The following is a 57,111-nucleotide window of genomic DNA, read 5'->3' on the forward strand; positions in this document are numbered from 1 at the left end:
ATTTTTACTGGCGAAATTGGATGCGATGGCAATTGGGTTAAGGTGATGTACATCTGACTCCGGGAAGCCCATCACTCCCATCTTCACATCGTCCCACCACGCAAGCTTATCGATCCGCTTCTGCTCTTCCTCGTGTTGCGGCTTGGGCCCCGTCTGCTTCTCCAGCTCCGCAATCAACTGCTTCGACTTCGACGGGTTCGCCCACTCGCTGTCGTGCTTCACGATCAGCCGCGACGCCGCCGGCATCCCCCACGGATACCGGCCACTCTCTGTCACCGACAGCGTGCATAGTTCGTCAGCCGCCTGCCGGCCATCGCCTTGTGTGAACAGGGCGTCGTACACCTTGAGCATCAGCGGGCTGAGATTTGAACGCGAGGCGACGTCGGCAATATTGGCGCCGCTCGCATAATCAACCCACTTCTCGTTTGCCGCAAAGATCGTATGTGCCGGATCATGGGTATCCGCCACGCACTCGAAGTCGATCCACTTCTGCGCGAATTCCCGCGTCACCCGGCCACTCGCGTGGTTGAAGTCGCACACCCAGCCGTCGATCGGCTGGCCTTGTGCATTCACGCCGTCCACGTGCCACCAGGTCACGGGGTAACCTGGATCCGGATTCGGATGCGGCTCGGCCAATCGCCGTTTCGGATCGCGCGCCAGCTCAGCGAGGGAGTACACCCGAACGGCGTGCATCTTTCTCGACTGAGGGTCTGCGCCCGGGACAAACTTGTTGTCCTGGCGTTGATACAGCACCGTGCCCGGTGCGATCCGAAGAATCGTCGGTTCGGTGGGCAGGCCCAACGCCGACCAGTCTTCCTTGTGCGGGCCGTGTCGATTGACCCATGCGCGCCCCTGCTCGAGGAACGGCTGGATGCTGTCGTCGCAGAACACTTCGATGTGCGCCATCCGGGTTCCGGACGTGCCTTGGCTCAGCGAGTCGTAGCGGCCGAGGTGGCCGATCAGGTCGGCCGCCTTGATCGGAATGCCGCCGCCAGTTCCCTGCTGATCCCCCTGCGTACACGTCTGGTCTGTCGTGACGATCACCCGGTCGAACATCGCGTCCGGGATGACCTCCTCGACGACCCGTCCGCCGTTTTCCTGGCCTAGATAAATCCAGCTGCCCACAGCACGCGACGGCTCGACATAACCGCCGGCATCAGGGGGATACATTGACGTGCCGTGCAGATCCGTCACCAGGCCCCAATCCTTTTCCTTCCTGCCGATGCTGACGCTCGCTCCCTGCGGCAGAATGCCAATGATTTCGCCGTGCGGATGATTTCTACGAACCCTTAGCCCCTGCTGTGCCGGATCAGCGACCTGCCCGTTACGACCCGGCGAGGGCTTGTCCTGCGCATGCGGCGTCACCTGCCATTGCCGCGGCCAGTACGATGGCTTTTCGCGATTCGGGAAGTTTGCATAGTCCTCCGAGGACATGAGGTGCATGTAAAGACTGTAGAACGTCAGCTTCGTGCCAGGCGGGAACTCCATGGTGTGCCGCACCAGCGCGAAGCCCGTGCTGTACGGAGCCTGAGCCGGCGAACCTTCACCGGGCGCAGCGATCTCGCTAAACGGATAGGTTTTGTTGGCGCGAAACGCGATCAGCACGCCGTCCGCGATGCAGCGCAGCCCCGCGTCGAGATCCAGCGATTGCCCTGCGCCTGCCTCCGTGACGTGGATGCCACCGTGCCACATCCCCTTGCGGCTGACGAGGTATGCGCCCGACGGCTCGCGGTCCGCGAGCAGCCTGTAAATCTCGCGCTCATCGGTGAACCGGGCGGAGGCTTCCGACTGGCTCCGTCCCTTGCGAAGGAACGGAAAGGCGAACGGTAACGGCTTCAGCCTGGCGGGCGCGGGAGTTTGCGCCTTCTGAGTGGCGGGTTGGCTTGTCATGATCGAGCTCATTCAGAAAAGGCAAAGTTCGTTGCGTCCTTCACGTCGTTGAGCGGCGCTTTGGACCATGTCGGAAATTTGAAACTGCCGCCGTCCGGGTCGTCGACTTTCAGGTTGCCCCTAAGCGCGATTTCTCCAGCAGGGCTGCCAAGAATGATCTTGCCGCCTGAGAGCCGGATGTAGGCACCAGCCCCATCGCCAATCGTGACGCCTTTGCGGCCGGTGACAGTGACTTCACCATCCGATGAACAGGCCGTCAGGTCCTGCATTGACATGAGTTCCATCGAGTCGGACTGCGCGTGGATCTGGACTTGCCCCTTTGCGGCGAAAATCCGGATCCCGAGTCTCGCCGCAAAAAACGAGATGGCCTCGCCGGCTGCGACTGCGATACGCTTCATGACGCCAATGTCGAGGCCGTCGCCGGCAGTGACAAACATTTGCTTGCGAGCGGCAAGCTGCATCTGCTGACCGCTGAGGAGCCCGACGCCATCGGGGGCTGTCGCAACCATGACGGCTTTCTGAAGCTGCTTGAGCTTGTGCTGGATCAGTGCGCGCTGTTGATCGATGTCAGCCTGCAAGGCCTTCGCAGCATTCGCCGATTCATTGAGCCCATGCAGGATCTGTTCGGCCTGCTCGAGCGTCGTGTCGGCATCCTGCATGGCGAGCTGTTCGCCTGCGGCGCCTGGCTGTCCTTCGGCGGTGACCAGCACGCCCTTTGCTCCGCGAACAACAGCCGGCCCGTCGGTGCGCAATTCCGCACCATGCCCCCGCTCCTCGCGATCTCCATCGACCATGTGCCCCAGGTTCAACTCGCTCGCCTGAAACGGCGTCGTCAGACGGATGTGCTCAACACCTTCCTTATCCTCCATCCGCATCTCGTTCTGCCCGGCAGTACGGATGAGATTGCGGGTGTGGTTCAGGTTGTTGACGAGGTCCGGATGCAGACTGTCGTGCATCGCGCCCATGATGATGGGCCTGTTCGGATCACCGGCCGTAAAAAGGAGCGCGACTTCCACGGAATCGACCAGCGGAAAATGATGGCCGTAGTTGTTCCCGCTATACGGCTTGGCGAGGCGCACCGGCCGGCTGGTGCCGCCCGGACTCCACTCGTCCAGATCGAAGGGCAGCTTGATGACATACCAGCCTTCTTCTGTCAGGTACGAATATTTGTACTTCCCAGGCGACGTAACGCGAGCCGGCAGGATGCCCGCGATGACGGGTTTGGCAATTGACTCCATCGGTGTCCGCCAGACGCGGTCCGCCGGAATGCCTTCGAACGTGACCCGATACGATTCGCTGCGCGCGCCATGCGAGCGCACGGACGTGATGAAGATCCCATACTTCGCGTCGACCTGGACCGGGTCAACCTGCATCACTTCACCGGCTTCCAGCCAGAGCGGACTGCCGGTCCCCATGAAGGTAACCTGACTCGCCAGATGCGCCTCATGGCGCAGACCAGCGATACGCTGGCCTTCTTCGGGCGTCTCGTAATGCTCGCCCCAACGGTAGTCGACCGCGTGGGTCGTCTGGTCGCCCGGCGCCGTGTTGTTCTCGACTAGCAGAGACACATCGGCCTGCCGATGGTTGTAATCGTGCAGCTTCACCGATTCAGGCACCCGCCGCGTGCGCCGCCTGAGTCTCGTGATGGAGTCGGCACCCACGCTCTCGAGTCCCGAGTCAAGACGGTACGGCACCGTTCGCGGTTTGCGCGCATACGCATCCAGATCGTCGCCGAATACCACGACCGCGTAGTCTTTCTTCTGCTCCCAGCGGAACCAGATGCCTTCTGCCGCACAGATGCGCTGAAAGAAAGCAAACGTTGTTTCGTGGTACTGGGTGATGTATTCATGCCGCTTGTATTTACCTCGCAGCTTGAATACAAAGTCGACGCCGGAACGGTAGCCTGCATGACGCAGCGTATCGGTCACGATTTCCTCGACCGACTGCTTCTGGAACAGGCGACTCGTCACGCCCCGGTCGAGATCGGCCATTTTCGGTTCGAGGGTCACCCTGTAACGCGTCTCGTCGGCCGAGGTCTCGAACTCATCGAACTTCGTGACGATCCCGTGGATCGTTTGTGCAGGCGGCATTGTGCTGAATTGATCCGCACTGTCGTCATACAAACTGCGCAGATTGCCCATGTTCGGATCGATCGGGGTGGTGATGAATCGGGCCGGACGGCCGAGGACCTGAACCATCGGAATGCCTGCCATCGGGCTCGTGAATTCGATCTCATACCGGTAGAGCTGGCTGATACGGTCAACGCCAGCGAATTTCACGACAGAGAACGACGCCGGCTGCGGCGCGAGCTTCAATTCATAAGCCTGATGGGTCATTACCATCGACATCGAATTCCTTAAAAGCGATCACAACAGGACCGCCAGGGCAACGATAGGCGCCCTTGGCGGCTTACACGGCAAATATCAGATCAGTCCAGACTAACTTCTTGCCTTCGGCATCTGCGACACCAGCGACAGGCCAATGTCCATACCTTCGACCTGAAAGTGCGGGATGATGAAAAGTTTGATGCGGAAGAAGCCCGGGTTATCCTCGATGTCTTCCACCGTCACCTTCGCCTCGCGCAGCGGGTGCGATGCCTGCAGTTCATCGCCCGGATCCTTCATCTCGGTGACGAGGCCCTTGATCCAGCTGTTCAGTTCGAGTTCGAGCAGGCGGCGGTCCTTCGTCGTCCCGATGTTTTCACGCTGGATTAGCTTCAGGTAATGCGCGATGCGCGAGAGCAGGAAGATGTACGGCAGCCGCGCGTTGATGCGGCTGTTCGCCGTGGCTTCCCTGGTTTCGTACAGCGCCGGCTTTTGTGCCGAGTTGGCCGAGAAGAAACACGCGAAGTCATGGTTCTTGTAGAACGAGAGCGGAATAAAACCGAGATTCGCGAACTCGAATTCGCGCGTCTCCGGGATCAGGACCTCGCTCGGAACCTTCGGCTGCAAGCCGGTGCCGAGGTCGTACAGATGGACAGGCAAATCTTTGACCTTGCCACCAGCCTGCGGGCCGCGGATCTGAACACACCAGCCGTTATTCACGAAACTGCGGGTCATGTTGGCCGCGAAGGCGAATGACGCGCTCACCCACAGGTACTTGTCATGGTCCGGACCCTTGACCGCTTCTTCGTAGTTAAACGCGCGCACCGGCGTGGTGTCCTTGCCGTACGGCAGACGGCCCAGCACGCGCGGCATCGTCAGACCGACATAGCGGGCGTCGTCCGTATCGCGGAAGCTTTTCCACTTGATGTACTCGGCGCGATCGAAGTAGTTGCCGATATCCTGGATGGCCGCCACTTCCTCCATCGACTTCTTGCCGAAAAATGCCGCGCCGACCGAACCGATGAACGGCATGTGTGCCGCAGCCGCCACCTTCGAAATGTTGCGCAACAGCGCTATATCCTGCGGTGAGTTCTCGAACCCGAAATCGCTGATGAGCGCGCTGATCGGCTGGCCGCCCGGCGTGTCGTATTCCTCGATGTACGTGAGGCGGTACAGACCGCTCTGGACAATCTCCGGTGTGTCCTCGAAGTCACGCTGCAGCGCTTCCTTCGAGACGTCCAGCACCTCGATGCGCGCATTGCGGCGGAAGTCAGTGCGCGACACGAGCATCTTCAGGCCCCGCCATCGGCCCTCGATCGCCTGAAACTCGGGCGTATGCATCACTGCATCGAGCTGACGGCTGATCTGGCGATCAAGCTGGCCAATATGGAAATCCAGCAGCGACTTGTCCAGCCGCTCGACAGGCCGGCGCGACTTCGCGACGAGTTCGAGGAAGGCGCCCATACCACGCGCGATGCGTTCGTCGGCCGATGCCTCGGAGAGCGCGTCGCTGTCGCGAAAGGCCACGAGCGGCCGCGCCTCGGCGACCGGCTTCAGGTTGATCTTCTCGCATAGCGACGCATAAACGCTATCGTGCTCGAGCACGACCGTCTGCATTGCGCGCTGACTGGATTCACGCTGTTGTTCCATTTTTTTTGGTCCTTGCTACGTTCTCATCGCTGCATGCTTGCGGATGCGGTGAAGGCCGTTTCGGTCCGACCACGCTCAGGCATGGCCTTCCTGCTGCGTGGCCGCGGTCGCAATCTGACCGAGCTCGCCGCGCAGCGTGTCAGACAGGCGCTTATCCTTCAGAATCTTCTCTAACGCGCGCCGGAAGGCGCCGTTGTCGAGCAGGTTCGATTTGAGGTCGCACAACAGATTGCGCATGGCCAGCAGCGCCTGCAATTCCGGAATCTGTCTGGCAACGTGCTCCGGCTCGAAGTCCTTCATCGAGCGGAACGACAGATTGACCGGCAACTCGGAACCGTCGGCAGCCAGCGTGTTGTCAACGGTGACCGTCAGGTCTGGCGCGTAGTCGGCGAGAACGGCATCGAAATTATGTTTGTCGATATTGACCTTCTTGCGCTCAGCCAGCGGCGCCTGTTCGCGGCCCGCGCTGAAGTCGCCCGCGACGAGCAGCTTGAGCGGCAGCTCGACCTTCTTCTGGGCGCCGCCCGTGTGCAGATCGAGTGTGATCGAAACCCTTGACTTCGGAATTTCGCGCTGAAAACTGTCCATTAGCTATCCTTATAAATCAAGGTCATGGTCTTCGCAGAACTTCCTGGTGCGACGCGATGACATCTTTCGCCCACGTTACGATCCGCAAAGGGATACCGACGGCACATTATCGTGCGCCCCCGTTCGTGCGACTTTAATGTCGACCTGTATTAAACAGGCTTGCGTAAATTCCGTCAAATTTTAATTAGCGTCGTAAATATAGGACGGAATGTCAATCACGAGTTAAGCCATTGATTCGAGCGACGATCGAATGGCCATAAGTCCCGCCCATCGGGGCTTTCATGATTTCGCATCCCAAATCTTATTTGTGAGATAGTCATGTGACATATGGAAAAACAGATTTTCTCAGTGCTGGCGGGATCAACTCATCTCACTAAAGACGCAATCTTTAAAATAATCCAAAAGTCCGCAATGTTAATTAATCATTCGAAGTATACGATTTTATAAAATATCCAATTAGAATCCGTTCTTCCAATATCGACAAAAACACGTACACCACACGTATGCGGATCAACAAACCGCTCTGGCATGAAGGGCTTATCCTTACGCAGCAGCACTTCCAGCAGCAGGACCGGTGGACGGCGTTCGCGGTGCAGCAGTTCGCCAGCGCAGCGCTTGCGGAGCCTTGGGGCACGCTTGACGTCGAGGTTGACGAAGAGGCGCTTGCCACGAGCCGCCTTAAACTCACACGGCTAAAGCTGCGCTTTCCGGACGGTACGGCGCTCGACACGGCGGTGGCCGATGCGTTGCCGCCTGCACGCGATCTGACGCAGGGCATACCCGCCGACCGGCAAAGTGTCACCGTGTTGGCCGCGCTCGCATTGCCGGATGCAAACGGGAACAACTGCCGCTTCGATGAAATATCGCTTGCGCGTCCGCGCCGCGCGTATCGTGAGTTCATCAAGGTCACGGACCTGAACGGCAGCGGGGAAACCGAAATCGCGGTGGAGCGTCATGCGGTGCGTTTGCTATTCGATTTCGAATCGCACGCGGATGACACGATCTGCGCGGTCGCGCGGCTCACCCGCGCCACGAACGGCCAGTTCCAGCTGGATCAACGGTTCGTGCCGCCGTGCCTGACCCTCGGAAGCCATCCGCGTCATCTCGAACGTGTGAACCGCCTTGCTGACATCCTGCAGGCCAAAAGCCTTGCACTGGGTGCGCGTCGCAGCGAACGCATCGAGCAGATTGCCGAATATGGCGTCGCCGACGTGCAGCTCTTCTGGCTGCTTCACGGCATTCATGCAACGTGGCCACAGCTTCGACTGTTCGCTACACACCCTGGCCGCTCGCCCGAACAGCTGTACGTGGCACTCGCCCAGCTGGCGAGCGTGTTGATGACGTTCTCGACCGGCGCACAACTCACGGATATCCCCGCGTACGACCATATCCATGCGGACGATGTCTTTGCGAAGCTCGAGTCGAAAATTCGCGATCTGCTCGATGCAATCATTCCCTCGCGTGTCGTATCGATTGGGCTGACGCGAAAGGGGCCGACGAACTGGACCGGTCAGTTCCTCGACGAGCGCATCGCCGCTGAAACAGCAGACTGGTACCTGTCGGTCAATGCGCCCGTGCCCGCCTTGGAGCTCGTCGAGCAGTTCCCGCGGCTTTGCAAGATCGGCTCGCCGGACGACGTCGAGCACATCGTCAATTCGGCGCTGCTGGGCATTCCGTTGAAGGCCGTGCCACGGGTGCCGGCGGCCATTCCCGTACGTCTTGATAATCAGTACTTTGCGCTCGACCCGACCAGCACCGCACACGCAAAGATGCTTGCGGCGCGAGCCTGCCAGATCTACCTGCCGGCGTCGTTGCCGGACGCGTCGCTTGAACTTTACGCGGTGCTACGTTCATGAAATTTCAGACTCCTAATCGACGCGAGGCTGGTCTGCTGGACGCCGGCACCGCGCGCGGCGCGGGCGGCGGCATTCGCGATCGGCTTCGCGACACCGCATTGCTGGTGACGTCGCTTGCGTCCGGTGGCGAGGCCGTGGACGCCGATGGACTGCGCGAGCGTTGCAGCCGGCTGATTGAGCGTTTTTCCGAAGCGCTATCGCGTCGGAGCTATCCCGACGATGTGCGCCGGGAGGCGCTGATTGCCCAATGCGGACTGCTCGATGAAACGGCGCTACGCTATCTGCCCGACGATCTGCGTGCCGGCTGGACGCTCAAGCCGTTGCAGGTCGAGAAATTCAACCTGCACGACGCGGGCGAGACCGTTTTCGAGCGGCTTGACGCACGCATGAGGGAACCGTCGCCAAACATCGACCTGCTCGAATGCTATTCGGCGATCCTGGGCCTGGGCTTCGTCGGCCGCTATGCGCGCGAAGGTGAAGCGAAACGCGTAGCCCTGATTGCGGCGCTGAATACGCAACTGGCAACGCTTCGCCCATCGTCAGCGCGGGCGTTTGTAGCGGACCGCGCCGGACCGCGTCTGTCGGACTGGTTCTATCGTGTCTCTCCTTGGGCTGTCGCGGGTCTCGTCTGCGTCGTCGCGGTAATCGTCTGGGTCGTATGGGCAACGGTACTCGACGCGCAACTTGCGCACCTCATGACCCTCATGCAGGCGAAGGGCGTAAAGCCGTGAAATCCGATCTGGCCGCCCTGTCCGCGACGCAGGCGCGTGTGCCCGATCGCGACTACGAGTGGCTGGGCTATCCCTTCCGCACGATGACCGTGTACACGGCCGCGCTGACGCTTTCGGTGATCTGGCTGGTGCTGACGCCCGGTCGCGGTGTGGCGTGGACGCTTACGGTCATCATCGGAATCCTTGCGCTCGCGGTTGCAGTATGGAGCACGCACCAGCTTTCCCGTGCGCGTAATCACGGTGCGCATGCGCTTGCTGCGCTGGGTACCGCGACTGCGGATATTCCGGTCGCGCTACGCACCCGGATGCCTGTCGTTCTGGTGACTGGCGACGGCCTGCCGGCGATCTTCGACCGGGCCGGCAAGGCGCGACAGGTGCACGTCGGCGACGGCGGCATCTGGCTGCGGCTCGACCGGGTGCAGGATCTGCCGCGACTTGCCGTGGCGGTCAGGCAGTGGCGTGACGGCCGTGCGCCGGACGGTGTCGTGCTGGCCGTGGCACCCGCCGTGCACACTGGCGCGGACGTACTCATGCAACAACTGCGCATCACACGACAGGCCGTCGCCGACGCGGCCCGCGCGCTGGGCGCAGGACTGCCCGGGTATGTCGCGGTCTATCAGCGGCTCTCGGCTGACGGACATCCCGCCGTCACGCCTCTTGGGGATGGCTTCCGGTTGAACGAATCGGCGTTGAGCGCAGGGACCCAAAGCGCCATCAATCTTTTCCCCTCACCTTGGTATGGCGTGTCGTCGGCCGTGCGCCTCACTAGCGCCGAGCGTTTTGAAGCAGTCATCTGCGCGGCCGAAAACGAGGTCCAGCAGGCGGCAGGCGATCGCAACATTGCCGCCCGTGCCGCTGCGCTCACCTCCCTTATCGGATGGACGCAGCGCGTCGTATTCGGGGCGCTGACGGACCGGCAGCAGCCGGCAGCGCCGTGCGCCCTGTTCGGTGCCGCGTGGATTGACTGCGGTCCGGCGAGCGGTCCGGGCAATCCGTGGGGACGCGACGTCGAGTTGCAGGTTGGAGTGAAGCGGAAAGCAGCGGTGGCCTCGCCGCTCCCTTGGCCTCTTCCGCAGCCACTGATCGAGGCCATGCCCCGCCGGCACTGGATGTCGCCGCACGTGACGGCCTTCGCTCAAGCACTTGCACTGCTTGGCTGCGCGGCGGCCGTCGCCTTCTGGGGCGCGGCGAGAAACAACGAGGCGCTGATGGCGCGCGTCGGCACCGACCTTGGTCGCTACTCGATGATCCCGGCCGCACATGACCTCGCAAGGCGAAACGCGCTGCAGGCGCTGGCCGGCGACCGCGATCAACTCGACCGGTACGCGCGCACGGGCGTGCCGCTGCCCCTCGCTTTCGGCATGTACCGGGGCAACCAACTGGTCCCCGCCCTCGACCAGGCGATTGCCTCCTACGTGCCACCTTCGCCACCGCCAACCGTCGTGACGCTTAACAGCATGTCGCTCTTTGACAGTGGCCGCGGGCAGCTCAAAGCCGGGTCGACGCGGGTCATGGTGGACGCACTCGAAATGATCAAGGCGCATCCTGGCAAGCGGATTCTCGTAGCCGGCCATACCGACAACGTCGGTAACGCCGACAGCAATCTCACACTATCCATCGCGCGCGCCGAAGCGGTACGCGACTGGCTGATCGAAGCGTCTGCGATCCCGGCGACGCAGTTTGCCATTCAGGGTTATGGCGATACGCGTCCTATCGCCAGCAACGATACCGATGCAGGCCGCGCGAAGAATCGCCGCGTGGAAATCACGCTGGTGCCGGACGCGACGAACTGACGGACAGGTTTTGGCCCCGGAGCGCTCCGCTTCGGGATTCTGAAGCCCGGTCACTGACGCCGGGCGATTGTCGCAGCAAGAAGAAGGGAGTAAAGCAATGGCAATTCCGTCATACATGTGGCTCACGGATGATGGTGGCGCTGCTATCAAGGGATCCGTGACTGTCCAAGGCCGCGAAGGCAGCGTGGAAATCACCGCGTTCGATCATGGCCTGCATATTCCGACCGACGGCAATACGGGCAAGCTGACGGGCACACGTGTTCACGCGCCGATCACGCTAGTCAAGGAGACCGACGCGTCGACGCCGTACCTCTACAAGGCGGTCACGAGCGGCCAGACGCTGAAATCGGCCGAGATCAAGTGGTACAAGATCGACGACGCGGGCAAGGAAAAAGAGTACTTCAACACGAAGCTCGATAACGTCAAGGTCGTCGCCGTGCGTCCGAAGATGCTCGACATCAAGAACCCCGCCTTCGAGAAGCACAACCACCTCGAGGAAGTCGAGCTGCGCTACGAAACGATCACCTGGTCGTACAAGGACGGCAACATCATTCACAAGGATAGCTGGAACGAGCGATCCTGATTCCTTTGAAATTAGAGAAGGTTGCCGAACGACTACGCCGGCAGCATGCGGGCAAGCTGGTTTGCGACGATTCACTGGTCGCTGCAATGGCCGAACGCTGCCTCGCTCGGAATTCCGGCGCACGTCATGTCGATGCGTGCCTCGATCAACGCGTGCGCCCGGCCCTCTGCCGCGGACTGTTGACGCGCATGGTCGGAGACATGACGTCCGCGAAGATCATACTTTCCAGTTCAGCCGAAGGCAGCCTGACGATCGATCTTATCGATCGCGTTGCGCCAGACAGCGACCCTACGACGCCAGAAGCGTCGATTGCCTGAAGGAAGCCATGCCATGCCCGCAGGACCGTCTCTCTATGACATGCTGCTCGGCCACATCGACGGTGAGGCGCTCGATGACCATTCCGACCATACGCTGGAAATCCTGAGCGTTCAGGCGAACGTCCGGCGCATCCTCAACACGCGCGCCGGCGCGTTGAAGCATATCCCGGACTATGGACTGCCCGACCTCACTCATGTCTACAGAAACCTGCCGGCGTCGGTCCACGATCTTCGCAATCAGATGGAAAGCACGCTGCTGAAGTTCGAGCCGCGCCTTCGTTCGGTCGGCATCGAGATCAACGACAATCCTGACCCCGGACTGCTCGCGAGCTTCACGATGGTCTGCCATCTGAAAAAAGCCGGGCTGGTTCGCTTTGGAACGTATTTCGAGCCGCCCGGACGCATGCACGTCAGGCGACTGGTGTACCCTGACCAGACGAGATAGCAATGTAGGCGGTTAAACGCGGCAAGCGTGCCTCTCGCCGCGCCCCCTCACTCCACCGTCACTGACTTCGCCAGATTCCGCGGCTTGTCCACATCCGTTCCACGCGCACACGCCGTGTGATACGCGAGCAACTGCAACGGTACGACGTGCAGAATCGGTGACAGCAAACCGTAGTGCTCCGGCATACGGATCACGTGCAGACCTTCGTCGTTGACGATCTTCGTGTCCGCGTCAGCGAACACGTAGAGCTGACCGCCGCGGGCGCGCACTTCCTGAATGTTCGACTTGAGCTTTTCCAGAAGTGCGTCATTCGGTGCGACTGTGACGACCGGCATGGCTTCTGTCACGAGCGCGAGCGGACCGTGCTTCAACTCGCCTGCCGGATAGGCTTCCGCATGAATGTATGAAATTTCCTTCAGCTTCAGCGCGCCTTCCAGTGCGATCGGGTAATGCAGACCGCGCCCGAGGAACAGCGCGTTTTCCTTGCGCGAAAACTCTTCCGACCACGCGATAATCTGCGGTTCGAGTGCAAGCACGCTGTTCAGTGCAGCCGGCAGGTGACGCAGCTGCTTCAGATAGTCAGCCTCCTGCGCTTCCGTGAGTTGCCCGCGCAAGCTAGCTAGCGTGACCGCCAGCACGAACAGGCCGACCAGTTGCGTCGTAAATGCCTTGGTCGACGCCACACCGATTTCCCGGCCCGCATGCGTCAAGAACGACAGTTCGGTGAGCCGCACCATCGCGCTCGTGCCGACGTTGCACACGGCCAGTGTGTGCTTGTGTCCAAGCGACTGCGCATGCTTGAGCGCGGCGAGCGTGTCCGCTGTCTCGCCCGATTGCGAGATCACCACGACCAGCGCCTTGGGATTCGGCACTGACTCGCGATAGCGATACTCGCTGGCAATTTCCACCTGCGTTGGAATCTTCGCAATGGATTCCAGCCAGTACTTTGCCGTGAGACCCGAGTAATAGCTCGTGCCGCACGCAAGAATCAGCAGGCTGTCGATCTCGGCGAACACCTTGTCCGCGCCTTCGCCGAACAGCGACGCGTCGAACGAATCGGCTTGCGGAATCGTGTCGGTGATCGCGCGCGGCTGCTCGAAGATTTCCTTCTGCATGAAATGACGATACGGCCCGAGTTCGACCGCGCCGCCGTAAGCCGCGACGTGCCGGACGTCGCGCTCGGCTGCCGCACCGTCGCGGTCGACGATCTTCACGCCGCCAAGTGTCAGTTCACAGACATCGCCTTCTTCGAGGAAGATGAAGCGCTCGGTGCTGCCGGCGAGCGCCAGCGCGTCCGATGCGAGGAAGTTCTCACCGTCGCCGAGGCCCACGACGAGCGGCGAACCCTGGCGCGCGCCGACGACCGTATGCGGCTGATCTTTGTGCAGCACGGCGATCGCGTAAGCACCGTGCAACTGCGAGACGGCTTCGCGCACGGCGGCAAACAGATCGCCCTGATAAAGGCTGTGCACGAGATGCGCAATCACCTCCGTGTCGGTCTGCGAGACGAACACGTAGCCCTTGTTGCGCAACATGTCGCGCAGCGACTCGTAGTTCTCGATGATGCCGTTGTGTACCAACGCGAGCGCGTCTTTCGAAAAGATCGGGTGTGCGTTGTCCGTGACCGGCGCGCCGTGTGTCGCCCAGCGTGTATGCGCAATGCCCGTCACGCCTTCGAGATGGCTTTCGCGCACCTGATCGTCGAGATCGGCCACGCGTGCGACGCTGCGTGCGCGCCGCGGACCGTCTTCGCCGAGCACGGCGACGCCGCACGAGTCATAGCCGCGATACTCGAGGCGACGAAGTCCTTCAATCAGGACGGGAACGATATTACGTTGCGCAACAGCGCCGACAATGCCACACATGGCTGAATCCTATTCTGTGCTGGGTTTCAAGGAGCGCGCCTCGTCGCGCGCGTCGTGTCCATCAGCTCTTTTTCCTGGTTGGGCGAACAAAGCCCGGCTTGCTTGTTTGTGTTTTGTCGTTCAGAACCAGCATGTCCTGCTCGACGTCTTTCCAGACCGTCGTGCCCGCCGCGATCGTCACGCCACGCTTGACGCGCACCGGCGCGACGAGTTGCGTGTCCGAACCCACGAATACGTCGTCTTCGATGACGGTGCGGAATTTGTTCGCGCCGTCGTAATTACAGGTGATCGTACCCGCGCCGATATTCACGCGCGCGCCAATGTCGGCGTCGCCGATATACGTGAGGTGATTCGCTTTCGAGCCGCGCCCGAGCACCGCATTCTTGACCTCGACGAAGTTGCCGACGTGCGACTCGTCCTGCAACGACGCGCCGGGGCGCAGCCGCGCGTACGGTCCGAGTACGACGTGCGCGCCGACTTCGGCGCCTTCGATATGCGTGAACGCGTCGATACGCGTGCCCTCGCCGATCGACGCATTGCGGATCACACAGTTCGGCCCGACGGTGACGTTGTCGGCCAGGCTGACGCGGCCTTCGAAGACACAGTTGACGTCGATCGAGACATCGCGACCGCATTCGAGCGTGCCGCGCACGTCCAGACGCGCGGGGTCGGCGAGCGTCACGCCGGCCACCAGCAACGCATCCGCCACGTTGCGCTGATGGATGCGTTCGAGTTCGGCCAGTTGCTGCTTGCTGTTCACGCCGAGGGTTTCCCACTCTTCGTCAGGCTGCGTGGTGACGACTTCGAGCCCGGCTTCGATCGCCATCTCGACCGCGTCGGTCAGATAGAACTCGCCCTGCGCGTTGTCGTTCTTCAACGACGCGAGCCAGCCGCCGAGTCGCGCGGTAGGCGCCACGATAATGCCCGTGTTGATTTCGGCAATCTTCAGTTGCTCGGCGGTCGCGTCTTTCTGTTCGACGATGCGCGACACCTTGCCTTGCTGATCGCGCACGATACGCCCATAGCCGCTCGGGTCCGCGAGAGTGACGGTGAGCACGCCGTAGCCACCCTGCCCTGCACACTCGGTGAGCGCCTGCAACGTGCTGGCGCGCGTGAGCGGCACGTCGCCGTACAGCACGAGTGTGGGTTGCGAAGGATCGAGCAGCGGCAGCGCCTGCTGCACCGCGTGCCCGGTGCCGAGTTGCTGCTCCTGCACAGCGAACTTGACGTCTGGCGCCGCGACCGCTTCGCGCACGGCTTCGGCGCCATGACCGATCACCACGACGAGATGCGTGGGCTTGAGCGCGCGAGCGGTGTCGATGACATGAGCGAGGAGCGGCCGGCCGGCCAGGGGGTGGAGCACCTTGGGAAGCGCGGAACGCATGCGCTTACCGGTGCCTGCCGCCAAAATCACGATGTTCATGGCGTCGGCATATAAGACGAGTTTGGAGCGGTCGATTCTATCATGCGACCTCCAGTGAAAAAGGCCGCGAATGCGGCCCTGAACTCATTGCGGACAGGTAAAACGCCCCATGCGGTGGGGCGCTTTCCATCAAACGTCGTCGAACTGAACAATCGATATTGGTTTTGATGCACCGAGCATTGTGGTGTTGCCCGACTCGCTCGAACACGGGTCTTCATCGAATGCGATATCGCCTTGTGAATCGGCTTCGCCCGTGGCGCGCAGACTGGCGAACTGGAACAGCTTGGGGTCCATCAAGTGTGACGGCACGACATTCGACAATGCATTGAACATGTTTTCGATGCGCCCCGGAAAACGTTTTTCCCAATCGCGCACGAGCGCCTTCATTTCAGCGCGTTTTAGATTCGGCTGACTGCCGCACAGATTGCACGGGATAATCGGAAATTCGCGCAATTCCGCATACTTTTCCAGATCCGTTTCCTTCACATAGGCAAGTGGGCGAATCACGATATTCTTGCCGTCGTCCGATTGCAGCTTGGGCGGCATGCCCTTCAGCTTGCCGCCGTAGAACATGTTGAGCAGCAGCGTCTGCAGAATGTCGTCACGGTGATGACCAAGCGCGATTTTGGTCGCGCCGAGTTCGCCCGCCACGCGGTACAGAATGCCGCGCCGCAGCCGCGAGCACAGCGAGCAGGTGGTCTTGCCCTCCGGCACCAGCCGCTTGACGATGCTGTATGTGTCCTGATTCTCGATGTGAAACGGAATGTCGAGTTGCTTCAGATATTCCGGCAGCACGTGCTCCGGAAAGCCCGGCTGTTTCTGATCGAGATTCACCGCGACAATGTCGAAGTTGATCGGCGCGCGCTCGCGCAGCCGCATCAGGATCTCGAGCATTGCATAGCTGTCCTTGCCGCCGGACAGACAGACCATCACCTTGTCGCCGTCCTCGATCATATTGAAGTCGCCGATCGCCTGCCCCACCTGGCGCGCGAGGCGTTTGAACAGTTTGTTATTCTCGTAGGCTTCCTTCTGCTCGCGGCGCGTGAGCGGAGTTTTGACCTTCACGCCGGAGTCGGCATCGTTATTCAGGATTTCTGGCGCGTTCATGGCTCAATCCTCTTTGATGCGGAAAACTTCAACGCCCACGGCGTCGCAGTCTGGATAAACGTCGGGTTTCTCGGTCGACACGCGCGCGGCGCGCACCTGCGGATGCTCGAGCATGGTCTTGACGAGGTCGTCGCACAGCGTTTCCTGCAGATGGATATGCCCCTGCTCGACGCGCCGCGAAATGGTGGAGCGCATGAAATCATAGTCGACCACTTCGGCGAGCCTGTCCTGAACCGGCGTGGAGAGCGCGAGCGGCACATACAGTTCGACGTTGATCACGACGCGCTGTTCGCCGCGCTTCTCGAAATCGTGCACGCCAATGTTGATGTGCACTTCGTAATTGCGCAGAAAGAGCCGGCGGCAATCGGCGAGCCGGGGATGCGAAAGAGCGGCAAACATGTTCGTTCCAGTCGAAAAAGGCGTGCGTTGCACGCAAGGGGGCGTTTTACAGCGTCACGGCTGGCCGGTCGGCGAGCCGCGCGCGCGTCAGGCGCCCGTCAAAAACATTACGTCGCGCGGCAGCGGCACGAGGTGCTGCCCGCCGTCGACCACCAGCGTCGTTCCGGTGACGCCCGCTGCATCGGCCAGATACAGCGCGGCGGCGACAATATCCTCGGGCCGCGACGCGCGACCCAGAGGCGTAACACGGTGGGCGGCCTCGAATCCGTCCGGCGTCTGGTCGCCCGACTGCATGGTCAGACCGGGCGCAAGGCCGACCACACGGACCTTCGGCGCGAGCGCCTGAGCGAGCGCGACGGTCGCTGTCTGCATTGCGGCCTTGGTCAGCGTGTACGACAGGTAGTCCGGATTCATGTTGTACAACTTCTGATCCAGCACGTTGATCACCACGCCGCGCTGGCTTTCGTCGGTGTACGCGGCCTCGGGCGTCGCCTCGAACAGCATGCGCGCGAGCACCAGCGGCGCGCCGACGTTCATCGCGGTCAGCTTCAACAGCAGGTCGTAGCCGACGTCGCGCGCCGTATCTTCCTCGAAACGCGACGCATTGTTGACGATGCACGCCGGACGGCCGAGCGCGGCGATACACGCCGGCAAAAGCCGCTTAACCGCGGCTTCGTCACCCAATTCGGCCTGCAGAGCGACTGCACGGCGCCCCAAAGCGGTGATTTCGGCAACCAGCTGGCCCGCTTCCTCGCCCGAACTGCCGTAATGGACGGCCACGTCCCAGCCCCGAGCCGCGAAGCCCAGCGCAAGCGCCCGCCCGATACGGCGGGCGGCGCCGGTAATCAGCACGACGCGCGGCATATCGGGCGCGGGCGCGCCGGCGGTGTCCAGAGAGACGGTCATTTACAATGCGGGGATGAATCCGATAGCTCACCAACCCGATAGTTTACCTGCTCCCGGCCCAGGCGCGCTTGCCCAGTCGGAAGCGCTGGTCGCGCAATTGCGCGCGGAGCTCGAAGCCGCCGGCGGCTGGCTGCCGTTCGACCGCTACATGGAACGCGCGCTGTACTCGCCGGGATTCGGCTATTACAGCGGTGGCGCGCGCAAATTCGGGCTACGTGGCGACGACGGCAGCGACTTCGTCACCGCGCCCGAGCTGTCCCCCCTGTTCGCGCCGACGCTGGCGCGTCCGGTCGCCGAGGCTCTGCAGGCGAGCGGCACGCGGAACCTGCTGGAATTCGGGGCGGGCACGGGCAAACTGGCTGCGGGCCTCGTCAATGCGCTGGACGAATTGGGCGTGGAGTTCGACAGCTATTCGATCGTGGATCTGTCGGGCGAACTGCGTGAGCGTCAGCGCGAAACGATCGAAGCCGCCGCGCCGGCGCTGGCGGCGAAAGTGCGCTGGCTGGATGCGTTGCCCGAACAGTTCGAAGGCGTGGTGATCGGCAACGAGGTGCTGGACGCAATGCCCGTGAAGCTGTTTGCCAACCTTGGCGGCGTCTGGCACGAGCGCGGCGTGGTATGGCGCGACGAAGCGTTCGCTTTCGAGGACCGGCCCGTGACACGTTCCGGACCGGCCGACCACGCGTTGCTCGCCGAAATCGAAACGTTCGGCGAAAACTACGTGACCGAGACGCACGACGCCGCGCGCGCCTTCATCCGCACCGTCTGCACGATGCTCACGCGCGGCGCGGCGTTTTTCATCGATTACGGCTTCCCGCAGCACGAGTACTACCATGCGCAGCGGGCGCAAGGCACGTTGATGTGCCATTACCGGCACCGCGCGCATGGCGACCCGTTCCTCTATCCGGGCTTGCAGGACATCACCGCGCATGTGGAATTCACCGGCATCGCCGAAGCGGGCGTCGAAGCAGGCGCCGATCTGCTGGGCTTCACCTCGCAGGCGCGTTTTCTGATGAATGCGGGTATTACCGACGCGCTTTCGTCGATCGATCCGACCGACACCACGCGCTTCCTGCCCGCCGCCAACGCAGTGCAAAAATTGCTGTCGGAAGCGGAGATGGGCGAGCTGTTCAAAGTGATTGCCTTTTCGCGCGGACTGACGGAGACGCTCAAGGCGTTCTCCAGCGGCGACCGCTCGCATACGCTGTGATTTTTTCCGGAGCCTTGCGATGATCCGCTGGCTGTTGACAACGTTTATCGCGGTGGCGGTGCTGTCGTCATGCTGGCCGTGGCTCAGGAAGATCGGCATTGGCCGCATGCCCGGTGATGTGACGGTGCGCCTCTTCGGGCGTGTTTATCAGTTTCCGTTCATGTCGACGCTGGTGTTGTCGATGCTGTTGTCGCTGATCGCAAGAATGCTTTAAAGCGGGCGGCCCCGCGACGACGCGCCAGACCGCCTTGCACGCGGCCTTGCACGCCGTCTGTCTCACCGCCGCTTACCCCAACGCCGCTTCTACCGCCCTCACCCGCTCCTGATGCACCGCGTCCTTAATGCCCGCCGGCGCATCGGCGAGTCGCTTCGCCACCGCGCCAGCGTCGACTGCGCGCGCGGCAACCAGCGCGACGCGTAAGCGCTCGGCCTGCGGATAATCGCGCGATTCAAAACCCAGCCTGCCGCGCGCGTCCGCCTCGCAGGCCTGCAACGCCTCGGCGAAGCGCGCCGGTTTGCGGATCGCGTCGCTGCGCTCCAGCAAGCGCACGAGCGCCGCCGCGCCCATTTCCATCACGCGATGAATGTTGCCGTGCTCGCGCGCCACCAGCAGACCGAGATCGCGACACTCGTTCGGCACGCGCAGCCGCTCGCACAGCCGCCTGAGCAGATCCACGCTGCGCTCTTCGTGCCCGATATGGCGTGGCAGAACGTCCGCGGGCGTCGTGGCCTTGCCGAGGTCGTGCGTCAGCGCGGCGAACCTCACCGGCAGCGCATAGCCCTGTTGCGCGGCGTGGTCGACGACCATCATCACATGCACGCCCGTGTCCACTTCCGGGTGATAGTCGGCGCGCTGCGGCACGCCGAACAGCGCGTCGATTTCCGGCAGAATGCGCGCCAGCGCGCCGCATTCGCGCAGCACGCCAAACATGCGCGAAGGCTGCTTCTCCATCAATCCACGCGACACTTCCTGCCAGACGCGCTCGGCGACCAGTGCATCCACTTCGCCGTCGGCGACCATTTTGCGCATCAGCGCCATGGTTTCCGGCGCGACGGTGAAGTCGACGAAGCGCGCCGCAAAGCGCGCAATTCGCAAAATCCGCACAGGGTCTTCAAGAAACGCGTTGCTGACATGACGGAAGAGCCGTGCATGCAGGTCGGCCCGACCATTGAACGGATCGATTACCGGGCCGGTCAGTTCACCGTCCGGGCGCACTTCGCGCGCCATGGCGTTGATGGTGAGGTCGCGGCGCGCGAGATCTTCTTCCAGTGTGACGTCGGGTGCGTAGAAGAACTGGAAGCCGTGATAGCCGGCCGCCGTCTTGCGCTCGGTTCGCGCAAGCGCGTATTCCTCATGCGTTTGCGGATGCAGGAACACCGGAAAATCCTTGCCCACCGGACGGTAGCCCTGCGCCGCCATCTGCTCCGGCGTGGCGCCCACCACGACGTAGTCGCGGTCCTGCACCGGCACGCCAAGCAGTTCGTCGCGGATCGCCCCGCCTACCGCATAGATGTTCATGGGCAGACGTCCTGATACGGAATCGTGTGCGTCTCCTTCAGCGCGGCGTCGATCCACGCCTGCACCGAGGGCAATGCGGTCACACGCTTCACGTACGCGAGCGACACGTCCGACAATGCCGGCTGCCACGTCCTGAAACGCATCACGACCGGCGCATACATCGCGTCGGCGATGCTGAACTCGCCGAACAGAAACGGGCCGCCATAGGTTTGCAGGCAGTCGCGCCAGATCGCCTCGATACGCGCGATGTCGGCCAGCGCGCCAGGCGTCGCGTTCCTGCCCGGAAACGAAGCGCGAATGTTCATCCACATGTTCGAGCGCAGTTCGCCGAAGCCCGAGTGCATCTCCGCGCTGACACTGCGGGCGTGAGCGCGCGCCGCCGCGTTGTGCGGCCACAGTGCATGTTGCGGGTAGCGCTCGGCAAGCGTCTCTGCGATTGCGAGCGAATCCCACACGGCCGCACCGTCATCGCTGATCAGACAGGGAATTTTGCCTGGGCCCGTTGGCGCATGCGCGAGCACCTCGGCGTTGGTGCCCGGCTGGTTCAAATGGATCAGCACTTCCTCGAACGGGATGCCGAAGTGCGTGAACAGCAGCCACGGACGCATGGACCATGACGAGTAATTCTTGTCGCCTATAAGCAGCTTCATGCTGGGTAACTGTCGGGAGAAAGCCGAGATTCTAGCGCCCGGCGCTCGCGCGGAACGTGTCGAAACGGGACCGCGTGGACGCGCCCGTCAGGTAGAGCGGCGCGATGGTTTCGATGGCGGTCGGCTCGATAATCCCAAGATCCGGCGACAGCGGCCCGCTCAGCACGTTGTCCACTTTCATTGAATCCAGATTGTCTCGCGAGATCACCGGTTCGCCGGGCGCGAGCTCGAAGCTCAGCGCCTGCAGCCGCGCCAGGGTTTCAGGCAGCCGTATGATGCGCGCGTGCTTGCCGATCACGTCGCCGCAATATTTGACGAGTTCTTCGAGCGTGTACACGGTCGGGCCGCCCAGTTCGTACGTCTGCCGGCTGGCCGCGTCGAGATCGAGCACGTTGACGATGGCCTTCGCGACGTCGTCCACATAGACCGGCTGGAACCGCGCGTCCGGCATGCCGAGCGGGATCACCGGAAAGACGCGCTGCAGGAACGCAAATTTGTTGAGGAACTGATCTTCCGGGCCAAACACGACCGACGGCCGCATGATCGTCCATGCCAGATTTGCCGCATGGATCGCCTTCTCGCCGTCGCCCTTCGAACGCGAATACATGCTCGGGCCATTCGAGTCGGCGCCAAGCGCGCTGATGTGAATCAAACGATGCACGCCCTTGCCTTCGCAGGCCGCCACGATTCTGGTCGGCAACTCGACGTGCGTGCGCGCGAAATCCGGGCCGTACGGCTTGCCGCGTTTGCCTTGCAGGATCGCCACGAGGTTGATCACGCAATCCGCGCCCTCGACGAAGCCTGCGAGCTGGACCGGATCGAAGACGTCGGTCTCGATCACGTCGATGGGCAGCATGGTGAGATGGCGGGCGTTGTAGCGCCGCCGTGTGGCGATGCGCACGTCTTTGCCCATTTCGACAAGGGCGTTGACGAGATGGCTGCCGATAAAACCGGACCCGCCGATGATCGCAATGGCTTTGTGTCGCATTTTCGACTCCCTGGGTGGAAGCCGCGGCAACGGCTGGCGTGGCGCGCCGCCGCATCAGGACGATGCAGCGGCGGCACGGCGCTTACGGTGCAATGTAACCCAGTCGCGCCTTCAGCGATTGCGGACGGCCTTCGAACAATGCCGCGTAGTAGACCGTATTGGACAACACATTCTTCACGTAGTCGCGCGTTTCCTGGAACGGGATCGCTTCGGCGAAGATCGCGCCTTCAACCGGATGCTGCAACGATTGCCGCCAGTTGCGCGGACGGCCCGGACCCGCGTTGTAACCCGCGGTGGCGAGCACGGCGGACCCGTCGAACTGATTGTAAATCATCGCCAAATAGTTCGTGCCCAACAGGATGTTGGTGTTGATGTCGTTCATCTGGTCGCGCGAAATGGGACCAAGCCCAATCTTTTTGGCGACCAGTTGCGCGGTGCCGGGCATCAACTGCATCAATCCACTCGCGCCGACGTCCGAGCGTGCGTTCATGATGAAACGCGATTCCTGGCGAATCAGCCCGTATGCCCATTCCACGTCAAGGCCGTTCGATTGAGAATCGCGCTCGACGATGTCCTTGAACGGCGACAGATAACGCAGCGAAAAATCATGTTCGCTCTTCGTGCGGTCGGCCGTGTTCACCGCACGGTCGTAAAGCTGGATGCGACGCGCGTATTCGGCGGCGGCAATCAGTTGCCGGTCGCTCATGGTACGCAGCGGCCAGTTCCATTCGCGATTGCCTTCCAGCCGCAGGTTCAGCGCATAGAAACGCTGTGCGAGATCGAAGCCTGGCGTGTTGCCGGCTTGCTGGATTTCGGCGTCGCTAACCATTGTTTTTGGCGGAACCACGATTTTCTGGCCGAGTTCTTCCGCAGCAAGCTGGCCGTAGAAGTTGTAACCCTGCGAGATCGACTGGAATTCCTGATTGGCCGTGGCGGTTTCGCCGGCCTGCTTCAACGCACGCGCATGCCAGTACACCCACGAAGGCTGATTGCGCAGCGCCTCGGGCATCTGTTCGATCGACCAGCGCACCATTGTCCAGTCGCCGGCGAGGAGCGCCGTGCGCGTGCGCCACTCATACGCGGGCGTGGAGAGCGGCGCATTGACCGACAGGCGATACCAGTCCACCGCGCTCGGCATCTGTCTGGTGGCCGCCTGATAGGCAATCGTGCCCCAACCGATTGCGCGTTCCGGCGAACTCAGCGACGGCGCGACCGAAGCGAACGTGGCCGCGGCCATAGCCGGGTCGTTGCGTGCCATGCGCGTGATGGCCAGCAACGCGAGTTGATGCGACTGCGTGTCCGGACCGACCCCGCGTGCGAGCAACAGCGGCGGCGTGCTCGTGGCCTGACCGAACAACACGGGATCGGGCGGCTGGTTGCTCAGCGCGTCGACGAGTTTGGCGCCTGTGTTCGTGTAGTTCTGTTCGTAGGCAAGACGGATCTGTTGCCAGACATCCGCCGTGCTGAACTGCTGATTGATGGCGAGTGCGTTGATCAGGTCGACGCAACCGTCGCCATACCATTTCGGATCGACCAGCAGCGCACGCGCCGCGTCGGCGACGTTTTCACCGTGGGCCGCGCGCGATTCGAGCGCGTAGCACTTGACCTGCGTATCGTCGTTCAGAACGAAGCGCGCGTATTGCTGATCGAAACTGCGCCAGTCGTGACGTGCGCCGAGCACCGTGAGGTAGTCGTTACGCATGCGGTCCGCGATCGCCTGGCCGTCGTAGCGCTGCAGGAACGACAGCACGGGCGCGTCCGGAGCGTCGACACGCGCATGACCGCTCGAATCGAACAGTTGTGGCTTGAGCTGGAAGTACTCCAGGTAGGACGGCGCCGGATAGTTCGGGATCATGCTCGCCAGTTGCGCTGCTCGCCCCGCGTCGTTGCTGCGGGCGGCTTCGCGAAGCTGGACGAAGATCTGGTCGTCGTTCGTAAGTTGCGAGAGAGGAACAGGCTTGACGGCTGAGGCCGTGCTGCACGCGACGAGTGCCGCAGCGGCAAGCGCCAGACCGGCCGCGCGATATACTCGGTAAAGGCGTTTTGACATCGTTGTTTCTGGAGCGCGAATTGACATCAAGCATAGCATGCAACCCCGTCGCGGAATCGAAAAAGGCACTGCGTCGGAGGCTATTGGAAGCAAGGCTAGAGGCGGCTTCCAAGCCAGCCAGCAATGCCGCGCTCGGCCGCCGCATGCTCGATGCGTTAAAGCGTTATGGCGTGAACAGCGTGGGCTTCTACTGGCCGCTCGCCGGCGAGTTCGACGCGCGTGCGGCCATCGCGATCTGGCTCGCCGGTGATGCGGCGCGCGTCGCGAGTCTGCCCGTCGTCAAGGACCGTGGCGTGCCGCTCGAGTTCCATGCGTGGACGCCGGAAACGCCGATGAAGACCGGTCATCACAAGATCGCCGAGCCCACCTCGGGGCGCGTGATCGTGCCGCAGTTGCTGTTCGTTCCATGTGTCGGTTTCGACGCGCACGGCTACCGGCTCGGTTATGGCGGCGGCTACTACGATCGCACGCTCGCCGCGTGGCCGGGCCCGAAGAAGCCGGTCACGGTAGGCATCGCGTATGAAGCCTGCCGCACCGAAGCCTTACAGCGCGAAGCGCACGACATTGCGCTCGATCTGATCGTGACCGAGGCCAGCGCCTATCCCGGCTGAGGGGCCTTTACAACGACGCCGCCGCCCGCGCCGCGGTGTCATACAGCCCTGAAGCGTTGCGCATCAATTGCGCCGCCTCGCCGATCTGCTCATTGGTGAGGCCACTTTCCTTCAGCGTCGAGATAAGACAGCTCTCGCGCACCTCGCGATATTTCAGACACAGTTCACGGCCCGCGTCGGTTGCCGAGAAGAACACTTCCTTGCCGGTCTTTTCGCTTTTTACATACCCTCTAGTGACGAGCTTCTTCAACGCGTAAGTGGCGACGTGCGTGTCTTCGATATTCAGCACGAAGCAGATGTCCGCGAGCTTCTTGCGACGTTCGCGATGGCTGACATGGTGCAGCAGGGAGACTTCGATGGCGGTCATGTCCTTGTCGCCGGCTGCCGACATGCAGCGCACCATCCATCGGTTGAACGCGTTGCCCGCCATGATGAGCGCGTATTCCAGCTCGGACAGTTCCGCGCTTGTCTCGGACACGAGATGTTCCGAGGAGACGATCTTGGTGGGATGGCGCGACATGATGAAAATTCTCGGCAAACGGGAGGGGAAGGTGTCGGGAGTGTACGACGAGCGCATCGTCCCGGCGAGCCTGGCGGAAACTCTTATTGAGAAATTGTTGATATTTTATTGATAATGTACGCTCCTATCGTCGCCGGCCCGATGCTGCTCGCAATCCATCGGGCCGCGCTGCGCGCAATGTTCGACTCCACCTGGGCCGCTAACCAATGAGCCAACCCAAGATTTTCCCGCTCGGCGACGCCGCGCTCGTGTGCGAAGCACCGCCGCCCGCCACGCTGGATTGCCAGCGGCGCGTGTGGGCCGCCGCCGAGGCCGCCCGCGACTGGCCGCATGTGCTCGAGGTCGTGCCGGGCATGAACAACCTGACGCTCGTGTTCGACCCGCTCGAAGCCGACATCAGCGCGCTCACGGCACGGCTGCAATCGGCCTGGCATGCGGCCAGCGAAAGCACTGCGGCCGGCCGCGACGTAGACATTCCGGTCCAGTACGGCGGCGAGTTCGGCCCGGACCTGAAGGCGGTCGCCGATCACACCGGCTTGAGCGTGCGCGAGGTCGTGCAGCGCCATTCGGACGGCGAGTACGTGGTGTTCTTCCTCGGCTTCCAGCCTGGGTTCGCGTACATGGGCGGCCTCGACGCGGCGCTGCATACACCGCGCCGCGCGTCGCCGCGGCTGGAAGTGCCGGCGGGGTCGGTGGGCATCGGCGGGGAGCAGACTGGCGTCTATCCGGCCACTTCGCCCGGCGGCTGGCAACTGATCGGCCGCACCGATACCGCGCTGTTCGATCCCACGCGCCGCCCGCCCACCCTGTTGCAACCCGGCGACCGCGTGCGCTTCACCATTGCGGGGATCCACGCATGATCGATGTCATTCGCGCGGGGCTGTTGACGACCGTTCAGGATCTCGGCCGACACGGATACCGGCATCTCGGCGTCGCGTTCGGCGGAGCGTTGGACCGGCTGTCGCTCGAAGTCGGCAATCGGCTGGTCGGCAACCGGCCGGATGCGGCCGGCCTCGAAATCACGTTTGGTCCCACGGTGCTGCGCTTTCTGCGCGCGACGCGAGTGGCGATCACCGGCACCGAGTTCGGCGCGACGCTCGACGGCAAGCCGGTCTATTCATGGTGGAGTCTGCCCGTCCAGGCCGGCCAGGAACTGGTGCTGAACGCGGCCAAACGTGGCATGCGCGGTTATGTGTGCGTGGCGGGCGGCATCGACGTGCTGCCGATGCTCGGCTCACGCAGCACCGACCTGGCTGGCCAGTTCGGCGGTCTTGGCGGACGCGCGTTGCGCGACGGCGACCGCCTGCCGGTCGGCGTGCCGCCGCAACGCGGCCACGTCGGCTTCACGCCGCAAGCACCGGAATTCGGCGTGAAGGCGCCCGCGTGGTGCAAATTCGTGCTCGTTCATGAGCCGTTGCGGCGCGGCCGTCATCCGGCGGGCGTGCCGTGGGCAGTGCCGATCCGCGTGCTGCGCGGTCCGGAATATGCAAGCTTCACCGAGGCGGCGCAGGAGTCGTTCTGGTCCGACGAATGGCTCGTCACGCCAAACAGCAATCGCATGGGCTATCGCCTCGCGGGCACCGAACTCAAGCGTAGCCACCAAGCCGACCTGCTCTCGCATGCCGTGCTGCCCGGCGCGATCCAGGTTCCGCCGAATGGCCAGCCGATCGTGCTGATGAGCGATGCGCAGACCACCGGCGGCTATCCGAAGATCGGCGCGGTGATTCAGGCCGATCTGTGGAAGCTCGCGCAGGTACGGCTGAACGCGGCGATCCGCTTCATTCCGACAACGCCTTACGAGGCGCGTCACGCTTTAGTGGAAGAGCGCACGTATTTGCGGCAGATCGACGCCGCGATCACGATGCATGAAGAACGCTGCGAACGGCAGGCGGCCGTCGCGGCTCTCTGATAACGGGCGCGTGCCGGCGAGGCGCCTGTCGTCGAGTTTTTCGAGCAACCGGACAGGCAGGCAACGCTGATTCACGCAAAGGCCCGGCGTTTTTTGAGACTAGAGGTACACCATGGAAATCGATCTGAACGCCGATCTCGGCGAAGGCTGCGGCTCCGACGAGGCGCTGCTCGACCTCGTCAGTTCCGCCAACATTGCGTGCGGCTGGCACGCGGGGGGCGCCAACGCGATGCGCGACTGTGTGCGGTGGGCGGTGCAAAAAGGCGTCGCGATCGGTGCGCATCCAAGCTTTAACGACCCTGAGAACTTCGGCAGGAAGGAGATGGATCTGCCGGAGAAAGAGATATATGCGGGCGTGCTCTACCAGCTTGGCGCGTTGTCGGCGATTGCGCAGGCGGAGGGCGGCCGCATTGCGCACGTCAAGCCGCACGGCGCGCTGTACAACCAGGCCGCGCGCGATCCGAGAATTGCCGACGCGATCGTCTGCGCCGTGCACGACTTCGACCCTTCGGTCGCGGTGTTCGCGCTGGCGAACAGCGGACTCGTGACAGCCGCCCGCAACGCGGGGCTGACCGCCATCGAAGAAGTGTTCGCCGACCGTGGCTATCGGTCCGACGGCTCGCTGGTGCCGCGCAAGGAGCCCGGCGCGCTGCTGGAGGACGAAGACGAAGTGCTGGCGCGCACACTCGCCATGGTGCGCGAGCAACGCGTGCAGGCCGTGGACGGTCAGTGGGTCACGCTGAACGCGCAGACCATCTGCCTGCACGGCGACGGCCCGCACGCGCTGGCCTTCGCGCGGCGCATCCGCGATGCGCTGGAAGAGGCGGGTATCGCGGTCCACGCAGCGGGCGCCGCGAGCGTCTGAAGCTCGCGCGACCGACGCGGCTCCAGACTCCGCGATCAACTTCTGCCACGCCCCGAACGCCCCGCTCCCCCGCGGGGCGTTTGCCAGGTGCGGGACGCTTTTGCAATACCGCTATAGCAGTCAATGCAGTCAGACGTAGATGTAGACGCAGAGCAGGTGTAGTCGAAGCAACACGGCCGACAAGAGCCGTGGCAACAAGACGGCGCATGGATCATCAGGCGCCGGCCCACGTGAGCCGCCATAAGCGGCGAGGTTGAAACCCTGTTTGGAGATCCAGATGCAGACAACAGTCAGTCTATGGCCGCTCATCGGCGTGGCCGTTATCATCGTCGGCTTTTTATTGCGGTTCAATCCGATGCTGATCGTGGCGGTTGCCGCGATCATCACCGGTCTGGCCGCGCATTTCCCGCCTGAAAAAATACTCGCTGAAATTGGCACCGGTTTTATCAAGACCCGCAACATTCCGCTGATCATCCTGCTGCCGCTCGCAGTGATCGGCCTGCTCGAACGACACGGTCTGCGCGAGCGTGCGCAGACGTGGATCAGCAGCATCAAGGCCGCGACGGCCGGGCGTCTGCTGATCGTCTATCTGCTCGTGCGGGAACTCACGGCGGCGGTCGGCCTGACCGGGCTGGGCGGTCATCCGCAAATGGTGCGTCCGCTGATCGCGCCGATGGCCGAAGGCGCGACCGAAACCCGTTACGGCAAGATCAGCGAAGCGGTGCGCTTCAAACTGCGCGCGTACTCGGCGGCGACCGACAACGTCGGGCTCTTCTTTGGCGAGGACGTGTTCGTCGCGTTCGGCGCGATCGTGCTGATGACGACCTTCCTGAAGGAAGCCGGCATCGTCGTCGAGCCGATTCACGTGGCCGTGTGGGGCATTCCGACCGCGATCTGCGCGTTCCTCGTCCACGGCTTCCGCCTTTATCTGCTCGACCGCAGACTCGAACGTGAATTGCGCGGCAATACGCCGATCAGGAGCGCGGCTGGCGCCGCCCCGGCATCGCCGACGCAACCTGCCGCAGGAGACAAAGCATGACGCTCACCATCACATATCTGTTCTGGCTGCTGGGCATCGTGCTGCTCGTGATCGGCGGCATGATCATCACGGACCGGGAGCACCCGCGCCGCCTCACTGCCGGCGGCTTCTGGATTCTCTATGCGCTGATCTTCCTGATCGGCGACAGGCTGCCGCCCGCCGTGGTCGGCATTGCGGTGATCGTCATGGCGCTGATTGCCGGCTTTGGCGGCGTCACCGCGGGCAAGCCGAGACTGCTGTCGCTCGAAGCACGCAAAGCGAGCGCCGCGCGTCTTGGCAACAAGCTGTTCGTGCCCGCGCTGACCATTCCGGTCGTCACGGTGCTCGTCACGCTGTCGGCGAGCCATCTGGTGTTCGGCGGTTTGCCGCTGATCGAGAAGGCAAACGTCACGCTGATCGGCTTCGGCATTGGCTGCGTGATCGCGCTGGCCATTGCCTGCGTGCTGACACGCGACACGGTCGGCCAGTCGATGAAGGAAGCGCGCCGCCTCGTCGACGCGCTGTCCTGGGCTGCGGTTCTGCCGCAGATGCTCGGCATGCTCGGACTCGTGTTCTCGGACGCGGGCGTGGGCAAGGCCGTGGCTCACGTCACGACTGCTTACATCAGCCTCGACTATCGCTTCATTGCGGTGGCCACGTACTGCATCGGCATGGCGCTCTTCACGATGGTGATGGGCAACGGCTTCGCAGCGTTCCCGGTGATGACGGGCGGCGTCGGCGTGCCGATTCTGGTTGGCGTGTTTCACGGCAATCCGGCCGTGATGGTCGCTATCGGCATGTTCTGCGGCTATTGCGGCACGCTGATGACCCCGATGGCCGCGAACTTCAACATGGTCCCGGCGGCATTGCTGGAGTTGCCGGACAAGAACGCGGTAATCAAGGTGCAGGTGCCTACCGCGCTCACCCTGCTCGTCGTCAATATCTTCCTGTTGAATTTCCTGATGTTTCTGTAGGCGTCTGCGCATTACCGGAGATGCGCTGGCGCATTGCGGAAAGTTCACCCGCGATGCGTCAGCGAACAGAATGCACGAGCGGAAAGATGCTCGGTCGATTCAGAAGCTTCCGAACGTCTCGCGAGCGACCCAAACCTTAAGCTGGTGGATGTCTCCCATCCATCCACCGGCGCATGCAGTGCTCGCTGCCGGTGCTTTCCAGCGAGCCTTCATGGACCATCCATCGCATCGCGACACGGCGCGCGGCGACGCACCACCTGCCGCCTATCTCGCGTCGCTGATCGACGCAGCACTCGAAGCGCATCAGGCAGGCCGGCTCGACACCGCCGAGCCGATCTATCGCGAAGCACTTGCGCTCGCTCCCAAACACACGAAAGCGTTGCATTACTTCGGCGTGCTGCAGCATCAACGGGGCAACCACGACCTCGCAGCCGGGCTGCTCAGTCAGGCGCTCAAGATCGACCGGAGCGACGCCGCGTGCTGGAGCAACCGCGGCCTCGTCGCCGCCTCGCTCGGCCATCTCGACGAAGCCATGATCTGTTATGACCAGGCGCTGCAATTGAAACCGGATTTCGCCGACGCCCGCAACAACTTCGGCGTCGCGCTACAGGCACAAGGCGCGCTCGACGAGGCGATCGAGCAATACCGCTTCGCGCTCGCCGTGAATCCGGCCGCTGTCGACGTCCATCTGAATCTGGGCACGGCGCTCGCGAAGCAGCGCAAGTTCGACGAGGCGCTGGCCTGCTACGAGCGCGCGTTGGCGCTCGACCCGGCGTCGGCGGAAGCGCACTTCAACGCGGGCAATGCGCACAATGCGAAAGGCGAGGTCGCGGCGGCGATCGTGAGCTTCGAGCGAGCGCTTGCACTGCGCGCCGATTACGCGGAAGCGCACGTCAACCTGGGCACCGCGATCGGCAAGCGCGGCGACTATGCGGGCGCCGAAGCGCACTACCGGCGCGCCGTCGCGCTGAAGCCCAATCCGACCAACCTGGTGTGTCTCGGCGGTTCGCTTGGCGCGCAGGGTCGGCTCGACGAAGAAGAAGGCTTTTATCGTCATGCGCTGTCGCTCGATCCGAATTACGCGGACGCGCATCAGAACCTGGCGTGGCTGCTGCTCAAGCGCGGCGACTACACGCGTGGCTGGGCCGAATTCGCGCTGCGCTGGCGCAAAAGCGACTATGAGGCGCTCGCGGTGCCCGGTGTGGCGGAATGGCGCGGCGAACCGCTCAGCGGCCGCCGTCTGCTGATTGTCGGCGAGCAGGGCTTTGGCGACCACTTCCAGTTTCTGCGCTTTGCGCGCGTGCTCGAACAGCGCGGTGCGACCGTCGATGTCTGCGTGCGCGAGCCGCTGCTGCCGCTCGTTGCGCGGACACCCGGCGTGCGCCGGGCGTATAGCGGCAAGCCGCAAGGCGAGTACGACTTCTGGGTGCCTATGCTGAGCATTCCCTGTTGCATCGGCATGCAGTTATCGACGATTCCGGCCAGCGTCCCGTATCTGTTCGCCGACAAAGCCAGGGTGAAGACGTGGCGAAAGCGCGTCGGCGTGGCCGGTGGGGGCCGGCGCAAAGTCGGGCTCGTGTGGGCCGGCAGCCCGACGTTCGGCAACGACCTTTACCGCTCGATGGCATTGCCCGATCTGGCGGCGCTCGCCAGCGTGCAGCACGTTGACTGGTACGCGTTGCAGAAAGGGCCCGCGCACGCGCAACTCGCCCACGCACCGTCGGTATTCGGCGCGCACGATTTCACCGCCCATCTGAATAACTTCGAGGACACGGCCGCGCTGATCATGAACCTGGACCTCGTGATCTCCGTCGACACGGGCGTCGCGCACCTGGCGGGCGCGTTGGGCAAGCCGGTGTGGCTGCTGCTGCCGGCCAACTCCGACTGGCGCTGGCTCGAAGCGCGCAGCGATACGCCCTGGTATCCGCGCATGAGGCTGTTCAGGCAGACACTGCTTGGCGACTGGACAACGGTGGTCGCCGAAGTGGCTGACGCGTTACGCGAAGGCGAGTGAGAAGCGTGCCTGCGCAGCGCTTCTGCGCATTGCCGGCAGCGAGCGTGACGAAGCGCCGAGCCTGCCTGTCGCTGTCGCGCGAGCATATTAGGCGCAGCCCTTCGGGCAGCAACGCGCGGGGCGACTTTCAGCCCGCTTCCACGACAAACCCATGCTGCCGCAATAGCTGCAGCACGCCCCTTCGCCCGCCCAGATGCAGCGCGCCGATCGCCACGAACACCGGTTTGTTCGGCCCGGCAATCAGCAGCATGCGCGACACGAAACGCCGGTTGCGGTCATACACGATCTTCCTGTCGATCGAAGCGGACAGGCTCGGGTCGCGTGCCAGTCGCTCGGATTGCGCGGCCTCCCAGGCTGCGATCGCGTCGGCGTCGCCCACGCGCCACAGGCGATGCAGCGTGCGCACGTCCTCGACGTTTTCCGCCGGCGTCTGCACGAGGTCCTGCGCCAGCATTTCGCGTTGCTGCGCGAGCGTGAGTCCGGTGAAGGCGCGCATTTGTTGCGACAAGGTTTCGAGGCCGACAATCTTGCCGCGCGTGCGCAGATAGACGTTCTGTAGCTGCGCCTCGGTGCCGTATTCGGTCTGCAAGCCAGCGCTCAACGAGTCGTAGGTTTCGACCAGCAGCGATGCCAGCCACGGGCGCATCTTCTTGATTTCCTCCAGCGCCGCGGGATTGGCGCGCAGACGGAACGCGAGCCTGCGCCATAACGCGTCCGGCAACAAACCCGGCAGGCAGTCGCGACGGCAAACGCCGTACTTCGATACGTCGTCCTGTGAGACCAGCAGTTCGTCAGGAGAAAGTTCGAGCGCCAGTGTCGGCGAGGCGGACAGTGCGCCGAGGATCGGCGGCCGGAATGGCTGCCCGACGGGATAGTCGGCCGGATCGCCAACGTGCAGCGTACCGAGCACGTAGATCGTCGTCGTGCCGCGCGTTGCGACATAGAACGGCATGTGCGCCGGCTGCAAGCGCACCGGCCCGCTCGCGGTGGTGCCCGGCGCGGAAGGCGGCGGATTGACGCCCGGCAACGCGGGGCGCCCGGCCTGCGCCGGCGCGTTGGCCGCGGCACCGGCGGCATGCGCCATGCCGACCGGCGCTGCCGGGGGAAAGATGCAACACACGCTGAACAGCGCGGCACCGGCAAGTGCGCGCGCTCTCCAGCGCCGCGCGACAGCGGCGCGACAGCCGCCGCGATCACGCAAGCGGCGCGTAACACGACGCGCCGCCAAACCATCAGGCATTCACTTCCCCCACCTCCTCTGCACGGTGACACGATACCTGACGGCCATCCACTTCACGTAACTTCGGTTCTTCACTGCGACATCGGTCGATCACATACGGGCATCGCTGATGAAACGTGCAGCCCGACGGCGGATTCAGCGGCGACGGCATTTCGCCTTGCAGCTTGATCTTGATCGTGCGATCCGCTTCGAAGATGGACGGCGTGGCCGACATCAGCGCGCGCGTGTACGGATGCCGCGGATTCGAGAAAATCCGCTTCTTGTCGCCCAGCTCGGCCACGCCGCCGAAGTACATCACCATCACGTCGTCGGCGATATGCTCCACCACCGAGAGGTTGTGCGAGATGAACACATAGCTGGTCCTGAACTGCTGCTGAAGATCCATGAACAGATTCAGGATCTGCGCCTGGATCGACACATCGAGCGCCGACACCGGCTCGTCCGCCACCACGATCTGCGGATCGAGAATCATCGCGCGAGCAATCGCCACACGCTGACGCTGGCCGCCCGAAAACATATGCGGATAACGCTTCGCATGTTCCGGACGCAGGCCGACGGTGCGCATCATCTGCGCAATCCGCTCGGCGCGCTCGGTGGCGCTCATGTGCGTGTTGATGGCAAGCGGCTCGCCGAGCGTCTGCTCGACGGTTTTGCGCGGATTGAGCGACGCAAACGGATTCTGGAACACCATCTGCACGCGCCGCCGCAGCGCCGCAATTTTTGCGTGATCCGCGCTGGCCACGTCTTCACCGTCGATCAGCAGACGGCCCGCGCTCGGCGACTCGATCATGGTGAGCTGGCGCGCGAGCGTGGATTTTCCACACCCCGATTCGCCGACCACCGCGAGTGTCTTGCCGCGTTCGAGCGCGAACGAAACGCCGTTGAGCGCCTTCACCGTGCCGGTCGCGAACATGCCGCGTTTGACCTGGTAATAGCGCGCCAGCTTCTCGGCGACCAGCACGTGATCGCCCGCATGGTCCGACTGGCGCCGCGGTTCGGGTACTGCGTTCATCGTGCGCCTCCATGAGTGTGAACGTTGGCGTCGCCGCTCAGGTTCAGGGGTTTGATACAGCGCACGCGCGCGGCTTCGCTATGGCCCTGGAGCGGCGCGAGCGCCGGCCGTGCTTTCGTGCAGTCGTCGACCACATACTTGCAGCGCGGCGCGAACAGACACCCTTTCGGACGATCGTCGCGGCCCGGCACCATGCCCGGCAATGCAGCGAGCCGCACGGCGCCGACGTTGTGTTCGGGAATCGCCGCCAGCAATGCTTCCGTGTACGGATGATGTGGCGCCGCGAAAATATCCGGCACCTTGTTCGTTTCGATCACTTCTCCAGCGTACATGACCGCGACGCGCTGCGCGACTTCGGACACCACCGCCAGATCGTGCGAAATCAGCACGAGCGCCATGCCGCGTTCTTTCTGCAGCTTCATGAGCAATTCCATGATCTGCGCCTGGATCGTCACGTCGAGCGCGGTGGTCGGTTCGTCGGCGATCAGCAGCTTCGGGTTGCAGGCAATCGCCATGGCGATCATCACACGCTGGTTCATACCGCCCGACATCTGATGCGGAAACGAGCCAATACGGTTCTTCGCATCGGGAATGCCAACCTGATCGAGCAGTTCCAGAGCCCGCCGGTCCAATGCGCTACCGCGCAGGCCTTCGTGCAGTCTGAGCACTTCCTTGATCTGATAACCGACCGTGTAGCTCGGGTTCAGACTCGTCAGCGCGTCCTGAAACACCATGGCGATGTCTTTGCCGATAATCTTGCGGCGTTCCTTCGCCGAGGCTTTCAGCAGGTTCGTGCCGTTGAAACTGATTTCGTCGGCCGTCACTTTGCCGGGCGCGTCGATCAGGCCCATTAACGCCATCATCGTCACGCTTTTGCCGGAGCCGGATTCGCCGACCACGCCGACCACTTCGCCCGGCGCGATGTCGAGATCGATCCGATCGACTGCGGGCAGGCCGTTGAAATTGACCGCCAGATTGCGGATGGTGAGTAAGCTGGTCATATCACGCCATCCGTTTCAGTTTGGGATCGAGCGCGTCACGCAGGCCGTCGCCGAGCAGGTTGATCGCGAGCACCGAGATCAGGATGGACAGGCCCGGCATGGTAACGATCCACCAGGCGCTATCGATATAGTCGCGTGCCGAGGCGAGCATTGCACCCCACTCCGCCGACGGCGGTTGCACGCCCAGCCCGAGAAAACCGAGCGCGGCGGCGTCGAGAATGGCCGACGAAAAGCCGAGCGTCGCCTGCACGATCAGCGGCGCGGTGCAGTTCGGCAGCACTTGCGAGAACATCAACCGCAGGGTGCCCGCGCCGGCCACACGCGAAGCCGTCACATACTCTTTCTGCAATTCGCCTTGTGCCGACGCGCGCGTCAAACGCACATAGCCCGGCAGTGCAACGATCGCTATGGCCAGCATCGTGTTGACGAGGCCCGGACCGATGATCGCGACCACCGCGACCGCGAGCAGCAGCGACGGCAGCGCGAGCAGTACGTCCATGATGCGCATGATCGGCGTGTCGGCCCATTTCTCGAAGAACGCGGCGATCAGCCCGAGCACGATGCCCGGAATCAGCGCGAGCACCACCGACACGAAGCCGATCCAGAACGACAGCCGTGCGCCGTACATCAGACGCGAGAGGATGTCGCGGCCCGCTTCGTCGGTGCCGAGAACGAACTTCCAGTTGCCGCCGTCGAGCCATGCTGGCGGAATCTTCACAAAGTCGCGGTACTGTTCGATTGGACTATGCGGCGCGATCAGCGGCGCGAAAATCGCCACGATAATCAGCGCCAGCACGACGATGCCGGCGCCGACCGCGCCACGGTTGCGTGAAAAATTCGCCCAGAATTCACGGGCGGCAATTGCGCGGCCACTTGGAGGAGTGACCGACTGGGGGACTGTGTTTTGTATGTCTGCCATGGTCGTGATTACCTCGTATGACGGATGCGCGGATTCAGCACGCCGTACAGCAGATCGACGACGAGGTTCACCACGATTACCAGCGTGGCGATCATCAGAATACCGCCCTGCACCACCGGATAGTCGCGGCGGCCGATCGCGTCGATCAGCCACTTGCCGATGCCCGGCCACGAAAACAGCGTCTCGGTGAGCACGGCGCCAGCCAGAAGCGTGCCGACCTGCAGACCGATCACGGTCACGACCGGAATCAGCGCATTGCGCAACGCATGCACGACGATCACGCGCGCCGGCGACAAACCCTTGGCGCGCGCAGTGCGGATGTAATCCTCGCGCAGCACTTCGAGCATCGACGAACGCGTCATCCGCGCGATCACGGCCAGCGGAATCGTACCGAGCACGATGGCCGGCAGAATCAGATGGCTCAGCGCGGATTTGAACGCGCCTTCGTCGGTGCCCGGCATCAGCGCGTCGATCAGCATGAAGCCCGTCACGTGCGGGATGTCGTATTCCACCGCAATGCGGCCCGACACGGGGGTCCAGCCGAGCTTGACCGAGAACACCATGATGAGGATCAACCCCCACCAGAAGATCGGCATCGAATAACCGGTGAGCGCCGTGCCCATCACGCCGTGATCGACCACCGTGCCGCGCCGCAACGCCGCGAACACGCCCGCCGGCAGGCCGACGATCAACGCGAACAGCATCGCGCAGATCGACAGTTCGACGGTGGCGGGAAACCGGGCGAGGAACTCGCCCATCACGCTGGTGTTGGTGATGATGGACGTGCCCAGATCACCATGCAGCGCGCGGCCGATGTAGTGAACGTATTGCATGGGCAGAGACTCGTCGAGCCCGAGCCGGTGCATCGCGGCTGCATGCATGGCGGGATCGACGCCGCGCTCGCCCATCATCACTTCGATGGGGTCGCCCGGTATCAGGTGAATCAGCGCGAACGCGAGGATCGTAATGCCGATGAAAGTCGGTATTACCATGCCGATGCGGCGCAAAACAAAGCGGAACATGGTTTTTGTCCCTATGGTCTTGGTGTAGAAAAAACGCAACCGGCGACGAGGGCTTGTGACCCCGGTCGCCGGACCATTTCGACCAGTTTTCTAACCGTGCGAAAAGCTACTGCGTAAGTTTGACTGCCCGATCGTTACTTCACGCTGACGCCGTCGAAACGCGCATAACCGAGCGGCTCGATGCGCATGTCGACCACCTTCTTGCTGACAGGCTGGTACACGGTTGAGTGAGCGATCGGCGAGAACGGCAGTTGCTGCGCGAAGATCTGCTGCGCCTGCGTGTAAGCCGTGACGCGCGCCGCCTGATCCGACGTGACGCGACCCTTCTGGATCAGATCGTCGAACGGCTTGTAGCACCACTTCGAGAAGTTGTTGCCATTCACCGCTTCGCAGCCGAGCAGCGTGCCGAGCCAGTTGTCCGGATCGCCATTGTCGCCCGTCCAGCCGATCAGCATCGTGTCGTCTTCACCTGCGTGCGCGCGCTTGATGTATTCGCCCCATTCATACGTGACGATTTTCGCTTTCACGCCGATCTTGGCCCAGTCGGCCTGGATCATTTCGGCCATCAGACGCGCATTCGGGTTGTACGCGCGCTGCACCGGCATCGCCCACAGCGTGATGTCGAAGCCGTTCGGGAAGCCGGCCTTCGCCAGCAATGCCTTTGCCTTTTCCGGGTCGTAGGACGCGCCCTTCAGATTCTTGTCATACGACCACTGGGTCGGCGGCATCGGGTTCGTTGCGGGCTGGCCTGCGCCCTGATACACCGAGTCGATGATCGCCTTCTTGTTGATCGCCATGTCGAGCGCCTGACGCACCTCGAGCTTGTCGACCGGCTTGTGCGACACGTTGTAGGCGAGGTAGCCCAGGTTGAAGCCCGGCTGCGACGGCATGTCGATGTTCGCTTCCGACTTCAGCGGCGCGATGTCGGCCGGACGCGGATAGCTCATCACCTGGCATTCGTCGCGCTTGATCTTCTGCACGCGCACGCCGGCGTCCGGCGTGATCGAAAAGATCAGCTTCGAAATCTTCACTGCATTCGGCTTCCAGTAATCCGGATTGCCGTCGAAGCGGATCGTCGCGTCTTTCGTATAGCTGCGGAAGATGAACGGACCGGTACCGACCGGGAACTGGTTGATGTCGGCGGCCTTGCCCGCTTTCATCAACTGGTCGCCATATTCGCTCGACAGGATCGACGCATATTCCATCGCCAGATTCTGGATGAACGGCGCGTTGACTTCCTTCAGCGTGAACTTGACCGTGTACGGATCGACCTTTTCGATGCCGGTGATCAGCTTGTCGAGGCCCATGTCGGTGAAGTACGGGAACTGCACCGGATAAGCCTTGTGGAAGGCCGAGTTCGGATCCAGCATGCGCTGGAACGTGAACACGACGTCATCCGCATTGAATTCGCGCGTCGGCTTGAAGAACGACGTGGTCTGAAACTTCACGCCATGACGCAGATGGAACGTATAAGTCTTGCCGTCCGAAGAGACTTCCCATTTTTCGGCGAGGCCCGGCTCGACCTTGGTGCCGCCGCGCTCGAACTCGACGAGGCGGTTGTAAACAGTGAAGGTATTAGCCGTGAAATCGGTGCCCGTGGTGTATTGGGCCGGATCGAAACCCGCGGGGCTGCCTTCTGAGCAGTACACCAGGGTTTTATTCGGAATCTCAGCGCGCGCAACGCTTGCGCCCAGCATGGATGCCGCTGCAGCGGCGACGAGCGTCGTAACACGCGCGGCGCGCAACAGATTGTTTTGCTTCATGTTTCCTCCAGGTTCGTGGCCGGCTCCCGCCGGCGTAGCGCGATCTTACTTGAGCATGGCTTGCACCAACAAGCAGAGGAAAAAACCCCTGTTGACGATTGGAAACTATTCGGGCGTTGAAAAAGCCGCATGCCGGCGCTGGCCGGAGCATGCGGCTCTTAACGAAGGCCCCGGCAAAATCCGGGCCGCGCGCGTCTATTTCACGCCGACATTCATGAATTGCGTCGGCCCGAACGGGTCGATCTTGAAGCCCGTCACGTTTTTGCTGATGGGTTGATACACCGTGGAGTGGGCGATCGGCGTGAACGGCACCTGATCCTTGAAAATTTCCTGCGCTTCAGTGTAGGCCTTGGTGCGCTCTGCCATATCCGTCGTGCCGCGGCCTTTGCGGATCAGGTCGTCGTAAGGCTTGTAGCACCACTTGGAGAAATTGCTGCCGTTCACCGCGTCGCAGCCGAGCAGTACGCCCAGCCAGTTGTCCGGGTCGCCGTAGTCGCCGGTCCAGCCGATCAGCATGGCCTCATGCTCGCCGGCATGCGCGCGGCGAATGTATTCACCCCACTCGTACGTACCGATTTTCACTTTCACGCCGATCTTCGCCCAGTCGGATTGCAGCATTTCCGCCATCAGGCGCGCGTTCGGGTTGTACGGCCGCTGGACTGGCATCGCCCAGAGCGTCAAGTCGAAGCCGTCGGGATAACCGGCCTGCTTCAGCAGTGCCTTGGCCTTGTCGATGTCGTAAGGCGCGTCCTTCAGGTTCTTGTCATAGCCCCATTGCGTCGGCGGCATCGGATTGGTCGCCGGCTGACCCGCGCCCTGATACACCGACTCGATAATCGCTTTCTTGTTGATCGACATGTCCAGCGCGCGGCGCACGAGCACATTGTCGAGCGGCTTTTTGGTGGTGTTGTACGCGATGTAGCCAAGGTTGAAGCCCACCTCGCTCGGCATGGCGAGCGACGCATCCGCTTTCACCGCCGGAATGTCCGCGGGGCGCGGATATGCCATCACCTGGCATTCCCCGCGTTTGAGCTTTTGCAGCCGGACAGCCGGGTCGACGGTGATCGCGAAAATCAGCTTGCTCACCTTCACCACGCCTGGCTTCCAATAATCCGGATTACCGTCGAAACGGATCGAATCATCCTTCGTGTAACTGCGGAAGATGAACGGGCCGGTGCCGACCGGATACTGGTTGATGTCCGACGCTTTACCCGCTTTCAGTAACTGATCGCCGTATTCCGCCGACAGCACCGACGCGAACGGCATGGCGATCTGCTGCAGGAACGGCGCGTCCACTTCTTTAAGCGTGAAACGCACGGTGTACGGGTCGACCTTTTCGATCTTCGACACGTTTTTGGCCAGCCCGAGATCGCTGAAATACGGAAATGGAACGGCGTACGCCTTTCGGAACGGCTGATCCGGATCGAGCATGCGCTGGAAGGTGAAGAGCACGTCGTCGGCGTTGAACTCCCGCGTCGGCTTGAAAAACGACGTGGTCTGGAATTTTACGCCGTGGCGCAGGTGGAATGTGTAGGTCAGCCCGTCGGGCGACACATCCCACTTCTCCGCGAGACCCGGTTCGATGTCCGTGCTGCCCTAGGCAAATTCGACCAGCCGGTTATATACGGTGTAGGACCCCGCGGTGAATTCGACGCTGGTCGTGTATTGCGCCGTATCGAAACCCGCCGGACTGCCCTCGGAACAGAACACGATGGTTTTGTCAGGCAGGCTCGCCGCCGCCGCCGCGCCGGGCAACAGGCCAGCGGTCAGCAACGTGCAGGCGCTGATAGCTGGAAGGCAGGTATGGCGAACCGCAAACAGCAACTTGGATACCGTCATCATGTTCTCCGCACAGCAGCCACGTCAGCTGCGGTCCGATGATAGACAGCTCAAAATTTGGGTTCAATGCGGACTTACGAGTTGCAAGAATTCAAAGTCTGGGCAGGCTTATTGCGTGCAACGATTTTGCTGCAATTCCGCGCCGCGTAAAAAAACGCGCGGCCCAAGGAGCCGCGCGGTTCGTGCATGCCTGATCGACGCGCTAGACGTTGAGCCGCTCGCAGATCGATTTGGTGGCCGCCGCGCTATTTAGCGTGTAGAAATGCAGCCCCGGCACTTTTCCGTCGAGAAGACGAGAGCACAGGTCGGTCACCACATCCAGCCCAAATGCGCGGATCGACTCGCGATCGTCGCCAAAGCTTTCGAGCCGGCGAGCAATCCAGCGCGGCACTTCGGCGCCGCACATCTCCGAAAAACGCATCAGTTGCGAGAAGTTCGTGATCGGCATGATGCCGGGCACGATCGGCACGTCGACGCCAAGTTTCCTTGCGTCGTCGACAAAACGGAAGTAGGCGTCGGCGTTAAAGAAATACTGCGTGATCGCGGAATTGGCGCCGGCCTTCACCTTGCGCGCGAAGTTTTCCAGATCGACACGCGGCGAGCGCGACTGCGGGTGGTACTCCGGATAACCGGCCACCTCGATCCAGAACCAGTCGCCAAACTCAGCACGAATGAAGCTCACCAGTTCCGACGCATAACGCAATTCGCCGACTTCGCCCATGCCAGAGGGCAAATCGCCGCGCAACGCGACGATGTGGCGAATGCCGTGTGCGCGGTATTCGTTGAGAATCGCACGCAGGCTTTCCTTCGACGAGCCGATGCACGACAGGTGGGGCGCCGCTTCGAGCCCGTCCTTCGCCATGTCGACGACGGTGTCGAGCGTGCCTTGCTGCGTCGAGCCGCCGGCGCCGAACGTGACGGAGACGAATTTTGGCTTGAGCGTCGCAAGCTGAGCACGCGTGACGCGCAGCTTGTCGACGCCGTCTGGCGTTTTCGGAGGGAAGAATTCGAATGAAAGTTCGATCGGGTTCATGATCCTGTGGTCAACCGTGCGTCAGCCGAGACTGCGGTTGCCGAAAATGAGCGCGGACAACAACCACGAAACGATGCTGTACAGGATCGAGCCGAAGAACGCGGACCAGAACCCCGACACTTCGAATCCCTTCAACAGCGACGCACACAGCCAGAAGCACAGCGCATTGACCACCAGAATGAAGAGGCCGAGCGTGAGAATCGTGACGGGCAGCGTCAGCAGGATCAGCACCGGTCGCAGAATCGTGTTGATCAATCCGAGCACCACCGCGACGATCAATGCGGTGCCGAAACTGCGGATATGGATCGACGGTACGAGGTAGGTGATGATCAGGAGTGCGAGTGCGTTGATCAGCCAGGTCAGCAGCACGGTCATGTAGAGCTCCGTTGGCGGGTTGTCCGTTGGATGGGAAAGGCGGGCATGGCGAACGAAGCGGCGCATGATGCGCCGCTTCGTCGTCAAACTGTCATGCTTTTGAACCGCCCGCGGCGTGCTTAATAGCGGTAGTGGTTCGGCTTGAACGGACCGTTCTTGTCCACGCCGATGTAACCCGCCTGCTCGTCCGACAACACGGTGAGGTCCGCGCCGATACGCGCGAGGTGCAGACGCGCAACCTTTTCGTCCAGATGCTTCGGCAGCACGTACACCTTGTTTTCGTACTTGTTGCCTTGCGTGAACAGTTCGATCTGCGCGAGCGTCTGGTTCGTAAAGGAGTTGGACATCACGAACGACGGGTGGCCCGTCGCGCAGCCCAGGTTCACGAGGCGCCCTTCAGCCAGCAGGATCACGCGCTTGCCGTCCGGGAAAATGATGTGGTCGACTTGCGGCTTGATGTTGTCCCACTGGTATTGACGGGTCGACGCAACGTCGATTTCCGAGTCGAAGTGACCGATGTTGCAGACAATCGCGTTGTGGCGCATCGCCTTCATGTGGTCGTGGCCGATCACGTGGTAGTTGCCGGTAGCCGTCACGAAGATGTCGGCCTTGTCCGCCGCATATTCCATCGTCACGACGCGGTAGCCTTCCATTGCCGCCTGCAACGCGCAGATCGGATCGATTTCGGTGACCCAGACGGTTGCGCCCAGGCCGCGCAGCGATTGCGCGCAACCCTTGCCCACGTCGCCGTACCCTGCAACCACGGCGATCTTGCCCGCGATCATCACGTCGGTGGCGCGCTTGATCCCGTCGACCAGCGACTCGCGGCAGCCGTACAGGTTGTCGAACTTCGACTTGGTGACCGAGTCATTGACGTTGATGGCCGGGAACGGCAGGCGCCCCTCCTTTTCCATCTGATACAGACGGTGCACGCCCGTCGTGGTCTCTTCGGTCACGCCCTTGATGTGCTTCAGGCGCGTGGAGTACCACGTCGGATCAGCGTCGAGGTGCGACGCGATCGACTTGTACAGTGCGACTTCTTCTTCGTTGGTCGGCTTCGAGATCACCGAGCGGTCTTTTTCGGCTTTCGAGCCGAGGATCAGCAGCAACGTGGCGTCGCCGCCGTCGTCGAGGATCATGTTGGCGAATTCGCCGTTCGGCCATTCGAAAATGCGGTGCGAAAACTCCCAGTATTCGTCGAGCGTCTCGCCCTTGTACGCGAACACCGGGGTGCCGGCCTGAGCGATCGCTGCAGCAGCGTGGTCCTGCGTCGAGAAAATGTTGCACGATGCCCAGCGGACGTCGGCGCCGAGTGCCGTCAGCGTCTCGATCAGCACGCCGGTCTGGATGGTCATGTGCAGCGAACCTGCGATGCGCGCGCCCTTCAGCGGCTGCTGCGCCTTGTATTCTTCGCGCGTTTGCACGAGGCCGGGCATTTCCGTCTCGGCGATGTTGAGTTCCTTGCGGCCCCAGTCGGCGAGCGACATATCGGCAACAATGTAATCTTTGGACTCTTGGGAATCGATCACTGCGGCGTTCATCACGCCCTCCTTTCTAAGAAATTGACTAGAAATTTGACGTGAGCGCGGTTCGATGCAGTGGATAAGAACGCGCAGCGCGCATTCAAAGCCTCCGATTGAAGTCTTCGAGCCTGGCGGGCGGCCGGCGAACAAGGTGGTTCGCGGTACCCGTCGCAACGCTCCTCGAAGACGAGCGACGATTGTAGCAAATCGACATGAGTTGGGGGCGTGGATCGAGTTTGGCTGCGGGTGCCGTGCTTGCCAGCGATGCGCGTGCTTGCGCAAAAGGCTGCGGGTTAAGCTGCGGTGCCCGATGCGCTCGGCGCTAATGCCACCGTCTGGGCCACCGTCTGCGCGCCAGTCGCCCTATTCAACTGCGCTATGCCGGCGCGCGCGGTCTCGACGAACTGCCGTGACACGCGAAAAGCGTCGGCGAGATCGGCCGGGTCGGGAATCTGCATGCCCAGCGCGATACGAAAGTAGCGTTCGGCGTGAATGCCGGCGTGGTAGTGCATGCGCACACGCTTCGCGTCGTCCAGACGACGGTTGCCGAAAATGTCGCGCAGTGCCCACGAAAACGCGCCGTCTTCTCCGCCGATGCGGCGAAACGCGTCGTCCATCGGAAAGCCGCCGAGCGCCGCATAAGCCGCGCGGCAGATGATCAGGCTGCTCGGCACCGTGTTGCTGAGCGTGGCGGCATGCAGGGCGAAATCCGCGTGAGCGGTAATCTCGGCAGGAAAACCGGCGTAATCGACATCGAGCCTCACGGACACTTCGCGCGGATGGTGCGCGAAAAAATCATTCGCGGCGGCAAGCGCGCCGGGCAGGTATTCGTCGTCGGCGTCGAGGAAGGCAACGCGTGCTTGTGATGCATGCAGCGCGCCCCAGTTGCGCGCCCGCGCCGCGCCGCCGTTGTAGGGCATGCGCAGCAAGCCCACGCGCGGGTCGCGCTGCCCGTAATGAGCGACGACGCTGGCGGACGCGTCGGCCGAGCCGTCATCCACCACGAGGATCTGCGCGGCTTCGGGCTGGATCAGACAGCTTTGCAACGCACGGGCGAGCGTCGCCGCGCCGTTGAAGCAGGGAATGATGATCGAAAAAGTCGACATGACGAAACGGGCGCAAACGGGAGAGGACGGATCGTCCATCTTATCGGTCTGCAGGCGACGCCCATCTTGAAAATACGATCGCGTCTGTCACCGCGAACCTCAGATGATCGGCAACCGTTCCAGCGTGAGTGTGAGCAGCACCGTGAGTACGCCGGCAACCATCATGATGAGACTGGCGACGACGCCCCCTAGCTGCCGAGTTTGCGAACTGCGTCGGTGCCCATGCCGTCTCCCGCCGCTCCAGCGAGCGCGGCGTTCGCAAGCCGCGTGCGCAACGTAACGAGGCGCGGCCGAGGTTCACTGAAGTAATATCGACCGCAACATAAACGTTATGACTTACAATTCATCCGGTCATTCCAATCTGGAATTCACGAGACCGGATCATGGAACTACGCGCGTTGCGTTATTTCGTCGAGGTGGTCCGTCAACAGAGCTTTACTGTTGCGGCCGAGCAGATGTTCGTCACGCAGCCGACCATCAGCAAAATGGTCAAGTCGCTGGAGGACGAAATCGGCTCGCCGCTTCTGTTGCGCGACGGCCGGCAAATGGTGCTCACCGACGCCGGCCGGATCGTCTATCAGCGAGGCCAGGACGTGCTTGCAGCCCATGCGCAACTCCAGGCCGAACTGAACGACCTCGACAAACTCGGCCGCGGTGAGCTCACTATCGGCATTCCGCCGATGGGCGGCTCGCTTTTCACGCCGGCCATTGCCGCTTTCCGGCAGCGCTATCCGAAGATCGAGCTGAAGCTGTTCGAACAAGGCTCCCGGGCCATCGAAACGGCGCTGATCAACGGTGAACTGGAACTGGGCGGCGTGCTGCAACCGGTCGATCCCGAGAACATCGACGTTCTGCCCATGGCGCGCCAGCTTCTCTGGCTCGTTGCGCGCACGGGCTCCGCCTGGGACGCGCTGCGTGAAGTGCCGCTTGCGCAACTCGCGAACGAGCCGTTCGTGTTCTACGGGGAAAGTCTGGCGCTCAACGACGTCGTGCTGAACGCGTGCCGCACTGCCGGTTTCGCGCCGACCATCGTCGGTCGCAGCGGACACTGGGATTTCATGGCGGCGCTCGTGCTGGCGGGCGTCGGCATCGCGCTGCTGCCCGCGCCCTACTGCCGGCGGCTCGACCCTGCGCAGTTCACCTGCCGTCCAGTGGCGGAGCCCGAAATTCCGTGGGAGATGGCGATTGGCTGGCGTCGCAATGGTTATCTGTCGCACGCGGCGCGCGCATGGCTCGAAGTCGCGCGCGAGACGCTGCCCGGCCAGGCCGGTGACGATTTCATGGTAAGCCCGGGAATGGGTCTGAACGGAATGACCGCGCCGGTTCAAACGCACTCTTCCAAATGAAAACAGGCCGCGCGGTTGGAACCGTGCGTCCTGGTCGTTGCGCTAAAGCTTGAACCGGATCGCCGCGCGCCGTTATCGCGATGGCCCATCCGGGCCACCCTGACGAAACGACTCAGATGCCTGCTACAGCATCCGGCTTTGCGCGTTCGATCGACTGCGGCCGGATCGCCGCAACCCGATTTACTGCTGGGTCAGAAACTCGATCCGCCGATTGGCAAAACGGCCGCTTGCGGTATCGTTGCTGGCGATCGGATGCGTGTCGCCATAACCCTGCGCGGTCAGCGAACTCGCCGGCACGCCCGTTTGGACCAGATAGTCACGCACGGCCTGAGCACGTCGCTTCGATAGTTGCAGATTCGCCTGCGCGCCGCCGACGTTATCGGAATAGCCCGCCACTTCGAGTCGCGCCGTTTTGCCGTTACGAGCGCACGCGCTCAACACTTTGCCTGACTGTTTTAGGTCATCCAGCGCCGACACGGGCAGGTTGTTGCTTCCGCTCGCGAAATTGATGACCTGCAGATTCAGCACCTTGACCACCTCGGCGGCCACGCACGTGCTATCCGGCGACAGCAGACTCTTGATCGCGCCGCGGAAGTTGTTCGTTGCTTCGGCCACCGCGTGCTCGACGTCGAACGAGCCGATCTGATAGGACGCACCGAACAGCGACTTCAACTTGTCGAGCCAGCCCAGCTTTCCATTCGCGGCGCTGCCGCTCAATTCGACGTGCGTGCCGGTTATCTTCATTTCAGCGCCGGGCAAGCTCATCAGCGGCAGCAGGTCGTTCAGATGCGAGAGCCAGTCAGCCGGTTTCGCGTGCGGATCGACCGTGATGTTCGCCACGTAGTTGGATTCGCCGAGACGGTTCGTGAGCTGGTCGAGCAACTGGGCCTTTTCCGCTTCGCTGCCGACCGTGGCGGTTATCGTAGGCATGCCCGCCGCGTTGACGACGAAGCTGAACTGGCTGTCCTTGTCCGCCACGACAGCCGCTTGCGAAGCGCTGCTGGCCGGCAACGGCGCGCTCGCGCCGCTCGCTGCCGATGCCGATGCCGATGCCGATGCCGTGTCGCTGGCCGCGGGTTCCGGGGCGACGGTCGAAGCGGCCAACGCGGGTTCAGATGCGGCCTGTACCTGACCGGCGCCCGAAGTCGTGCGAAGGTCCGCCGGATCGTTGCTTTGTCCGCCTTCACAGCCGCGCAGGAACAGAAGCGCCCACGCCGCCAGCACCAGCGCCGCGAGTGCAAGCAACCACAGCAGCCACTTGTGCGAACGACGCTCCGGCCGAACCACCGCATCGGCCGGTACGTGATACGCAGGCGGCACATCGGCGGCGGGTTTGGCCGACGGTGTCGGATGTTCGATATGGGCGGACACCGCCTTGAGCTGCGCGAGAGTATTGGCGCTGAAGGCAGCCAGACCGCCCAGCCCGAGCGTGCCCAGCAGGCGATCGTTCAGGTGCGGCGCAATGGCCGGCAACTGGTGTCCGAGCAGCGTGGGCAACTGGCCGACACCGCCGCCTTGCTGGAGGAAATGCTTCTTGAGCAGGCCCAGCATGGTTGCGCCGACAACGCCGGTGACCGCATAGGCCGCGTGCGCCGGCACGCCGGTTTGCAACGAGACCTCGTCGCTCAACACGTCGGTGCGGCGTTCGAGCACCTGCTCGAGCAGCCGCCGGCCGGTTGCTTCCAGCTGGCTGAGCCCGTTCGTGCTGCCGAGCAGATGCGTCAGCTGCTCTCCGACGTGGGTATCGACCTCAGGCGACATGATCGCCGTGAAGAGCGACCGCGCGCCCTCCAGCGTCGCCCCTTTTTGCATCAGGCCGGCCACGATCGCCGGGCCCGTGGCGGACAGCACTTTTCCCACCGAGTCGGACGGCAGCCCGAGGCGCTCCGCCAGTTGCCGCATTACGCCGTCTGTCATGACCGACTGGGTTAGCTGGACTAAATTGATGCTCATCGCTTCGCTTCCTTGAATTCCTGGCACGTCACCTGACGCGCTCCTCCTAGCGGCGCGATTATAGGTTTCAGGAAATCTCACAAACGCAGCAACACAAATTTTGACGAATAGCCGAAGTTGCCAGATTTTCGCAGGGATTTCGGCGACCAATCGACACGATTCTCCGATGCAAGCACAACGCTACAGGAGGCTCGTCGCGGCGCCTGTCTTCTCTGGCCGCGCGGGTGCGACCCGTTGGCCGTCGCTGCGCGCGTGTCCGATCAGCTCGGCAGCACGCTCGCCGATCATGACCGTTGGCGAATTGGTGTTGCCGCCGATCAACGTCGGCATCACGGAGGCATCGACGATTCGCAAGCCGGTTACGCCACGCACGCGTAGTTGTGGATCGACGACGGATCGTGCGTCGCCGCCCATCCGGCAGGTCGCCACCGGGTGATAGATGGTGTCAGCATGGCCGGCGATCGTCTGACGCAGTTCCTGTTCCGACTGGCCGGCGTGCGTGTACAACTCCTTGCCGCCGTGCAATGCGAGCGACGGCGCGTCGAGGATGCGCCGTGCGATTCGCGCACCTTCCACCAGCAGATCGAGATCGCGCGAATCGCTGAAAAAGCGTGGATCGATCACCGGCGCGACGCGTGCGTCGCGACTGGCGAGCGTCACCGTGCCGCGACTGCGCGGGCGCAGCACACACACGTGCAACGAATAGCCGTGGCCCCAGTGCATGCGACGGTTGTGATCGTCGACGAGCGCCGCGCAGAAGTGCAACTGCAGATCGGGTCGATCGAGCGTGGGCCGGCTTTTCAGGAAACCGCCCGCCTCCGCGACGTTGCTCGACAGCATGCCGCGTCCATGACGCGCGAAGGTGACGAACTGAGGCAGCATCCGTGCAATGCCGCGCAGCGAAAAACCGGTCGGCTCGATCGACGACACGCGCTTGTTGATCGTGAAATCGACGTGGTCGATCAGATTCTGACCGACGTCGGGCGCGTCATGCAGCACGGCAATGCCGTGCGACTGCAGATGCGCCGCTGGGCCGATGCCGGAGCACATCAACAGTTGCGGCGTGTTGAACGCGCCCGCGGCGAGCACGATCTCGGCGCGCGCTTCGAGCATCTCCGTGCGGCCGCCGCGCACGATTTCGACGCCGCTCGCGTGCTTGCCGTTGAATTTGACGCGCAACACGGTCGCGTCCGTGATGATGTGCAGATTGGGACGCTGACGGCCGTAGAGGTACGCGCGTGCCACGCTGCAACGTCGTCCGTCGCGTTGCGTCACCTGATAGAAGCCGACGCCTTCCTGATCCGCGCCGTTGAAATCGCTGTTGGGCTTGTAGCCTGCTTCGACGGCGGCCTGCACGAAACGCTTCGAGAACGGATTCTGGAAGCGCAGATCGGACACCGTGAGCGGGCCGGCGTCGCCATGCCAGGCATCCGCGCCGCGCTCGTTGCCTTCCGCGCGCCGAAAGTACGGCAGCACGTCCGACCATGCCCACCCTTCGCAGCCCATTCGCGCCCACTCGTCGTAATCCAGCGGATGACCGCGCGTGTAGATCATCGCGTTGATCGCGCTCGATCCGCCGACTCCCCGCCCGCGCGGCTGATAACCCCGGCGGCCGCCGAGGCCCCGTTGCGGCGTGGTCAGATAACCGTAATTGGTCTTGAGCTTGTTGGGGACGACGACCGCGACACCCGTCGGCATATTGACTAACAGGTTGCGGTCAGTATGCGGTCCAGCTTCGATCAACGCGATGGTTGCGTCAGGGCAGCGATCGGCAAGACGGCCTGCGAGCGTGCAACCGCCCGAGCCCGCACCGACGATAATGTAGTCGTATTGCATGCGCCTCTCCTGATGGGCCGCGTTGCTCGCGAACCCTGTCTCGTGTGGGCCGGCGTGAGCGCTGGACGCTACTCCGGTCCCATGCAAATGAATTGCGGCACACTTGTCGACGTGTGTTTCATCGGCATTGTAGGGAGCGTTCAGAAGCGCCGGCGCGATCGCGGCAGAGCGATTCCTCTAAACGGAAGCGGCTGCGCGACCCTATGATGAAAGACGCGCGGACGGCCGGGAGCAACCCGCGCGCGCGCATTCAAGCAGCGCGCGCCTCGTGCTTTCCTTCGGCCGCACGGCATCGCACTGCGCGATCAAACGCGCGCTTCGATTCGCGCCGGGACGCGTTGATATACGTCAGCGCGCGTGGGCAGGCATTCGGGCCGACGGCCGGCGCAATGAACACAGCACGCAGGAGACAGCAGATGGAACGGCACCGCATCGGCGAGACTCACGAGGTGACCAATCAGGCACCGCCTCTCGTGGATTACAACCTGTATTCCACCGACACGGCGCTGTCCGCCGCCGTCGAACGCGAAGGCGCGGCCTGGCATCGCGATGCGCTGCTGCGTCACGGCGCGGCGCTCACCACACCCGAGACGCTCGCACTTGCCGAGCTGGCGAACCGTCATACGCCCGAACTCTTTACGCACAGCCCGCGCGGCGAGCGCATCGACGCGCTCGAATTTCATCCCGCCTGGCATTCGCTTCTGGCCTTGCTGCGTGGCGAAGGATTGCATGCGCTTCCGTTCTCCAATCCACGGCGCGGCGCGATGGTTGCGCGCTGTGCGGGCTATTTCCAGCATGCGCAACTCGAATCGGGCTCACTGTGCCCGCTCACGATGACCTTCGCGAGCATTCCCGTGTTGCAGCGTGAGCCCGCGCTGTTCGATACATTGCGCGACAAGCTTTATGCGCGCGAGCACGATCCGCGCGACCTGCCGCTTGCGCAGAAAAGTTCGGCGATGATCGGCATGGGCATGACCGAAAAGCAGGGTGGCTCCGACGTACGCAGCAATCAGACCCGCGCTTATGCCACGCATGGCAGCGGACGCGGCGCGCAATACCGGCTCGTCGGCCACAAATGGTTCTTCTCCGCGCCGCAATGCGACGCTCATCTTGTGCTCGCCCGCACCGACGATCACGAAGGCCTCTCCTGCTTTTACGTGCCGCGCTTTGCGCCGGACGGCAGCAAGAATGCCGTCCAGATCCAGCGTCTGAAAGACAAGCTCGGCAACCGCTCGAATGCGAGCGGCGAGGTCGAGTTTCTCGACGCGTTCGGCATCATGGTCGGCGACGAAGGGCGCGGCGTACCGACCATTATCGAAATGGCGAATTACACACGGCTCGATTGTGTGATCGGCAGCGCGGCCTTGATGCGCGCGGCGCTGGTGCAAGCCATTCATCACGCACGGCATCGCATCGCATTTGGCCGGCATCTGGCCGAGCAACCGTTGATGCGTAACGTGCTGGCCGATCTGGCGCTGGAGTCCGAAGCAGCCACGGTGCTGTTCATGCGTCTCGCGCGCGCTTTCGAGGAGTCCGCTGACGGCGCGTCCGCGCCCGCCGAGCGCGCCTGGCGGCGCATCGTCACGCCAGCCGCCAAGTATTGGGTCTGCAAGCGCGCGCTCGAATTTACCGGTGAGGCGATGGAGGTGTGGGGCGGCAACGGCTACGTCGAAACAGGCCCAATGGCGCGGTTCTATCGTGAGGCGCCGGTCAACTCGATCTGGGAAGGCTCGGGCAACGTCATGTGTCTGGACGTGTTGCGCGCGATGGAGCGGGAACCGGAAGCGGCGCAGGCGCTCTTCGCGACGTGGCAAGCGGACGCGCAAGCGCATCCGGCGCTCGTTGCCGCGCTTGGCAGACTCGTCGCCACGCTCACAGGACCCGCCGCGCATCGCGAAGCTGCAGCGCGTCGCATCGCGCAGCAGATTGTGCTGATCGCGCAGGCCACACTGCTCGCCAAACACGCGCCCGGCTTCGTCGCCGATGCGTTCATCGAGACGCGTCTGGGCGATGGCAGCGGCGAAAGCGGACGTGTGTACGGCACACTGCCGCCCGCGTTCGATCATGCGGCTATCGTCGAACGCGCTTTTCCGGGGTGAGCGCTGACTGATGGCGGCTCATGCAACCGCCTCGCGCGCATCTCTGAGAGTCCAAGGGCAAACGGATGACCAACACTACGAGTGCGCAGCACAGCGCACCGAACATCCATCAGGGAGAAGACACGATGAAGAACGACTTGCCGGAGGTGGTCGCGCTCGAAGCGCTGCTGCGCGATCAGCGCCACGCGTATCTGCGTGCGCCGTTTCCGTCGTGGGAAACACGCGCGGCGCATCTGCGCGCGCTGCGCAAGGTCATGCTCGACAATCGCGACGCACTCGCCAACGCCATTCATCTCGACTTCGGCAATCGCGCAAAACAGGAAGTGTGGCTCGCCGAATTCTGGCTGCTGAAAGAAGAGATCGACGCCGCGCTCCGCCACGGCAAACGCTGGATGAAAGCGCAGCGCCGCAGCACCAATAAGTGGCTGATGCCGGCGCGCGCCAAGGTCGTGCCGCAGCCGCTCGGCGTCGTCGGCATTATCGTGCCGTGGAATTATCCGGTGCTGCTTGCCGTGGGGCCGCTCGTGAGCGCATTGACTGCCGGCAATCGCGCGATCATCAAGATGTCCGAACTGACGCCGCTCACGTCGGCGCTATTCGAGCAGTTGATCGCGCAGACCTTCGCGCGCGATCACGTCGCGGTGGTGAACGGCGATGCGGCCCTTGCTGCGGCATTCAGCGCGCAGCCGTTCGATCATCTGCTGTTCACCGGTTCCACGAGAGTCGGCCATGAAGTGATGCGCGCCGCCGCCGAACACCTGACGCCGGTCACGCTGGAACTGGGCGGCAAGTCACCGGCGCTGATCGGCCAGCACGCGCGCTTTGACAACGCGGTGGACAACCTCGTCGCCGGCAAGACGCTCAATGCGGGCCAAACCTGCATCGCGCCCGATTACGTGCTGGTGCCGCGCGGCAAGGAGCAGGCGTTCATCCAACGGGCGCGCGCGCGGATGGCGAAGATGTATCCCGACTTCGCGAACAATACGGATTACACGTCGATCATTTCGGAGCGGCACTTTTCGCGTCTGCAACGTCTCGCAGACGAAGCGCAGGCGAGCGGCGCCCACCTGCACGTGCTCGCGGACAGCACGCCTGACAGCGCGAGCCGCCGTTTTCCGCTCGTCGTCGTGACGAATGCGAAGGACGAATGCGCGCTGATGCAGGAGGAGATTTTCGGACCGCTTCTGCCGATCGTCCCTTACGACACACTCGACGAAGCGATCGCGTACATCAACGCGCGTCCGCGTCCGCTTGCGCTTTACTTATACGCGGACGACGCCGCGACGATCGACCGCGTGACGCACGAAACGATGGCGGGCGGCATGGCAATCAACGAAACACTGATGCACCTGGCTTGCGAAAGCCTGCCGTTTGGCGGCGTCGGCGCGAGCGGCATGGGCGCTTATCACGGCTACGAAGGCTTCGTCACTTTTTCGAAGATGAAGCCGGTCCTCACGCAGGCGCGGCTGAATGCGCGCGGCTGGATCTCGCCGCCGTATGGCAAACGCGTGAATGCGCTGTTGAAACTGATGATGAAGTTCTGAGCGTTGCCCGGTGCGGCGAAGTCGGATTCAGCGCACCGCCGCGCCGCCGATTTCCGTCGCGACGACGTCGGTGACGTCGGAGTCGCCACCGCTCGCGCCGTGATGCGGCGGCTCGGCCTCGACCCCGCTTTCCAGCCGATGCAGCCACGCAAGCAGTTCCGCCACTGCCTGATAAAGCTGCGGCGGGATGCGCGCATCGAGGTCGACCTGCATCAGCAGCGACACCATTTCCGGCGCCTCGTGCACATACAGACCGGCTTCGCGCGCACGCTGCACGATCATGTCGGCCAGCAGGCCGTAGCCTTTCGCGACAACGCGCGGGGCGGCGTCTCGGTCGGTGGCGTCGTAGGCGAGCGCGGCTGCGCTGCGTCGATTCGTACGGCTCATCACATGTCCCAGTCGAAGTCGTCTCTGAGCGCGATGTCCCCGCGAGCCGTGCGCGCCGCCCTGTCACCGCCTGCGACCGCCTCGCCCGCCGCGCTAGCAAAATTCGACGACACCGTCGCCGACGACGCCGAGCGCGCATAAGCCGACGCAGCGTGCGCGGACGCCGCCGCACCCGCCCCGCCGGCCGCCACCGCGCCGGTCGACGGCACGCCGCCGCCGATCTCGCGAATGGTGAGTCCGCTCAGTTCGACGCCGGCCGCCGCGAGCCGTTGGCGGAAGTTCTCACCTTGCATGGCCAGGCGGGCCGCACCACCGGGACTTGCCTGCACGCGCGCCACGAGCCGCATGCCGGTAAGCGTCAATTCCGCGTCGACGGTGCCGAGCGTGGGCAGCGAAAGCGTAAGACGGGTGCGCCATGGCTGGTCGTCTTCACTCGCCGCGCCACCGCCGCTGCGATCCCATTCGTCACCGTCCTGTTCAATGGTCCAGTCGAGCCGCGCGCCTGGCCACGCCTCGCCGCTCCAGCGGAACTGGCCGGTAGCAAGCAAATCCAGTTGCTGACGCACGAGCGGAGCAGTCGCGGGATGCACCGCGGCGGCCATCGATTGTGAATTCTGCGAAGCGCCGCTGTCGGCCGGTTGAGCCGCAGCGTTGTGCACGCTGACGTGCGCGGGGTTTCCGTTCAGATCCGACAGCGAGTTGGCCAGTACTTCACCCGCGACGATGCGCGCCGCCTGGGCATTCGGGATCGACGGCACGTTGCGGGCCGCGGCGGATTCTGACGCGCCGTTGGGCAGTCCAGTCGACGCAGCGGCCGGCCTTGCCGATGCATTGGTGGCGGATGCATCGTCCGCATCGCTCGCCCAGTCGAGCGGCAATTGCGCGCTCGCGGCGACGAGCCTGTTTTGAGGTTCGCTGGCGAGCGTCGCGGGTGAGCGCTGGCCGGCCAGCCATTGTGCGAGATGGGATTCGTAAAACAGCCCGCTTTCGCCGACCGTCTGCTCCAGCGCCGCCGCGAGCGCGGCGACCGGCACGGCAGCCGCCGCCACGCCGGCGGTCGCCGGTGTGGCGGTCGCAAGACTCGGATTCGAGCCCGCAGCAGCGACAAAGGGAGAGGCGTCGCCAGTGGCCGGCGTATCGAATAGCGGCAAACCAGCCACTTCGATATCGAGCGCGGGCGCGGCGGCCCAGATCGGCGTCTGGCCGAGCACGGCCGGTGTAGCCTCGCCGCCCGAGCGCACGATCGCATTGAGCGTGAGCGCGACGGCGGACAGCGCGGTTTGCGCCGAAGGTTGCGGGGCGGGCGGCGGGGCCGCGGGTGCGGCAGTCGGCGCGGTATCGACCCCAGCCGCGCCGGTCTGCGAGGTGCTGAGGCCGCCCGGCGCGATGTTGAGCAGACTGTCGACCCGGCTCGCGAGCAGCGAAGCGATGGCCGTGTCGATTCCGTTCATCCCGATTCCTTCGTCACATTAACGGCAGCCCGCTCGACGCCCCACGTTCGGGCGCATGAACCGCAGCCGCGCAAGCGTATCTTTCAGCGCGCGCCGTACAACTCCTTGAGCACACGCGTCGGCCGGCCGACAAACAGCGCCGACAGATTGGCCATACGCGGATTCGCGAGATCGCGAATCGCAGCGTCGTCTGCCAGAATCTGGCGGATCAGCGCATATTTACGTAACCGCTCGGCCTCGTCGAGCATGACACCGGTTTCCGCGTCTCGCAACGCTTCCACCATATGGCGGTACTCTTCCTGCAAGTGCACCAGATCGTTCCATAGTGCACACCGTGCAGCGCTCAACATGCGGCAGGAGATCGCTGCAATCGCCTCATAACGGGCGAAATATTCTGCGTTCGATGTCATCTCATGCTTTCCGCGGCTGGCTGGGCAGCCATCCGCGCGATTTCCGGGGCAATCCCGATCCATGCCTCTTCGAGTGTCGCCAAAAGGCCATCGACCTCGACCAGCATCGCCTCGCTTTGTTTTATGTTGGCTTCGAGCAGCCGGCGCGACATGTAGCTGTACAGCGCGTTCAACCGCTCCGCAATTTCGCCCCCTGCCTCGAGGTTGAGCGACTGTTGCAGCCCGCTTTCGACGATCTGAATCGCCTTGCCGACCGCCTCTCCACGAGCCGGCACATTGCCCTGCTGCAGATGCATGCGCGCTTGCGCAATCGCCTGCCGGGCGCCCTGATACAACATCACGATCAGACGATGCGGACTCGCGCCCATCACCCCTGTCTCGACGCCTACGCGTGCGTACGCATTGGCTCCAGAGTGTCCTGGGGAAAACATCGGCGCTCCTCCTTTATTGCACTGCGGTTGGTCGTGGCTTTCACTCCGGATACGTTGCCGCACCTTGATCTCTGCCTGTACCTGGTTATCGGATAGGCAGTGGAAAGCTTTAGGCCAGTGCAAGGGGGTTTAAGGGGCGCAATCGCGCGGCCGGCCAGAGCCATGCGGTGTGCATGCATGCGACAGAACCCGGGCGGCAGAACCGCCTTGCCGCCCTGTCTTCTGCTTATACCGACATCTGCATGATGTCGTTGTAGGCGGACACCAGCTTGTTGCGCACCTGGAGGCCGAACTGGAAGCCGACGTTGGCCTTCTGCATGTCGACCATCACGTCGTTCAATGACACGTTCGACGAACCGAGTTCGAACGCCTGCGATTCGCCGACCGCCTTGGTCTGGTCGCCGCTGATCTTGTCCAGCGACGCTTTCAGCGCCGAGGCAAAACCGGTCGGCGTAGCCGCGCCGGACGGGTCCGCTACGGCGGTGGTGCCGCCGGCCGCCTGCGCCGCCAGCGACTGCATCTGTTGCAGCGCCGACGAGAGCGCGTTCACGGGCAAAGTCATGTTCTCTCCAGTAATGACGACCGGCATGAGGAAAAGCGTGCCGATCTGAGCGAA

General features: G+C 63.0%; 49 protein-coding genes, 1 pseudogene and 1 riboswitch (1 of these 51 cut by a window edge). Of the genes and pseudogenes, 18 read left to right on the forward strand and 32 right to left on the reverse strand.

Features of this window, described 5'->3' with window-relative positions:
• The 4 genes from AAGS40_RS14240 to tssB all read right to left on the reverse strand — a co-directional run.
• Positions 1-1,890, reverse strand: partial view of a glycoside hydrolase family 19 protein gene (locus AAGS40_RS14240; RefSeq protein WP_345812100.1) — the 5' portion only. Its footprint begins 732 nt before the window's first position; the window shows 1,890 of its 2,622 coding nt (coding positions 1-1,890); the start codon lies at positions 1,888-1,890; its stop codon lies off the left edge, out of view.
• Between the two features lie 8 nt (positions 1,891-1,898).
• Positions 1,899-4,238: a type VI secretion system tip protein VgrG gene (gene vgrG / locus AAGS40_RS14245; RefSeq protein WP_345812101.1), complete on the reverse strand. Its 2,340-nt coding sequence runs from the start codon at positions 4,236-4,238 to the stop codon at positions 1,899-1,901.
• 90 nt (positions 4,239-4,328) lie between these two features.
• Complete coding sequence (gene tssC / locus AAGS40_RS14250) at positions 4,329-5,864, reverse strand: type VI secretion system contractile sheath large subunit (protein WP_345812102.1); 1,536 nt, start codon at positions 5,862-5,864, stop codon at positions 4,329-4,331.
• Between the two features lie 75 nt (positions 5,865-5,939).
• Complete coding sequence (gene tssB / locus AAGS40_RS14255; protein WP_345812103.1) at positions 5,940-6,452, reverse strand: type VI secretion system contractile sheath small subunit; 513 nt, start codon at positions 6,450-6,452, stop codon at positions 5,940-5,942.
• Between the two features lie 503 nt (positions 6,453-6,955).
• Between tssB and tssK the strand changes: the two genes are divergently transcribed.
• The 6 genes from tssK to tssE all read left to right on the forward strand — a co-directional run bounded on the left by tssK (position 6,956) and on the right by tssE (position 12,177).
• A complete protein-coding gene (gene tssK / locus AAGS40_RS14260) occupies positions 6,956-8,308 on the forward strand; it encodes a type VI secretion system baseplate subunit TssK (protein ID WP_345812104.1) in 1,353 nt (450 codons plus the stop codon).
• Complete coding sequence (locus tag AAGS40_RS14265) at positions 8,305-9,039, forward strand: DotU family type IV/VI secretion system protein (protein ID WP_345812105.1); 735 nt, start codon at positions 8,305-8,307, stop codon at positions 9,037-9,039. The genes tssK and AAGS40_RS14265 overlap by 4 nt, the downstream gene beginning before the upstream one ends.
• The gene (locus AAGS40_RS14270; RefSeq protein ID WP_345812106.1) at positions 9,036-10,832 is read left to right on the forward strand and encodes an OmpA family protein; all 1,797 of its coding nucleotides are present in this window, start codon (positions 9,036-9,038) and stop codon (positions 10,830-10,832) included. Before AAGS40_RS14265 ends, AAGS40_RS14270 begins: the two co-directional genes overlap by 4 nt.
• Before the next feature lie 97 nt (positions 10,833-10,929).
• Positions 10,930-11,415 (forward strand): Hcp family type VI secretion system effector, encoded by a 486-nt coding sequence (locus AAGS40_RS14275; RefSeq protein ID WP_345812107.1) that lies wholly within the window; start codon positions 10,930-10,932, stop codon positions 11,413-11,415.
• A gap of 5 nt (positions 11,416-11,420) precedes the next feature.
• Positions 11,421-11,732, forward strand: coding sequence for a hypothetical protein (locus AAGS40_RS14280; protein ID WP_345812108.1), 312 nt, complete (start codon positions 11,421-11,423; stop codon positions 11,730-11,732).
• Between the two features lie 13 nt (positions 11,733-11,745).
• Positions 11,746-12,177 (forward strand): type VI secretion system baseplate subunit TssE, encoded by a 432-nt coding sequence (gene tssE / locus AAGS40_RS14285; RefSeq protein WP_345812109.1) that lies wholly within the window; start codon positions 11,746-11,748, stop codon positions 12,175-12,177.
• Between the two features lie 47 nt (positions 12,178-12,224).
• Here tssE and glmS read toward each other — a convergent pair whose 3' ends face one another.
• The 5 genes from glmS to AAGS40_RS14310 all read right to left on the reverse strand — a co-directional run bounded on the left by glmS (position 12,225) and on the right by AAGS40_RS14310 (position 17,877).
• Positions 12,225-14,042: a glutamine--fructose-6-phosphate transaminase (isomerizing) gene (gene glmS / locus AAGS40_RS14290; protein WP_345812111.1), complete on the reverse strand. Its 1,818-nt coding sequence runs from the start codon at positions 14,040-14,042 to the stop codon at positions 12,225-12,227.
• Between the two features lie 61 nt (positions 14,043-14,103).
• Positions 14,104-15,465 carry a bifunctional UDP-N-acetylglucosamine diphosphorylase/glucosamine-1-phosphate N-acetyltransferase GlmU gene (gene glmU / locus AAGS40_RS14295; protein WP_345812112.1) on the reverse strand — a complete coding sequence of 454 codons (1,362 nt, stop codon included), beginning with the start codon at positions 15,463-15,465 and terminating at the stop codon, positions 14,104-14,106.
• A 129-nt stretch (positions 15,466-15,594) separates the two neighbouring features.
• Positions 15,595-16,572, reverse strand: coding sequence for a tRNA 2-thiocytidine(32) synthetase TtcA (ttcA, locus tag AAGS40_RS14300; protein WP_345812114.1), 978 nt, complete (start codon positions 16,570-16,572; stop codon positions 15,595-15,597).
• A gap of 3 nt (positions 16,573-16,575) precedes the next feature.
• Complete coding sequence (locus AAGS40_RS14305) at positions 16,576-16,971, reverse strand: dihydroneopterin aldolase (protein ID WP_345812115.1); 396 nt, start codon at positions 16,969-16,971, stop codon at positions 16,576-16,578.
• A gap of 87 nt (positions 16,972-17,058) precedes the next feature.
• On the reverse strand, positions 17,059-17,877 hold the full coding sequence (locus AAGS40_RS14310) for an SDR family oxidoreductase (protein WP_345812116.1): 819 nt from the start codon (positions 17,875-17,877) through the stop codon (positions 17,059-17,061).
• A 13-nt stretch (positions 17,878-17,890) separates the two neighbouring features.
• Between AAGS40_RS14310 and AAGS40_RS14315 the strand changes: the two genes are divergently transcribed.
• Together AAGS40_RS14315 and AAGS40_RS14320 are read left to right on the forward strand one after the other, a co-directional pair.
• The gene (locus AAGS40_RS14315; RefSeq protein WP_345812117.1) at positions 17,891-19,087 is read left to right on the forward strand and encodes an SAM-dependent methyltransferase; all 1,197 of its coding nucleotides are present in this window, start codon (positions 17,891-17,893) and stop codon (positions 19,085-19,087) included.
• Positions 19,088-19,106: 19 nt separating this feature from the next.
• A complete protein-coding gene (locus AAGS40_RS14320) occupies positions 19,107-19,301 on the forward strand; it encodes a DUF2905 domain-containing protein (RefSeq protein ID WP_345812119.1) in 195 nt (64 codons plus the stop codon).
• A 72-nt stretch (positions 19,302-19,373) separates the two neighbouring features.
• On the opposite strand, the gene AAGS40_RS14325 is transcribed toward AAGS40_RS14320, so the two are convergent.
• From AAGS40_RS14325 to AAGS40_RS14340, 4 genes are all read right to left on the reverse strand, one after another.
• Positions 19,374-20,606, reverse strand: a complete 1,233-nt coding sequence (locus AAGS40_RS14325) for a multifunctional CCA addition/repair protein (RefSeq protein ID WP_345812120.1) — start codon at positions 20,604-20,606, stop codon at positions 19,374-19,376.
• Complete coding sequence (locus AAGS40_RS14330; RefSeq protein ID WP_345812121.1) at positions 20,603-21,256, reverse strand: glutathione S-transferase family protein; 654 nt, start codon at positions 21,254-21,256, stop codon at positions 20,603-20,605. Before AAGS40_RS14330 ends, AAGS40_RS14325 begins: the two co-directional genes overlap by 4 nt.
• 31 nt (positions 21,257-21,287) lie before the next feature.
• Positions 21,288-22,244, reverse strand: a complete 957-nt coding sequence (locus AAGS40_RS14335) for a complex I NDUFA9 subunit family protein (protein WP_345812122.1) — start codon at positions 22,242-22,244, stop codon at positions 21,288-21,290.
• 82 nt (positions 22,245-22,326) lie between these two features.
• Complete coding sequence (locus AAGS40_RS14340) at positions 22,327-24,294, reverse strand: transglycosylase SLT domain-containing protein (protein ID WP_345812123.1); 1,968 nt, start codon at positions 24,292-24,294, stop codon at positions 22,327-22,329.
• 20 nt (positions 24,295-24,314) lie between these two features.
• Between AAGS40_RS14340 and AAGS40_RS14345 the strand changes: the two genes are divergently transcribed.
• Positions 24,315-24,905, forward strand: coding sequence for a 5-formyltetrahydrofolate cyclo-ligase (locus tag AAGS40_RS14345; RefSeq protein ID WP_345812125.1), 591 nt, complete (start codon positions 24,315-24,317; stop codon positions 24,903-24,905).
• Positions 24,906-24,912: 7 nt separating this feature from the next.
• Here AAGS40_RS14345 and AAGS40_RS14350 read toward each other — a convergent pair whose 3' ends face one another.
• On the reverse strand, positions 24,913-25,425 hold the full coding sequence (locus tag AAGS40_RS14350; protein WP_345812126.1) for a winged helix DNA-binding protein: 513 nt from the start codon (positions 25,423-25,425) through the stop codon (positions 24,913-24,915).
• 206 nt (positions 25,426-25,631) lie between these two features.
• Between AAGS40_RS14350 and pxpB the strand changes: the two genes are divergently transcribed.
• From pxpB to AAGS40_RS14380, 6 genes are all read left to right on the forward strand, one after another.
• Complete coding sequence (gene pxpB, locus AAGS40_RS14355) at positions 25,632-26,285, forward strand: 5-oxoprolinase subunit PxpB (protein WP_345812127.1); 654 nt, start codon at positions 25,632-25,634, stop codon at positions 26,283-26,285.
• On the forward strand, positions 26,282-27,334 hold the full coding sequence (locus AAGS40_RS14360; RefSeq protein ID WP_345812128.1) for a biotin-dependent carboxyltransferase family protein: 1,053 nt from the start codon (positions 26,282-26,284) through the stop codon (positions 27,332-27,334). The genes pxpB and AAGS40_RS14360 overlap by 4 nt, the downstream gene beginning before the upstream one ends.
• Before the next feature lie 112 nt (positions 27,335-27,446).
• A complete protein-coding gene (gene pxpA, locus AAGS40_RS14365; RefSeq protein ID WP_345812130.1) occupies positions 27,447-28,199 on the forward strand; it encodes a 5-oxoprolinase subunit PxpA in 753 nt (250 codons plus the stop codon).
• Between the two features lie 277 nt (positions 28,200-28,476).
• Positions 28,477-29,238, forward strand: a complete 762-nt coding sequence (locus tag AAGS40_RS14370) for a DUF969 domain-containing protein (RefSeq protein WP_345812131.1) — start codon at positions 28,477-28,479, stop codon at positions 29,236-29,238.
• Entirely contained in the window at positions 29,235-30,191 is a 957-nt protein-coding gene (locus AAGS40_RS14375; RefSeq protein WP_345812132.1) for a DUF979 domain-containing protein, read from the forward strand. The genes AAGS40_RS14370 and AAGS40_RS14375 overlap by 4 nt, the downstream gene beginning before the upstream one ends.
• Positions 30,192-30,402: 211 nt before the next feature.
• Positions 30,403-32,205 carry a tetratricopeptide repeat protein gene (locus tag AAGS40_RS14380; RefSeq protein WP_345812133.1) on the forward strand — a complete coding sequence of 601 codons (1,803 nt, stop codon included), beginning with the start codon at positions 30,403-30,405 and terminating at the stop codon, positions 32,203-32,205.
• A gap of 127 nt (positions 32,206-32,332) precedes the next feature.
• Here AAGS40_RS14380 and AAGS40_RS14385 read toward each other — a convergent pair whose 3' ends face one another.
• The 11 genes and pseudogenes from AAGS40_RS14385 to AAGS40_RS14435 all read right to left on the reverse strand — a co-directional run bounded on the left by AAGS40_RS14385 (position 32,333) and on the right by AAGS40_RS14435 (position 45,038).
• Positions 32,333-33,445, reverse strand: coding sequence for a TraB/GumN family protein (locus AAGS40_RS14385; protein WP_345812134.1), 1,113 nt, complete (start codon positions 33,443-33,445; stop codon positions 32,333-32,335).
• Positions 33,438-34,457 carry a peptide ABC transporter ATP-binding protein gene (locus tag AAGS40_RS14390; RefSeq protein ID WP_345812135.1) on the reverse strand — a complete coding sequence of 340 codons (1,020 nt, stop codon included), beginning with the start codon at positions 34,455-34,457 and terminating at the stop codon, positions 33,438-33,440. The genes AAGS40_RS14385 and AAGS40_RS14390 overlap by 8 nt, the downstream gene beginning before the upstream one ends.
• Positions 34,454-35,458 carry an ABC transporter ATP-binding protein gene (locus AAGS40_RS14395; protein WP_345812136.1) on the reverse strand — a complete coding sequence of 335 codons (1,005 nt, stop codon included), beginning with the start codon at positions 35,456-35,458 and terminating at the stop codon, positions 34,454-34,456. The genes AAGS40_RS14390 and AAGS40_RS14395 overlap by 4 nt, the downstream gene beginning before the upstream one ends.
• Before the next feature lies 1 nt (position 35,459).
• A complete protein-coding gene (locus AAGS40_RS14400) occupies positions 35,460-36,377 on the reverse strand; it encodes an ABC transporter permease subunit (RefSeq protein WP_345812137.1) in 918 nt (305 codons plus the stop codon).
• An 8-nt stretch (positions 36,378-36,385) separates the two neighbouring features.
• Positions 36,386-37,399 (reverse strand): ABC transporter permease subunit, encoded by a 1,014-nt coding sequence (locus tag AAGS40_RS14405; RefSeq protein ID WP_345812138.1) that lies wholly within the window; start codon positions 37,397-37,399, stop codon positions 36,386-36,388.
• A gap of 134 nt (positions 37,400-37,533) precedes the next feature.
• Positions 37,534-39,162 (reverse strand): ABC transporter substrate-binding protein, encoded by a 1,629-nt coding sequence (locus AAGS40_RS14410; protein WP_345812139.1) that lies wholly within the window; start codon positions 39,160-39,162, stop codon positions 37,534-37,536.
• A 195-nt stretch (positions 39,163-39,357) separates the two neighbouring features.
• Positions 39,358-41,001, reverse strand: a pseudogene (locus AAGS40_RS14415) (ABC transporter substrate-binding protein).
• A gap of 202 nt (positions 41,002-41,203) precedes the next feature.
• The gene (gene metF, locus AAGS40_RS14420) at positions 41,204-42,034 is read right to left on the reverse strand and encodes a methylenetetrahydrofolate reductase [NAD(P)H] (RefSeq protein WP_345812141.1); all 831 of its coding nucleotides are present in this window, start codon (positions 42,032-42,034) and stop codon (positions 41,204-41,206) included.
• 21 nt (positions 42,035-42,055) lie between these two features.
• Positions 42,056-42,409, reverse strand: a complete 354-nt coding sequence (locus tag AAGS40_RS14425) for a phage holin family protein (protein WP_013340808.1) — start codon at positions 42,407-42,409, stop codon at positions 42,056-42,058.
• A gap of 119 nt (positions 42,410-42,528) precedes the next feature.
• The gene (ahcY, locus tag AAGS40_RS14430) at positions 42,529-43,950 is read right to left on the reverse strand and encodes an adenosylhomocysteinase (RefSeq protein WP_345812143.1); all 1,422 of its coding nucleotides are present in this window, start codon (positions 43,948-43,950) and stop codon (positions 42,529-42,531) included.
• Positions 43,951-43,983: 33 nt separating this feature from the next.
• Positions 43,984-44,120: riboswitch (S-adenosyl-L-homocysteine riboswitch) on the reverse strand.
• A 105-nt stretch (positions 44,121-44,225) separates the two neighbouring features.
• Complete coding sequence (locus AAGS40_RS14435; protein WP_345814425.1) at positions 44,226-45,038, reverse strand: glycosyltransferase family A protein; 813 nt, start codon at positions 45,036-45,038, stop codon at positions 44,226-44,228.
• Between the two features lie 383 nt (positions 45,039-45,421).
• Here AAGS40_RS14435 and AAGS40_RS14440 point away from each other — a divergent pair, with 383 nt between their 5' ends.
• Positions 45,422-46,384 (forward strand): LysR substrate-binding domain-containing protein, encoded by a 963-nt coding sequence (locus AAGS40_RS14440; RefSeq protein ID WP_345812144.1) that lies wholly within the window; start codon positions 45,422-45,424, stop codon positions 46,382-46,384.
• Between the two features lie 180 nt (positions 46,385-46,564).
• Here AAGS40_RS14440 and AAGS40_RS14445 read toward each other — a convergent pair whose 3' ends face one another.
• Positions 46,565-48,337, reverse strand: coding sequence for an OmpA family protein (locus AAGS40_RS14445; protein WP_345812145.1), 1,773 nt, complete (start codon positions 48,335-48,337; stop codon positions 46,565-46,567).
• Between the two features lie 180 nt (positions 48,338-48,517).
• Complete coding sequence (locus AAGS40_RS14450) at positions 48,518-50,173, reverse strand: GMC family oxidoreductase N-terminal domain-containing protein (RefSeq protein ID WP_345812146.1); 1,656 nt, start codon at positions 50,171-50,173, stop codon at positions 48,518-48,520.
• Between the two features lie 416 nt (positions 50,174-50,589).
• Here AAGS40_RS14450 and AAGS40_RS14455 point away from each other — a divergent pair, with 416 nt between their 5' ends.
• Positions 50,590-52,272 (forward strand): isovaleryl-CoA dehydrogenase, encoded by a 1,683-nt coding sequence (locus AAGS40_RS14455; RefSeq protein ID WP_345812147.1) that lies wholly within the window; start codon positions 50,590-50,592, stop codon positions 52,270-52,272.
• Positions 52,273-52,397: 125 nt separating this feature from the next.
• Positions 52,398-53,816, forward strand: a complete 1,419-nt coding sequence (locus AAGS40_RS14460; protein WP_345814427.1) for a coniferyl aldehyde dehydrogenase — start codon at positions 52,398-52,400, stop codon at positions 53,814-53,816.
• 27 nt (positions 53,817-53,843) lie between these two features.
• Here the strand turns inward: AAGS40_RS14460 and AAGS40_RS14465 are convergent, their stop codons facing one another.
• The 5 genes from AAGS40_RS14465 to fliE form a co-directional block, all read right to left on the reverse strand.
• Positions 53,844-54,203 carry an EscU/YscU/HrcU family type III secretion system export apparatus switch protein gene (locus AAGS40_RS14465; protein ID WP_345812149.1) on the reverse strand — a complete coding sequence of 120 codons (360 nt, stop codon included), beginning with the start codon at positions 54,201-54,203 and terminating at the stop codon, positions 53,844-53,846.
• Complete coding sequence (locus tag AAGS40_RS14470) at positions 54,203-55,654, reverse strand: flagellar hook-length control protein FliK (protein ID WP_345812151.1); 1,452 nt, start codon at positions 55,652-55,654, stop codon at positions 54,203-54,205. Before AAGS40_RS14470 ends, AAGS40_RS14465 begins: the two co-directional genes overlap by 1 nt.
• A gap of 83 nt (positions 55,655-55,737) precedes the next feature.
• Positions 55,738-56,064, reverse strand: coding sequence for a flagellar protein FliT (locus AAGS40_RS14475; protein WP_345812152.1), 327 nt, complete (start codon positions 56,062-56,064; stop codon positions 55,738-55,740).
• The gene (fliS, locus tag AAGS40_RS14480) at positions 56,061-56,495 is read right to left on the reverse strand and encodes a flagellar export chaperone FliS (protein WP_012434684.1); all 435 of its coding nucleotides are present in this window, start codon (positions 56,493-56,495) and stop codon (positions 56,061-56,063) included. The genes AAGS40_RS14475 and fliS overlap by 4 nt, the downstream gene beginning before the upstream one ends.
• A 226-nt stretch (positions 56,496-56,721) precedes the next feature.
• Positions 56,722-57,057 carry a flagellar hook-basal body complex protein FliE gene (gene fliE / locus AAGS40_RS14485; RefSeq protein ID WP_345812155.1) on the reverse strand — a complete coding sequence of 112 codons (336 nt, stop codon included), beginning with the start codon at positions 57,055-57,057 and terminating at the stop codon, positions 56,722-56,724.
• Positions 57,058-57,111 lie beyond the last annotated feature (54 nt).

The organism is Paraburkholderia sp. PREW-6R (assembly GCF_039621805.1).
Lineage (GTDB): Bacteria > Pseudomonadota > Gammaproteobacteria > Burkholderiales > Burkholderiaceae > Paraburkholderia.

Excerpts from the sequence above, each read along its gene's own strand:
- vgrG (WP_345812101.1), bottom strand. The coding sequence starts at position 4,238 with ATGTCGATGGTAATGACCCATCAGGCTTATGAATTGAAGCTCGCGCCG.
- tssC (WP_345812102.1), bottom strand. The coding sequence starts at position 5,864 with ATGGAACAACAGCGTGAATCCAGTCAGCGCGCAATGCAGACGGTCGTG.
- tssB (WP_345812103.1), bottom strand. The coding sequence starts at position 6,452 with ATGGACAGTTTTCAGCGCGAAATTCCGAAGTCAAGGGTTTCGATCACA.
- tssK (WP_345812104.1), top strand. The coding sequence starts at position 6,956 with ATGCGGATCAACAAACCGCTCTGGCATGAAGGGCTTATCCTTACGCAG.
- AAGS40_RS14265 (WP_345812105.1), top strand. The coding sequence starts at position 8,305 with ATGAAATTTCAGACTCCTAATCGACGCGAGGCTGGTCTGCTGGACGCC.
- AAGS40_RS14275 (WP_345812107.1), top strand. The coding sequence starts at position 10,930 with ATGGCAATTCCGTCATACATGTGGCTCACGGATGATGGTGGCGCTGCT.
- tssE (WP_345812109.1), top strand. The coding sequence starts at position 11,746 with ATGCCCGCAGGACCGTCTCTCTATGACATGCTGCTCGGCCACATCGAC.
- glmS (WP_345812111.1), bottom strand. The coding sequence starts at position 14,042 with ATGTGTGGCATTGTCGGCGCTGTTGCGCAACGTAATATCGTTCCCGTC.
- glmU (WP_345812112.1), bottom strand. The coding sequence starts at position 15,465 with ATGAACATCGTGATTTTGGCGGCAGGCACCGGTAAGCGCATGCGTTCC.
- ttcA (WP_345812114.1), bottom strand. The coding sequence starts at position 16,572 with ATGAACGCGCCAGAAATCCTGAATAACGATGCCGACTCCGGCGTGAAG.
- AAGS40_RS14305 (WP_345812115.1), bottom strand. The coding sequence starts at position 16,971 with ATGTTTGCCGCTCTTTCGCATCCCCGGCTCGCCGATTGCCGCCGGCTC.
- AAGS40_RS14310 (WP_345812116.1), bottom strand. The coding sequence starts at position 17,877 with ATGACCGTCTCTCTGGACACCGCCGGCGCGCCCGCGCCCGATATGCCG.
- AAGS40_RS14315 (WP_345812117.1), top strand. The coding sequence starts at position 17,891 with ATGAATCCGATAGCTCACCAACCCGATAGTTTACCTGCTCCCGGCCCA.
- AAGS40_RS14320 (WP_345812119.1), top strand. The coding sequence starts at position 19,107 with ATGATCCGCTGGCTGTTGACAACGTTTATCGCGGTGGCGGTGCTGTCG.
- AAGS40_RS14325 (WP_345812120.1), bottom strand. The coding sequence starts at position 20,606 with ATGAACATCTATGCGGTAGGCGGGGCGATCCGCGACGAACTGCTTGGC.
- AAGS40_RS14330 (WP_345812121.1), bottom strand. The coding sequence starts at position 21,256 with ATGAAGCTGCTTATAGGCGACAAGAATTACTCGTCATGGTCCATGCGT.
- AAGS40_RS14335 (WP_345812122.1), bottom strand. The coding sequence starts at position 22,244 with ATGCGACACAAAGCCATTGCGATCATCGGCGGGTCCGGTTTTATCGGC.
- AAGS40_RS14340 (WP_345812123.1), bottom strand. The coding sequence starts at position 24,294 with ATGTCAAAACGCCTTTACCGAGTATATCGCGCGGCCGGTCTGGCGCTT.
- AAGS40_RS14350 (WP_345812126.1), bottom strand. The coding sequence starts at position 25,425 with ATGTCGCGCCATCCCACCAAGATCGTCTCCTCGGAACATCTCGTGTCC.
- pxpB (WP_345812127.1), top strand. The coding sequence starts at position 25,632 with ATGAGCCAACCCAAGATTTTCCCGCTCGGCGACGCCGCGCTCGTGTGC.
- AAGS40_RS14360 (WP_345812128.1), top strand. The coding sequence starts at position 26,282 with ATGATCGATGTCATTCGCGCGGGGCTGTTGACGACCGTTCAGGATCTC.
- pxpA (WP_345812130.1), top strand. The coding sequence starts at position 27,447 with ATGGAAATCGATCTGAACGCCGATCTCGGCGAAGGCTGCGGCTCCGAC.
- AAGS40_RS14370 (WP_345812131.1), top strand. The coding sequence starts at position 28,477 with ATGCAGACAACAGTCAGTCTATGGCCGCTCATCGGCGTGGCCGTTATC.
- AAGS40_RS14375 (WP_345812132.1), top strand. The coding sequence starts at position 29,235 with ATGACGCTCACCATCACATATCTGTTCTGGCTGCTGGGCATCGTGCTG.
- AAGS40_RS14380 (WP_345812133.1), top strand. The coding sequence starts at position 30,403 with ATGGACCATCCATCGCATCGCGACACGGCGCGCGGCGACGCACCACCT.
- AAGS40_RS14385 (WP_345812134.1), bottom strand. The coding sequence starts at position 33,445 with ATGCCTGATGGTTTGGCGGCGCGTCGTGTTACGCGCCGCTTGCGTGAT.
- AAGS40_RS14390 (WP_345812135.1), bottom strand. The coding sequence starts at position 34,457 with ATGAACGCAGTACCCGAACCGCGGCGCCAGTCGGACCATGCGGGCGAT.
- AAGS40_RS14395 (WP_345812136.1), bottom strand. The coding sequence starts at position 35,458 with ATGACCAGCTTACTCACCATCCGCAATCTGGCGGTCAATTTCAACGGC.
- AAGS40_RS14400 (WP_345812137.1), bottom strand. The coding sequence starts at position 36,377 with ATGGCAGACATACAAAACACAGTCCCCCAGTCGGTCACTCCTCCAAGT.
- AAGS40_RS14405 (WP_345812138.1), bottom strand. The coding sequence starts at position 37,399 with ATGTTCCGCTTTGTTTTGCGCCGCATCGGCATGGTAATACCGACTTTC.
- AAGS40_RS14410 (WP_345812139.1), bottom strand. The coding sequence starts at position 39,162 with ATGAAGCAAAACAATCTGTTGCGCGCCGCGCGTGTTACGACGCTCGTC.
- metF (WP_345812141.1), bottom strand. The coding sequence starts at position 42,034 with ATGAACCCGATCGAACTTTCATTCGAATTCTTCCCTCCGAAAACGCCA.
- AAGS40_RS14425 (WP_013340808.1), bottom strand. The coding sequence starts at position 42,409 with ATGACCGTGCTGCTGACCTGGCTGATCAACGCACTCGCACTCCTGATC.
- ahcY (WP_345812143.1), bottom strand. The coding sequence starts at position 43,950 with ATGAACGCCGCAGTGATCGATTCCCAAGAGTCCAAAGATTACATTGTT.
- AAGS40_RS14435 (WP_345814425.1), bottom strand. The coding sequence starts at position 45,038 with ATGTCGACTTTTTCGATCATCATTCCCTGCTTCAACGGCGCGGCGACG.
- AAGS40_RS14440 (WP_345812144.1), top strand. The coding sequence starts at position 45,422 with ATGGAACTACGCGCGTTGCGTTATTTCGTCGAGGTGGTCCGTCAACAG.
- AAGS40_RS14445 (WP_345812145.1), bottom strand. The coding sequence starts at position 48,337 with ATGAGCATCAATTTAGTCCAGCTAACCCAGTCGGTCATGACAGACGGC.
- AAGS40_RS14450 (WP_345812146.1), bottom strand. The coding sequence starts at position 50,173 with ATGCAATACGACTACATTATCGTCGGTGCGGGCTCGGGCGGTTGCACG.
- AAGS40_RS14455 (WP_345812147.1), top strand. The coding sequence starts at position 50,590 with ATGGAACGGCACCGCATCGGCGAGACTCACGAGGTGACCAATCAGGCA.
- AAGS40_RS14460 (WP_345814427.1), top strand. The coding sequence starts at position 52,398 with ATGAAGAACGACTTGCCGGAGGTGGTCGCGCTCGAAGCGCTGCTGCGC.
- AAGS40_RS14465 (WP_345812149.1), bottom strand. The coding sequence starts at position 54,203 with ATGAGCCGTACGAATCGACGCAGCGCAGCCGCGCTCGCCTACGACGCC.
- AAGS40_RS14470 (WP_345812151.1), bottom strand. The coding sequence starts at position 55,654 with ATGAACGGAATCGACACGGCCATCGCTTCGCTGCTCGCGAGCCGGGTC.
- AAGS40_RS14475 (WP_345812152.1), bottom strand. The coding sequence starts at position 56,064 with ATGACATCGAACGCAGAATATTTCGCCCGTTATGAGGCGATTGCAGCG.
- fliS (WP_012434684.1), bottom strand. The coding sequence starts at position 56,495 with ATGTTTTCCCCAGGACACTCTGGAGCCAATGCGTACGCACGCGTAGGC.
- fliE (WP_345812155.1), bottom strand. The coding sequence starts at position 57,057 with ATGACTTTGCCCGTGAACGCGCTCTCGTCGGCGCTGCAACAGATGCAG.